Here is a 44,932-nt window from a genome sequence, read left to right on the forward strand (position 1 = left end):
AAATCCCAGGTCGATTAGCTCAGCTGGGAGAGCACCTCCCTTACAAGGAGGGGGTCACTGGTTCGAGCCCAGTATCGACCACCATTCTTTTCATAAAGAATTAAAACATTATGAAATCCCAGGTCGATTAGCTCAGCTGGGAGAGCACCTCCCTTACAAGGAGGGGGTCACTGGTTCGAGCCCAGTATCGACCACCATTCTTTTGTTTCACCCTCCCCTTTTGTACCTATTCAATCCATATAGATATAGCTTCATCACGATTTATCTAGATTTCAAGCACCATTTAATTTTGCGGATCTTTGCCACTCCAGACTGTCTCAACTATTCTTTTAGAATCACTTATAGCTGAGTAAATCTCATGGCAGATGTCAGTCAATCAGCTTCATTAGCAAGCATTACAGCCTACTTAAAGCTTACCTACCAGTATGATCAAGAGACTGCACTTGTCGAAGCAAAATCCGTAATGCAAAACTTGGTAAAAATGCGTCAAAAAGGTTTTATCACAGGTTGGTACTTTGATGAGCACGGCCAGCTTGAGTTACTTCCTAGTGATCACGTTATGCAGGTGATCAATCCTAATAAATAGAGTGAGTTAATAACTCAGGGATTATACCAATTAGTATAAAGGTTTGGTCGCTCAGCGAGAAATTAGCGGCACTGAGACAAGGCAACGAGTGAAGAACATAATTAAACTAAGTTCAAGCTCACTCTTGTTTATTAGGAGTCCAGCATCAAAGGCGTGGCGTTGCCAATCTAGTGCCCTTAAGCAATAATCAGTTCTCCGTACGCTTTTACCATTTAAGACTCTAGCGCTAATTGCCCTGATTGAGATTTAGAGTTCACCAGTTTCAACACCACTAATGCAAGGATCGTTAAGGCAATGACAGAGCCCAACACTACGCCTTGCCATCCCCATAAATTCCAGAATGGCAATAAGTAAGGCCCCCCCATTGCCGCCCCTAAGTAATAGCTACATAAATACAAAGCTGTCGCTTTTGCTCTATGTTCTTTTGCGCGGTAAGCAACCCAAGCATTGCAGCTACTATGGATAAGAAAAAAGCCAAATGCTGAAATTAAAAACCCCATAAAGATAGCGGTCAAATGATCGGCTAGCGTGAGTAACGTACCTGCAAGCAAAGCTAATACCGAATATATAAACACTCGCTTTACCCCCTGTTTTGCCACCCATTTAGCCGAACGATACGATGCGTAAGTACCACTTAGGTAACAAAGGAAAATCAGTGTCACTTCAAACCGCCCCAAATTAAACGGGCTGTCCATCAGATGTAGCTGAATATAACTAAACTGATTAACCATCACCATAAATGCAAGGCCGCCAACCAAGTACATAAGTCGTAATTTAGGGTCTGCGAGATGGTAACAAAAACCCTTAAAGTCTGATTTTTTAAGCGGCCACTTGCCAAGCTCTAATTCCGGCTTGAGAAAGTGACTCTTTGGCAACAAGTAACTCACGATCAACGTGCCAATCAATGAGACCCCAGTAAGCAATGCCATCGCTTGCTGCCAATCTAAATACTGCGCCATAGCACCACCAAGCAACCGCCCAGCAATCCCACCTACACTGTTGGCAGCAATATAAATCGCACCGGCCTTTAACAAGGCATTATTACCCAGTTCATCTTTAAAGTAAGCCATCGCCATAGCTGGTACAGAAGCAAGTAAAGCGCCCTGTAACATTCTCAACATAACAAGCTGGCTGAATTCCGTAATGAATAATGCGCAAAAATCCAAAATAACTAACAGGTATAAACTGACTAGGATAGGTTTTTTACGCCCGACACGATCAGAAAGCACTGCAAACAACAATAGTGAAAAGGCCATGGTAAAACTAGTCACTGATAACAGTAGCGTTGCATGACTTTTGGTAACCGAAAAAGCATCTGCGATCAGCGGCAACATACCTTGAACTAAATACAGATTGATAAAGATAACCATAGACGCAAAAGACAAACTCAATATCAAGCGGAGCTCATTGGTATCTTGCCCACAGACATTGCTAGTACTCATTGCACATAACTCAAAGTGTTTTAATACAGATAGCATATCAATCACCTAAACATAAGAATAACAACTAAAAAATGAAAAAGTTATTGTTTTTTGTTATGGCCAATTTACTGTAAGCTTTCAAAATAGATAAAACGATACGACAGGCTGTGGATTAAGACAAAATCTATGATGTGCCTTGCTAACCCTCCCCTGCGATACATTAAATTAAGAAGCAATCGACATGGATATACGACAATTAAAATATTTAGATGCTCTGATAACAGCAGGGAGTTTCACCAAAGCTGCCGGGCAGCTCAATATGGCACAACCAGCATTAAGTCAAAGCATAAAACGACTTGAGCAAGAGCTTGGTGTCATATTGGTGGATAGAGGTGCCAACAAAAGCAGTAAATCGCTTTCATTGACAGCAGAAGGCGAAGCACTGCACCAACACGCCAAACTCATTATAAAAAAAATGACCCAAGCAGAAGCGCACATTAAGTCGATGGCAAATTTGACCAAAGGAGAAGTCAGGGTCGCTGTGCCAGGAATGCTGGGTTCTTATTATTTGCCAAGACGATTAATGGCCTTTAGACATCAGCACCCACAGCTTAAATTATCTCTATTTGAAGGTGGTACCCGCGATACCCTCAGAATGCTCCACAATGAAGATGTCGATATTGCCATTATTACAGCCAATGATCTTACCGACGAATTTGATAGCCACCTTTTATTACAAGAGCAAATGGTGGTGGCAGTTGGCAAGGAGCATCCATTATCCCAAGTTGACGCCGTTTCATTAGAGGCATTCTTCCAGCATGAACTGGTATTTTTTAAACCTGGATATTTTCATCGAGATTGGATGCTTGAACAAGCAGAGAAGCTTGGACTAACGGCTAACATTGCATTTGAAACGAACCTAATCAATTTAATTAAACAGGTCGTAGCCCAAGAATACGGCATCACAAGTGTGTTAGAAATGGTGATAGAAAAACACGATAATATTTGTGCAAAACCTTTCGAACCACCCATTTTTTTAGATTTACACATCGCTTGGAAAAAGCAACGCCCCATCAGTCAAGCAGACAAAGCGTTTGTTGAATTTCTTATGCATAACCGCTAGCTAGAAAGCAAACATACAGCTTGAATGCTCTATATGTTAACTAAGCCTATGCTGTTTATTGCCTCTTTGATAAAAGGGAAAATAAACAGCTCAGCCTAAATCAAATCACCTTGCTGAGCGATTAAACTGCATCAGCTTGATTCTCAGGAACCGCATTGATAAATGCCGGTAAAGTTAAGCAATGAGCATTAACACGCTCTATATTCGGATATGGACTCATATCTAACTCAAATCGCTTAGCATTGTACACCTGGGGCACTAAACAGATATCAGCAAGGGTTGGGCTATCACCGAAGCAAAAAGTGCCACTATGTTGCTCTAGCTGCTTTTCTAGCGCACTAAACCCTTCATTTAACCAATGATGATACCAAGCTTGCTTATTATCATTATCTACGTTTAGTTCGCCAGTTAAATACTGCAGCACTTTTAAGTTATTTAGAGGGTGAACTTCACACGCTATCAGCATAGCCATCGCTCGAACAATTGATTTATCGAATAAGTCTGCTGGTAATAGCGCAACATCAGGGTATGCCTCATCAAGATATTCAATAATTGCGAGTGACTGCGTTAGTACTCTTTGTTTTCCAGCCTGGTTTATCACTAAGCTCGGCACTAACTCTTGTGCATTAAGGCTTACGTATGCATCGCTATGCTGCTCGCCACCGTCTTTAACTAAGTGCACTGAAACCTGCTCCGCGACTAGCGATTTTAAGTTCATTGCAATGCGTACCCGATAAGCAGCACTTGAACGCCAATAGCCAAAAAGCTGAGTGTTAGTCGTTGCCATTAAATATCTCCTTGTGCCCTTTCGTCATTCAGCCCTTTGCCATTGTCTAGCAAAGCAAAATGCTAACAAAAAAGCCGATCCCTTAAGATCGGCCTTATCACTAAACAATCATTAATTAGCCTTTATATTCGACAACTTGCTGATCGATTGAACCAAAAATACTGTTATTGTCATCATCAAGCATTTCAATACGCACACGGTCGCCAAAACGCATAAAGGATGTAGATGGCTTACCATCCGCAATTGTCTCAAGCATACGTGTTTCTGCAAGGCAACTTGAACCAGCGCTGCGATCATAGTTAGAAATTGTGCCTGAACCTATAATTGCGCCAGCACCCAATGGACGTGTTTTAGCCACATGAGATACCAACTGACTAAAATTGAATGTCATATCAACCCCAGCATTTGGACGGCCAAATAACTCACTATTAAGGTGAGTAATTAAAGGCAGGTGTACTTTGCTATCTTGCCACTTATCGTTTAACTCATCCGGTGTTACAGCCACAGGAGAAAAACTGCTTGATGGTTTGGCTTGGAAAAAACCAAAGCCTTTTGCCAACTCACCAGGAATAAGGTTACGTAACGATACATCGTTAACTAGCATCAATAACTTAATATGCTTTTCGGCATTATCAGCACTAACGCCCATTGGCACATCATCAGTAATCACCGCTATTTCAGATTCGAAATCAATGCCCCACTCTTCGCTTGCTAACGGAATATCGGCTTTAGGCGCTATAAAGCAATCTGAACCGCCTTGATATACCAGCGGGTCTGTCCAAAATGTTTCAGGCATCTCTGCGCCACGAGCCTTACGCACAAGCTCCACATGGTTAACATAGGCACTGCCATCAGCCCATTGATAAGCTCTAGGTAATGGCGATAGACATTTCGCTTCCTCAAAATCGACAGCGTTATCCATTAAGCCTTTATTTAGCGCATCATAAAGCTCTACTAATTGTGGATTAAGTAGATCCCATGCATCAATAAGTTGCTGCATAGTATGAGCAATCGCAGGAACAGCAACTGCTTTCGTTAAGTCTTTGCTTACCAACATTAATTGGCCGTCACGACGACCATTATCATAACTTGCTAACTTCATACTGACTCCTAAATCGATTATAACCTAGCTATCACTTTAATATTCATGTTGTTTTACTCTGACAGCACAGATATCTCACCCTAAATTTTCCATAGAATGACATCACTAGGTCAGATGTGAAATAGCGTGAGATAAATCACACTTACCCATAGCAACACGTAAACTGTAAAGATAAAATTACAGTCTGCTACTGCAGACTATTTAGTGCCGTTTAGCGTTTAAACTTGCCGAACTAAGCGGCAACTAACGGCAAGCTAGTTTTACACCTCTTTTTGTTTACTTATCTTGTATTCACGCAGTTTGTTGGCAATAGCGGTATGAGACACACCTAGCTTTTTAGCTAACTGTCTAGTACTCGGATAAGCTGGATAAAGACGACGTAGCAAACTCGACTCAAACTGTTTCATAGCTTGCTCAAGGCTGCCTTCAAACTGATGATCAAAATAACCAAAACCTTCGGCATATGAAGGCAGCTTTAATTGTTCAACCGTAAGTTCTGCACTGCCATCCCACATAGAAACAGCCCTAAAAATGGCATTCTTCAATTGACGAACGTTGCCCGGCCACGCGTAACCTAATAGATGTTCACGGCACTCACCTGAAATACGGCGAATAGGAATAGATAATTGCTGGCTATAATGCTCTAAAAACATTTCAGTTAGCGGGATAATGTCAACTTTGCGTTCACGTAAAGAAGGCACATGGAAGCTCAATACATGGATGCGGTAATAGAGATCTTCTCTAAACTCACCACTTTGACATAGTTCTGCGAGATTCTTTTGGGTTGAACAGATAATACGCACATCACTGCGGATCTCTTCATCACCGCCAACTCGCCTGAATGTTCCATCTTGCAAGAAACGTAATAACTTAACTTGGGCTGACTTTGACATTTCTGCAACTTCATCAAGAAAGATCGTGCCACCTTTAGCTTCTTCAATGAAACCGCGTTTGACTACATCGCCATTGTTCACATAGCCAAAAAGCTCTTCTTCTGCAGCACTATCAGGCATGGCTGCACAGTTAATGGCAATAAAGGGTTGCTCACGTCGCATACTTGCGTCATGGCATGCGCGAGACATCAATTCTTTTCCGGTTCCGGTTTCACCGGTGATTAACAATGGCGCATCGAGTTGCGCCATTCTGCGCGCTTGTGCCAAAACCTCTTTCATCTTGTCACTAGTTGCCAGTACATTTTCAAAACCGCTTGATTGGCTTTGCAATGCATTAAACTGTTTTCCTAAGCGTGCCGGTGACTTAAGTGACACAACTGCCCCAGTTAAGATAGGCGTGTCACTGCCACTATCTGGCAAGTATATAGGTAGCATTTCGGCCAAGTATTCGTTTTCGCCAATATTAACTCGTGTGGCTTGCGCCAACACTGTCGATTCACTTAGCCAGCGACTAAAGTTAAATCCTTGCACCCAATGATTTATGGATTCATCAATGATCTCATGCTCACTCATACCCACAGTATGCAATGCTGACTCATTGACGATCCGCACACGTCCTTTTACATCAATCGAAAATACTGAATCCGGCAACGTCTTTAACAGTGTCTTTAGAGCATAATGCTCTTGCTCTGAAGGCATAAATGACACAGTCCGTACATCATGTACACCTTCAACTTTACGAATAAGTGGTAGCAACTCACTCAAGGTGTCAAAGCTTACCTCGGCAAATTGTAAGTAGAGAAAGCCTTGATTACTGGCATCAATCGCAAACAAATTAATACCGTAGTCTTCCATAATCAATAAGATATCTTTAGCCAGACCTACACGGTCCAAACAGCTGACTTCCAAGCGCATACTATTGCAGTTCCCTTTTTTAGATACTCGTTATTGGGATAAAACAATCAACAGAAACGAGCTAGCTCATCAAATAATAAGTGAGCGTAAACCCAGGTTCTGTAATTTGCCTATACGTTAGAAGTTTATCTTGGTTGTGGCAAGGGTTGTTTACAGGGGATTTGTAACATAAAGAAAATAAAAGCGTGTTAGTCGCGCCAACACGCTTAAGCAAAGCAGTTTAATCCACTATTAACTCATAGAGAAAATCAGCAGCAATGCTGTTATTGATATCAGAAAAAGCATAAAACTAGTGACTAGTTGTAAAGCGTGTCAGTCTTAGCTGCCATAATAAAATCGTTTTTATGTAACCCTTTGATAGAATGAGACCACCAAGTTACCGTGACCTTTCCCCATTCCGTTAATATTCCTGGGTGGTGAAAGTCCGCTTCAGCAAGTTCAGCCAATTTATTGGTGAACTCCATCGCTAACTTAAAGTTCTTAAACTTGTAAACCCGCTCTAATTGCATAATGCCATCACGCACTTCAACGCCCCAATCAGGGAGCATCTTAATCAGCTGTGCTAGCTCTGCATCACTGACTTTTGGTGCATCGGCTTGGCAAGCTTCGCAGGTCATTTGCGCTAACTCTGTCATGTCTAATTCCTTAACTTAACGTTTCTACTCATTATTAAGTCGGTAAGCGTTAAATTGCTACCGACCTTTATCATTACTCATTAACCCGCTTTTGCGGGAAATGCAGCTTCAAATAAACCTAGTTGCTGTGCTTTGTGCACAGATCCCATAATGTCCATTTCAGCAATCTCATCCAATTGACCAATATTTTCAATGGCATAATAGATAGGTTGCATAATATCAATACGGTATGGCGTTCTCAGTACATCAACCAAATCAAATGGTCTAATTTCTGGTTCATCGCCCATTACATATAAAGTTTCACCAGGAGAACTTAAAATACCGCCGCCATAAATGCTGAGTTCATTCTGCTTAGTTCGCAATACACCAAACTCCACCGTAAACCAATAAAGCCTTGCCAAAAACACCCGTTGTTCTTTGGTCGCTGCTAAGCCTAATTGCCCATACAAGTGGGAGAAATGTGCAAAAGAAGGATTGGTCAACAAAGGGCAATGACCAAATACTTCATGAAATATATCTGGCTCTTGTAAATAGTCGAACTCTTCACGACTGCGAATAAAAGTCGCCACCGGGAATGACTTGTTTGCTAATAACTCAAAGAATTTACCAAAAGATATCAATGCTGGAACAGCAGCGGTTTTCCAACCCGTTGCTTGCAATAATACATTATCGATTTCAGGTAATTGTGGAATTCTATCTGTAGGCAAAGCCAGTTTATCTAGACCTTGTAAGTATTCAGGGCAAGCACGCCCCGGCAAGTTAACTAGCTGTCTAGCATATAATTCAGACCAAACATCATTTTCAGTCTTAGGGTAATTAATAGCCCCATTAGCATCAGGTATGTGAGCTACGTAATTTTGTGGTGTATTCATAATTGCTAACTATCATCCTAAATATGGGAATTAACTTCTGTTTCCATAGTTAACCACGACATAAAAAATGTTAAGTAGATCACGTTTTATTATTCATCAGCTAGACCAGTAAAATCGTAACGTATTGCTTACACAAGATAACCCAAATAAACCTAAAGGCATAAAAAAATTAATAAAAATATGTATCACCACATTTACATCAAACTGATGTTATAAATTCACTCCAATTGAACAAGTTAAGTATTTTTAGCAGAAATTAGTTCCAAGTTTTCTTAACCAACATCGAGTCAAACAAGCTTCTTTCAAGGTCAGCACAATTCAACCTAAGCCTTTAAACGCACGAATTATCATCAAAGTGGATTAAAAAAGACGATTAACACCGCCTATGATAGAAATCTTCACCAACCTAGCCTTATTTCGGTATAGAATATAACTATAAGCGTCAACCTCTCGATTAGAACCAATAGGACCAGAATGAAACAACATAAAATTCGCAAAGCTGTCATCCCAGTGGCCGGCCTAGGAACGCGTATGCTTCCTGCTACAAAAGCGATTCCTAAAGAAATGTTGCCAGTGATGGACAAACCGCTTATTCAATATGTTGTGAAAGAAGCGATTGCAGCTGGGATAAAAGAGATTGTATTAGTTACTCACGCGAGTAAAAACTCAGTAGAAAACCATTTCGATACCAGCTTTGAATTAGAGACTCAACTTGAACGTCGAGTAAAACGTCAATTGCTCGCTGAAGTTCAAGCTATCTGCCCAGAGGATGTCACCATTATCAGTGTGCGCCAATCACAAGCAAAAGGTTTAGGCCACGCAATTTTATGTGCAAAAAGCATTATTGGTGATGCGCCATTTGCCGTTTTGCTTCCAGATGTACTTATTGATGATGCGAGCAGCGATCTAACCAAAGAAAACCTTGCCGAAATGGTCAAACTGTATGATGAAACTGAAGTAGGTCAGATTATGGTTGAAGGTGTACCACATGAAATGGTTAACCAATACGGTATAGCTGATATCAATGGTGAAGCATTGCAACCAGGCGGCTCTCTTCCTTTAACTCAGCTCGTAGAAAAACCAAAAATTGAAGATGCACCGTCTAATTTAGCCGTTGTTGGTCGCTATGTGCTGCCTGCGGATATTTGGGGCTACTTAGCAAAAACTCCTGCTGGTGCCGGTGATGAAATACAACTGACAGATGCAATTGCCATGCTAATGGAAAACCAAACGGTTAATGCCTATTACATGCAAGGTAAAAGCCATGATTGCGGTAATAAATTAGGCTATATGCAAGCTAACGTAGAGCATGCACTTCGCCATAAGGAAATTGGCGATGAGTTCGCAGAATATTTAAAAGCGATTGTTAAAACACTTAACTAGCCCTTTTAAATTCGAGCAAATTATAGGACATAGACATGACTATCTTAGTGACCGGCGGTGCAGGCTATATTGGCACCCATACAGTGGTAGAGCTACTAAACAACGGCAACGAGGTTATTATTTTAGATAACCTCAGTAACTCTTGCGTTGCAGCCCTTGAGCGAGTAGAGAAGATTACAGGCAAAAGCGTTACCTTTTATCAAGGGGATATTCTTAATCGCGCATTCTTGCAAAAGTTATTTAGTGATCACGATATTCAATCCGTGATTCACTTTGCAGGTTTAAAAGCTGTTGGTGAATCTGTTGAGCAACCACTGCGTTACTATGAGAACAATGTCACAGGTACGATTGTGCTATGTGAAGTCATGGCAGAATTTAATGTTAAAAACCTAGTATTTAGCTCATCAGCAACAGTATATGGCGATCCAGCTAGTCTGCCTATTACAGAAGACTTCCCAACAGGTGCCACGAATCCTTACGGCCAATCTAAATTAATGGTTGAGCATATTCTTAGCGATCTTTATCACTCGGATAACAGCTGGAATATTGCTCGGCTACGCTATTTTAATCCTGTTGGAGCCCACCAAAGTGGTTTAATCGGTGAAGATCCCAATGATATCCCAAATAATCTAATGCCCTTTATTACTCAAGTGGCCGTAGGTAAGCGCGAGCAATTAAGCGTATTTGGTGGTGATTACAATACGATTGATGGTACAGGGGTTAGAGACTATATTCATGTGGTTGATCTTGCTATTGGCCATTTAAGAGCACTAGATAAGCTTCAAACTCAATGTGGCTTAGTCACGTATAATTTGGGAACAGGCCAAGGTTATAGTGTGTTAGAAATGGTTGCTGCATTTGAAAAAGCCAGTGGTACGCAAATAAAATACCAGTTAGTGGATAGAAGACCTGGAGATATTGCCGCTTGTTATGCAAACCCAAATAAAGCGCAACAGGAATTAGGCTGGCAAGCGAACCATACTATCGATGATATGGCTCAAAGTAGCTGGCAGTGGCAGTCTAAAAACCCTAACGGTTATAAAGCATAGAGCCTATTCCAGCTAGCTATTAGACTCTAAGGCGCTAATATCTGTTAATTAGCCCTTAGAGTACTAATTTAAAAGGATCCATTAGATGAGTAGTATCAATCAGAGTAGAAGACGTCTTTTTAGGCGTAATAAACGCCAAGCCGTGCGCCTTCCATGGGCTGACCCTGATATTGAATTTACTGACCTTTGTACTCGCTGTGACAAATGTATACAGGCATGCGAAACACAAATTCTAATTAAAGGCGACGGCGGGTTTCCAGAAGTCGACTTTTCCATTGATGAATGTACCTTCTGTCATCGATGCGTTGATGCCTGTGAAGAACCTCTTTTTACTCCACTCAGCAGCCAAGCTTGGCAAATAAAAGCTCATATCCTAGAAAGCTGCATGGCATACCAAGGTATTTGGTGCCAAAGCTGTAAAGACGCTTGTGATAGCCGAGCAATTAACTTTACCTTAGCGATAGGTAAGGCTCCTCTTCCCGACATTAATATAGATGCTTGTACAGGATGTGGCGCCTGTGTTGCCCCTTGCCCAAGTAATGCAATTGTGATTAAAGAAACCAACTAACCACTTTAATTGTCATCAAACCATATCAAAATTCATCTAGCATACATCTAACCTTTAATAAGCTTATCTAAATTATTCTGAATAACGATAATAGCGAAAAATATATAATTTATTAATTGTTTAGCAAATCACAAGTTACCACTAAATACTGAAAATGTACTAGCTTCCCCCACCTTTAACAGTGCCAAAATTATGGCATATACCCGCCAATTTAAAGTGGTTTTGTTCTTTAAAAAATCAAGGTAACATCAACGCAACTTGATCCAATGAGAATAACAGCATAATGTTTGGAAATAAAAGAAATGGCGGGCTTACCTTTATTGCACAAAGCTCGAAATTTACCGGCGATACCGAGTTTACCGCTGAAGCGCTTATTGCAGGTAAACTAATTGGAAACGTCCATTCAAGCCATAATATTTCGATTGAACAAGATGGATTAATTGATGGCAAACTCCATTGCAGTGAATTACGAGTTTCAGGCACATTTAAAGGTAAGCTCACTTGCGAAAAACTCAATATTACCAGTACAGGTTTAGTTGATGGCGAGGTTAACTGTCAATCAATGGAGATCTTTGAAGGCGGCCAATTCATAGGCATGCGAGTAAGAGATGATATTGCTTTTTTACCTTCCCAAAATGATAACAAAAAGCCAATTCATAAACCGATTGACGCTAGTGATATTGAAGAAGCAGAGCTAACTGCAAACTAATACCAATCAGTATAAACATTTAGTCACTCAGCGAGAGTTTAGCGGTTTTGAGGCAAGGCAACGAGTAAAGAGCATAGTTGTTCTACGTTCGAGCTCGTTAACACTGCATCAGAATCGCTAAAACTCGCCATTCTGGAGCGTTTTTGGCTGCCTACTTCTGCGTTGATTAGCTTTATAAGGGAACAACCATTCTTGCAGCTATTCGCCTTGAATTAGTTTGCCAAAAATCGCTCTGAGTAGATCAAATTCTTATACTGATTGGTATAACTGCACAAGTCTGTGCTAAAGGCTCAATAAGTTAGTTTTGAGCCTTTCTAAATGCATTTAATAGGCTAATAAACTCATCACCTGAACGATCTAAAGCATCTGTTGAAATGTAAATATGATAGCCTAAATGGCTGCCTAATAATCGAGTGCGGTGACCAAACATAGCTAATACCCCCTTATACCTGTCTCCTTCTTCAATAAAAGGCGTAAACTCTGCACTCATCTGATTTTCTAATGTCGATAAGTCCTCATCTTGGGTTGAAGCCGTCATCAGCAATGGTCGCTGCTCTGTGAGTAAACCTGCTGCTAATCGTAAAGATATTGAGTCTAAAATAGGAGCAATAAGCTTAAGCTTAATACCAATATAAGGTAAAGAAATCATATCCAGACCATTGACAACCCTAGGCTGATCAAAGCGTTGAATATTATTCCATGATACAAAAAGTTGACCTCGTCGATGAAAATATGTAAGCCCTTCAGCGGTTAGCTTAATGGTGACTTCTGGCTCAATTAGTTTTGATATACCTAGCACTGTAGAAATAGCGCCAAGCGCAAAAAAAACAATGCCAACGGCAAACAAGTGGCTACCATTCAAGAAGAAAGCAATCCCAATAATGAGCGCAATAAAGCCTAATAATGTTAATGTGATTCCATTTCGTTTAATAACAGGCTTAACCAATACAGTTTTATCATTCAACGGGATATTCTCTTTATTTAATCACTAAATTTAAACCATTTTTAAAGCAAAAAAATGACATTTTCTGACGAAGCAATCTTATATTTTTTTAATTTTTTTTGCACCAGCGCCCTATACACTCATCAACCTTTGCATTTTAGTATCTCAGTTTAAACCACAACATTCCCAAATACTCATGAATTGCCCGTTGAGAATTAAGTAAATTTTTCGTCTCAATTTGCCACCAATGGCCTTTGCCTTGCGCAAAATCAGTAGGAGCTGCTGACGCATTCAGCCCAGCATGATTAAATATAGTCATTGCTCTTGGCATATGGCTTGCTGAAGTCACAAGCCTAAAGCGGGCACTTTCAACTTCCCAAAACATAAACTGTGCTTCTTCGATAGTATCTTTTGCTAAAGGGAATTTTATAATGTTATTCGAATCGACTCCAAGCTCTACCGCCGCATCAAACATGACATCAGCATGAGAGCGTGTGGATACACCACCAGCCCAGCCACTAACAATCAGCTTACAGTTTTTTCCAAGTGACATCTGCCTAACACCTTCCATTAACCGTGCTAAAGCAGGACTAGATAGCTGCTGAACAGCAGTTAAATTAGGGTTTTCGTCGTGGCTATTTCCAAGCACAAGTACCAAACAGCTCTCAGTAATAGCCATATTATTCACAGGATATTGATTTTCTAAATGCATGATTAATGTATTGCTACCCCAACTGCTTCCTAACACAATTAATAGGGTTACAGCCAAGAAAAGTAACTTTCTTGTACGCTGATAATTTCGGGCAAAAAATATCGCAGCAAATAGAAGAATTAACACGAGTGGAACTGGCATGAAAAACTGAGAAATAACTTTTTTTAACCAAAACATACTGTTTGAACCTAGCAAAGAAAGCGTAAACAGAGTGTAGTATGTCTTATTAAAAATGAACGAGTAAGCAATACTTGTTATTAGTTACTTAGAAGAGTCCAATATACCTAAATTAACTCCACAGCCAAGCAGCCCCGCGCACCCCTGAAGAAGCGCCATACATATTTTGCACCACGGGAGTCCGGCATTCTCCTCCTAACACATACCTAGGTAATACTCGCGGAAGTTGCGTATAAATATCACCTATGCTTGAAATGCCACCGCCAAGCACAATCATATCAGGATCGAGTGTATTGATAACATGCGCAAGAGAACGGGCTAGCCTGTCGATATAGCGATCAAAGGTTTGTCCTGCTAGCACTTCACCTTCAGCCACCTTTATTGCAAACTCTTCACCGGTAGTCGCTTTACCACCAACAAGTTTATAATCTCGGATCAAACCCGTACCTGAAATAAAGGTTTCAATACAATCTTTATTACCACAAAAACACTCAGTCGAATGTGTTTCCTCTTTGCTCATCCATGGAAGAGGGTTATGTCCCCATTCGCCTGCTATCCGATTTTTGCCACTGTGAATTTGGCCATTAATAGCAATACCTGCACCGCAACCAGTTCCAAGGATGATACCAAAAACAATCATTTCACCTGCAGCAGCACCATCAATGGCTTCTGAAATAGCAAAACAATTGGCATCATTGGCAACCCTAACTTCTCGCTTTAAACGTTTGCCGAGGTCAATATCTAAAGGGTAACCGTTAATCCAAGTAGAATTAGCGTTTTTAACCAAACCAGAATAAGGCGAAACAACGCCTGGGATCCCAACGCCTACAGTTGCTTTTTGTGCTAGCTTATCTTCCGCCTCACACACTAATGCTTCAATTGCGTCCAAGGTCTGTTCATATTGCTTTGGAGTCGGGACACGTTTACGAAAAAGCTCATCTCCTTGCTGATTGAGTGCAACAATTTCAATTTTTGTTCCACCAAGATCAATACCAATCCGTAACATGTTCACTCTCCCTATTGAACTATCCCTATTGAACTATCCCAACTTCAAAATATGACTTTAACCAAAACTAGATTTTAAAATGGCATTTATTTAAGCCAGTTTACCTTCTTCCCAGTTAGGCGCATAGGCAATAAAGTACGGATTTAAATAATCTTCTTTCTGATTATAACTAAGAGGGCCACGCGAATCATAATTGAGCACTCGTCCACCAGCACTTTCTAAAACGGCTTGTGCAGCAGCCGTATCCCATTCACATGTTGGGCCTAAACGAGGGTAAATATCAGCTTGTCCTTCGGCCAATAAACAAAACTTAAGTGAGCTACCTACACTCTTCATTTCATGTTCGCCAAATCGCTGTAAATATGCTTCAAGCTCTGGGGTAACATGCGAGCGACTCCCGACAATTCTGGGCACTTCGGTAACGCTATCAACTTGAGGTAAAGCAATCTCAGAATCCGCACACTGAAGCCAAGCCCCTGAATTTAATGACCCGTAAAAACATTTATCAAGTACAGGCGCATAAACAACTCCCGCTACCGCTCTCCCCTCATACACAAAAGCAATATTTACGGTAAATTCACCATTTCGCTTGATAAATTCTTTGGTGCCATCAAGAGGGTCAATTAGCCAGTATGCTTGCCACTCTTGCCTTTCTTGCCAAGAAATATCAGCTGACTCTTCAGAGATAATCGGGACATCGGGTGTTAGCGCCATAAGCTGTTGCACAATGACCTTATGGCTAGCAAGATCCGCGGCAGTGACAGGGCTGTCATCTGATTTAGTCACCACACCAAAATCATCTTTGGCGTAAATAGCCATAATGGCTTCACCCGCTTCTTTTGCTATGCCCACAAGCGGAGCTAGCCAGCCATGCTGAAATAAAGTACTCAAAATTAAAATCTCTATAATTAACTGATCGCTATCTCTTTATTATGCCAGCGTAGCGGCAATTAAATTAATAACCAATTGTTAGCTTTTTGCATAAAACAAACTAAGACTGACTGCTATTTTTATATACTCGCACGTAATCAATCAGAAAAACTTGCGGGAACACAGAGTAATCAATGTCTTGATTATTTGCATTTTCTACCCATGTCCCCCCAACAGCCAAATTTAATAAAAGATGAAACCTTTGATCAAAAGGTGCACTACCTTTAGCTAAACGCAATTCATCATCCGAAGAATACAGGCTGTACCAATTATCAGATGTTTGTGTAGCGTAATGGATGCCATCAACATACCAACGGATCTCGTTTGGTTCCCATTCAATTGCATAACGGTAAAAATCATCGGCAGGACTCAGCTCTGAGGGTAAACGATAAGAACGGCCGCTATAAACATTATCAGGCCAAGATTGACCATAATGTAACGTCCCGTGGATCCGCGTTTCTAATTCCCCCTCCACAGCCCCTTGCCTATCAGATCGCGCGCCTAAGTTTATAGCCTCCACAATATCAATTTCGCCTGAGCTAGACCAATCCCCATAAACCCAGTCCGATGGTAACATCCATACAGCCCCCCACGTACCTTGTCCCTTAGGGAATTTAGCGCGAACCTCAAAACGACCATAAAGCCAGTCACCTTTAAAGACGCTTCTTAATCTAGCGGATGTAAAAGGCTTAACGGTAGAAGTATCTGCACGGCTATAATCTGCATGGTCATCTTTGAGTGCCGGTCCAGCATAGTCCTCCAGCCTCGCAACAATGTGTAATAGTCCCTGTTGAACAAAGGCATTTTCATTCCTGTCGGTATAACATTGCTGCTCACTATTGCCACCACCATAACAATTATATTCGAAGCTCCACTTGCTCTTATCTATTTCAATACCGTTGAATTCATCTTGCCAAACTAACTCCCATGATGTTGCTATGGTCGAAGCTTGATGAGCCTCAGGCGCAATGGGTAATCCATTTTCGCAGGCTGCAGTGAATACAATACACAGCCAATAACAGCCGAGTTTCGCGTATTGCATTAGTGGCACGTTATTGTCGCGGCATCACTTGGAGCAAATGTCATTTCAGCAATGCCCAAGTCCATAGCCCCTTCAGTTAAAATTGAAAAAGGCGAGATAAGCTCTGACAGCTCAATTCCTTGCTTAGTAAAACTAAGATAGCTCTACGTTAAGTATCTGCCATCCCTGCCCATACATTTGTTTAAGTTGCTTGCTTATATCGAGATGCTTCTTCCCCGCTTTATTACTTTTCATAGTCAATTGGACCTGCCGATTAGGTGGCGTAACAATATTGACTAGCATAGACAGCATGGATGCTTGCTCAGCAAAATCGGTTAAATCTCTTGGAAATGCACTGTTTAGACTGACCTCACCTTTGGTTTTATCCTTAAAACTCAATTGAAGTGTTTCGCTACGTACAAGATTTGCTTCAAATCTGTCTAACTGTAAATTGCTAACCAGCGCCGCTTTACCACTGGTGCTTATTTTCCATGTTTTTTGTACACCGGAATCGTAAATAGCTAAAATGTGCGCTTCGCTAGGCATTTTTGCAGCCACTTCACCTAACTGGGGAAGATTCACCATATCGGCGTAGCTAAGCCCGAATCCATACGGAAAAAGTGGTTGATAATTAGCGTCTTGATAATTTAAGTTGACTTGCTCAGGACCGCTTGGCCAAGAAAACGACAGTTTCCCAGAAAAGTCATACTGTAATTGATTGTTGCTATCACGAAATAACACTTCAGCAATACCGGCACCTTCACTACCAGGCAGCCAGCTAGCCACAAACGCATCAGATGCATTCAGCTCAGCATTAACCCATAACGGACGCCCGCTAATAAAAACGGATACAGCCGGGATCCCTGCCGCTTTTAAACGCTTAAGTAAACTAAGATCCCGTTTATTTCCTCTTTGATACTCAAGGTTATCAAGATCGCCATATCCCTCTGCATAAGGCTCTTCACCAAACACAACTACAGCAACATCGGGTTTTATCGCATAACGACCATTTTCGCTGAAAAACGCCTTACCACCAGCTTGATTCACTTGCGTTTTGATACCTGAAAATATCGAGGTCGCACCAGGAAAATCACTATTTTGATTACCAGTCCCCTGCCAACTTAACGTCCAGCCCCCTGTCTGCTTCGAAATATTATTCGCGCCATCTCCAGCCACCATCACAATTTGATTTGCTGATAAAGGCAGTAAGTTATTATTATTTTTAAGCAAGACTAAAGATTCTCTCACTGCCTGCTTAGCCAGTTCTCTATGGCTCGCAGACCCAATAACATCACTTTTTCCTGCATTCGTTCTCATCGCAGGGCTTGGCTTAGTAAATAGTCCGGCACGTAGCTTAACCCTTAAAATTCGGCTTACCGCATCATTGATTCTTGCGATAGGGATATCACCATTTTCAACTTGTTCTATTAAGTTGTTAAAAAGGGGCTTCCACGCCGCTGTCGGCACCATATAAACATCCAACCCCGCATTTACTGCCTCAGGACAACTTTCAATCGAACAACCTGGAATTTGACCGTGACCATTCCAATCGCCAACGACAAAGCCATCAAAGCCAAGACGTTGCTTTAAAACTTGGGTGAGTAAATAGTAGCTGCCATGAACCTTTTTCCCCTGCCAACTATTGAACGACGCCATAACCGTCTGCGCGCCCGCCGATAAGCCAGCAACATAGCCTTGCCCATGAATATCAAATAACAGCTGTTCCGCCACATCGGTATCACCTTGATCGATCCCCATAGTCGTTCCACCATCACCAATAAAATGCTTGGTGGTGGCAATAACATGATCTTCGGTTAGAAAGTGGCTCCCGACCTGACCTTGGAGCCCGCTCACGATTGACGCTGCATACGACTTTACAACGTCAGGGTTTTCAGAGTAACTCTCATAAGTACGCCCCCACCTATCATCCCGAGCAACTGCAACAGTAGGAGCAAACACCCAATCGATACCAGTAGCACTCACCTCCTTTGCGGTTACTTGTGCAATTTGTTCTATCAGAGAAGGGTTATGGGCAGCTCCAAGGCCGATATTATGAGGAAATAGCGTCGCACCTATAACGTTATTATGGCCATGTACGGCATCAGTCCCCCACATGGTCGGGATAATTGCGCCATCTAACGAATCATCTATCGAGGCTTGATACATCGCATCAGCGAAAGAAACCCAATCACTAACGGCCGCGTACTTATCTTTATTAGGAAATGAACCGCCACCATTAAGGTATGAGCCAAAGCCATACTCACGCATATCATCAAGGGTAAAAGAACCAATCTCCGGCTGGATCATCTGCGCAACCTTCTGAGCTAACGTCATCTCAGCAATAAGTTCAGCAACTTGTTGCTCAATATCATCACTAGGCTTCATATCCATAGATAACTGAGGCCAAACGGCATTAATCTCCTCAGAACTATCAGCAGGTTTTGAGGTTGTTGAGCAACCAAAGATAACCATTAAAGAGATGAGCAATAAACGTTTGGCAGTATATGAGCTGATACTTAGCTTAGATAAAAAGGCGGTTAACATACCAACACTCCCTGTAGATAGTTAATAAAACAAATTTAGTATAAATACCCCCAAAATGGCTAACACTTCCTATATAAGCTACGGAAATACTGAGAAATATTTATCAATATTGTGCATTCAAAAAGACACTTAAATAAAAAGTAGAACAAACTAGACTAATTCGCATAAAAATACTGAATTTTCATCCACTTTTTAATTACCTATTGTAGATTTAATTGCTTTAACATCATCACTTAGATATGTCACATTTTGTGCAAAATACCTATATAGCTTGGTTTGATGCTATCCGCCTGCAGTGAAATCCTCTAAAATGCGCGCAACGACAAAAGGGATCATAATGAAACTCAAATTTTTATCTGGTGTACTACTGTTTGTTTGTACACAGACGCAAGCAGCATGGTGGGTTGAGCCTACAGATTTGCCACTGAGAGCTGATATTCAACTTTTATCTGATACAGGTGTCATTGTTCAGCCAATCACTACATACCCTTTAATGTGGGACGGCCTAAAGCAAGATATGGACAAGGCTGATCAAACTCAATTATCAAGCACACAACGCGATGCATTCGATAGAGTTAACCGAGCTTACGAGCAAGATCATCGCGGTATGAGTGCTAAAATAAAACTTGCTGGCGGATCCGATACCACTCGCTTTATTGGCTTTGGTCAAGATTACCGAGATAAAGCCGAAGCAGAAGCCTCAGTTGAAGTCACCAAAGATTGGTTTAGCGGACGTTTATCAACGAGCTATCACTATGATCCAATTGATGGCAATAGTACTCGCTTAGATAATAGCTTTGCCGCAGTCATGCTAGGCAACTGGGTGGTCAGCGCTGGTGCGCAGCAGAAATACTGGGGACCTGGCTGGGATAGTGGCCTCATTCAAACCACGAATGCTAGGCCTATGCCAGGCATTACTTTTTCGCGCAATAATAGCCAAGCATTTGAAAGTAAGTGGCTAAACTGGATTGGCCCATGGACCTTTACTACGGCATTTAGCCAAATGGAAAGCGACCGTTATGTACCAGAAACCAAGCATTGGGGCGCTCGCGGAACGTTAAGGCCTATCTCTAAGCTGGAGGTCGGCTTCTCATGGACCATGCAATGGGGTGGTGAAGGCTATGGCAATAGTTTAGGCGACTGGTGGGATGGCTTGTTTAACGGCGGCATGACCGAAGGAGATATTAAGAATGGCCAAGAAAATATGCTGGCCGGATACGATTTCCGTTGGTCAGATACAGCATTTGGGATCCCTTATGGTATTTACTATGAGCGCATTCATGAAGACTACCATAATGGCAAAAACAAACTGATCAACTCAGCCAATATGGGTGGTATTGATTTTGTTTTAGCAGACATAAATACTCGAGTATTTGTTGAGTACTCAGATACTCAAGTAGCCTGTGGCATAGATTCTAATGCCTATAACTGTCTCTATGAGCATGGCTTCTACCAAAGCGGTTACCGTTATTACGGAAAAAGTTTAGGTAGTACCTATGACAATGACGCAACCACGTTCGTCGTTGGCGGTATAACCCAATTAGGTGGAGGCCAAAATATCACCAACAAGTTCCGTTGGTTAAGGCTCAACACCGATGGTACCGATACAGGACGCCCAGAGGGGGGCAACCCAGTATCACCAGGCGAATATGAACGTGTTTATCAATTTGACACTAGCTATCATAGACCATTCTACCAAGGCACATTAAAGGTAGGCGGCACACTCGGTTACAGTCAATATATGACTTCTGGTGGTAATGACTGGGATAGTACGATTTATGCAGGCTGGGAACGTCGCTTTTAAGCCTGTACCCTTGTAGATAAGCATTAAGTTAGCCAAACTTTATCTCTATGGCTAACTAAGCCCTTAAAGGCAAAAGCACATAATGCTTTTGCCTTTTTTATTTAGCGTCTAATGATTAAAATTGCAGCATTGCCGCGAGTTGCTGTTGCCACGAAGCAACGAGTAAACTCGATTGATTAAGCTTAAGTTCTGCATATATTTTATCGCAGCATAACTCACTTCTTGGCGGTCGCTTCGCCAACTGGTTAACATGCAATGCTTGCCAGTTAGCACTCGAAATAGGCGCTATTGTGCATTGTTCTACTTGGCTGTTACCAATATCGGGTTGCAGTTCAGATTGAATCTCACAGGCAAACTCAAACCAAGAGCAGCAACCTGCCGCAGCATAGTGGTACAGAGATGTCTTAGCACTCGTATCAGGCTTACGACAAAGCAGAAAAAGTACCACCGCCAATGCTTCTCCCCAAGTAGGCGATCCATGTTGATCCGCAACAACCGATAAATTCTGTTTTACGCTAAAGAATCGCTGCATCGTTTTAACAAAATTATTCCCCCAACAGCTATATAGCCAAGCAGTACGCACTATGGTGACATCTTTACCTAAAATATCACTCACCCATTGCTCGCCCGACAATTTACTCAAACCATATTGAGACAACGGCTTAGGCTGACAAGCTTCCTTATAAGCCGTACTCGCCAGACCATCAAATACAAAATCAGTTGAAATGTGGAGCATTTTTATGCCTTGGGTACGGCACGCATTAGCAATTAACTTGGGACCTGTCACATTCAGCTCAAATGCCAACAGCCTATCAACTTCTGCAGCATCAACCGCGGTGAAGGCAGCGCAATTGATGACAATATCAGGTGAAAAAACATTAAAAGCGCGCTCAACTTCGCTGTTATCGCAAATATTAAGCTCTTGCCTAGAAAGCAAAATCACCTCATCATCATGACTTAAACAAACGATGAGTTCCGGTAATAACTCGATTAAAGCATCTTGAGCCATTGGGTTTGCAAACGCTGCGCTAAAATCCTCGCTATATCCACTTGGTTTCGTCCAGTCTTTTGCAAAATCCGTCGATCGAACGTCATTTTTTAGCTTGTCGAGATCCTTTGGAAAATACACGTTCGCATGAGCGCTAACTGCAACCAAAGCCAATGACTGCGCAAGTTGACCTTTAGCGCCAGTTATCAATATGCGCACGATAAGTCACCCTCAATAACCGCCGAATATTCATCCATCGCGCCATGACCTCTAGATGATAAAAAGGCAAGCAAGGCTTCAGGGGAACGATTTAGCAAACGTTCAATTGGAAAGTTAGCTTGTGCAATAATTTTCTCTGCCTCAGTAAAATCACCTAGGCTATATGCGATATGTGAATCAGAGCCCATGACTAATAAGCCACCCGCTTCTTTCACCGCTAGCGCGATAGCCAAGCAATTATGCTCACTGCCTTTTCTAGAAGCTAAGAATGATGAATTATTGATTTCAAGCGCAACATTATGCTCCGCAGCGGCAGCCGCCACCGCCTTGATATCGATAGGGTAAGCTGGATTGCCAGGATGCGTAATAATGTCGACCTTACCACTCTTAATACTGTTCACCATTGCAAGCGTGTGGCTTGCCATATCCGATGGAGCTAAAACAGGTTGATGAAAACCGGCGAGTACGATATCCAACTGAGCAAGATAATCCCCAAAAAAGTCAATTTCTCCGGTCTCATTTTTTATATTAGCTTCAATTCCTCTTAGTATGCCGACTCCATCAACAATCCGAGGGACAACTCTAAGGTTAACGAAATGCCAAAAGTGCGGCGCATCAGCCATATCTGGACCATGATCGGTTGTGGCAAACAGCTTCAACCCTTTTTGTTTTGCCATCACAATATATTCTTGCAGTGTACTGTAAGCGTGAGTTGAAGCTACGGTATGAGTATGGGTATCAACAAGGTATTTCATAGTTATCTCATTGCTCAAAACAAAAAAGAGTAGACAATAAGTCTACTCTTTTCGCTTAGATAGCTCTATCTCTAAAAACAATGCCAATAACTTAGCAGCCTTATCATGAGTGGCTTAAACTGCTCTGCAACTCTTCCCAGGTTTGGCGCTTACGGTAAATGGTGGATGCACTAATATCGAGTAATGCTGCGGCCTTGGGAACGTTGCCATCGCATAATGCTATCGCTTTTTCGATGGTCCGTTTTTCCGAAAGCCATAAAGGTTCAATCGAATCATCGTCCACTTTAACAGCATGCTGAGGAGCTACATCTTCTGTATCTGCTAAGGCAGCGACCTGACCTATTTCTCCTATAAATGCCTTGGTGTCTATAGCTTGTGCACTCACATCTTCAGCTCGTTGATAATGTTTTGGCTTATTGCTGACTGGCGACTGTGAATTCAATTGAATCGGTAGCATATCAAGCTCTACCGTATCACTATCATTAAGAACGACTATTTGACGAACGACATTCTGCAACTGACGTACATTTCCCGGCCATGAGTATGATTTAAGGCATTGCTTTGCCTCCGGGCTAAAGCATTTAAATTTCTTACCTTCTTCCTTGTTATATTCTTTAAGTAAAGTAGAAGCTAACAATAAAATGTCTTTATCCCGAGTCCTCAAAGGAGGCAGCTCAATCGGAATAACATGCAAACGATAAAACAGATCTTCTCTAAAACGCCCGGCTTTAACTTCATCCCAAGGGATCCGGTTAGTCGCACTCACAAAACGTACATCAACCTTTTCCTCTTTGGTCCCGCCAACTCGCTGAAACACACCCGTTTGAATAAAGCGCAATAACTTGCTTTGCAACTCAAGGTCCATTTCACATATTTCATCAAGGAATAAAGTGCCATTGTGGGCACGAGTCGCAGCCCCATCTCTGTTAGCTATCGCGCCAGTAAATGCCCCTTTGGTATGACCGAATATTTCACTTTCAATCAAATCTTTAGGAATAGAAGCACAATTAAGTGCCACAAAAGGTCCATCACAACGGCTCCCCGCATGGTGAATCGCATTGGCGCAAACTTCTTTACCTGTGCCGCTCTCACCAATAATAAACGCTGACGCTTTGCTATTCGCCACACAATCTATCGTTTTATAAACAGTCTGCATGGCTAATGATTCACCAATAAATCCCATAAAATTAGGCTTTGGCAGACTGCTTTCATACTTGGCGACAAGGCTTACTAGCTGACGTTGTTTTAATGCATTGCGAACGGTAATAGAAAGACGTTTAGCGTAAAACGGTTTAACTAAAAAATCAAAAGCGCCAGAGCGCATAGCGTCGACAGCGATATCAATCGTGCCATGAGCAGTGATCATGATGACTGTAATATCGGGGTAGCTTTGTTGTACGGTTTCTAAAATATCCATACCGGACATATCAGGAAGTTGGATATCAAGCACCAGCAAGTCGGGTTGCCACTGCTTAAGTTCATTTAACGCATCCTCGCCGTGGTTAACATGAGTCACTCGAGCACCATCGGCACGTAAATATTCAGTATATAAGGCCCCAAGAGACATACTGTCTTCTACAAGTAATGTAGTAAAGGTGCTTGCTATATCCATATAAACCAGCCTATATATAAAATAAATCGTTAAAATACAACAAACTAAACATTTACTCGCCGTTATATCCTAGTAAGAAATGCTTTGTTAACATCCAAAATATTAAAACACTCGCTCAAAGAGTGAGTTTTAATCGTAGCCTAAACTCAGCCAAGGTTTGCTCACCAATATCTATCATCTCATTCAACTGCTTGGCGACTTGAGGTTCATCTTTTACTTTCGCACTCTGCTCTAGATTTTGTGCAGCAACAGATAGAGCCTCAGCCCCAAAACTACCTGCACTACTCTTTAGTGTATGAGCCTGTATGTCAATTTCAGAAAAATCCAACTCACTTCCATTTTGATATGACGCAGCTATTTGCTTTAATAATTGCAACCGCTCACTCGCCTCAGTTAAAAACACACCGAACATCCTCGCCATAGCATCTTCACCTAGGGTATGGCTTAGCTCATCTAGCGTCGACTCATCAATAATACTCATCATTTCATTATTATCTCCGGTGCCAACTCCTAGGGTTAAACAACTAGGTTCTTTATATTCGACGGGTTGAGTTGTAGCCAATTGACTAACCATTGTATCTTTACTTTCAAGGTCTACTACAAGTATTTCTTCGCTCAACTCTGCACCAACTGCTGACTTTACTATAGCCCCTTGGTCAACAAAAACAATCCACTTATTAACAACATGAGCCAAAACCTCGCGATTAACAGGTTTTGGCACAAAATCTTTCATTCCGGCATTCATGCACAGCTCTACATCTTCTTTTTGCACATTTGCCGTCATCGCGACGATTACTTGATCTGGATTTCGCTGTAATATTTTCTGTGTTGCTTCAATACCATCCATCTCAGGCATTCTCATGTCCATCAAGATGAGCCCGTAATGACATTTACTTGCCATGTCTACAGCTTCAACACCATTATTCGCGATTTCTACCCTAAAGCCTGCTTTGGTTAACAGTGCACTGGCAACAATTTGGTTAGCAGGACTGTCTTCAGCCAATAAAATAGGTAGGTGAACTTGGTTGTTTGCAAGCTCGATGGGCTGGCAGCGGACATCTTCAACTTCAAGCTCCCGATCACCACTCAGCACGCTCAACATCATGTCTCGGCTCAGAGGCTTATTGACAACCTGCTCTATAGCTACCTCACGCAATAATCTTGCCGCCTCAGGCACAACAACCGTCATTAGGGCTGCCATTAACCCTTGTTCACACAAAAAGTCTTGCTTGAGACTCGTTGCCTGCTGCTCGTTCAAATCAAACAAACAATGTTCATCAATCATAATTAGATTAAACTGGTCCTGATTTTTTAGGGTACTAAAAACGCTTTTAATACTATCAACAGCAACAACCGAAACCCCATATTGACGATACTGCTTTTGTGCTAACTGACGATAAATATCATTCGGGTGCACCAGCAAAACCCTAGAATTGGGTGGAACCTTAACATCTCTAGTTTTGGCATTCTTATCTAGCTTAAGAACTACATCAAAACAAAAACAACTGCCGACGCCCTGCTCACTATCAACACTTATTTGTCCTCCCATTTGTTGAATCAGCTCAGAGCAAATCGCTAGGCCAAGACCTGTACCACTGTAATGAGTATTATGCGTATCATGCACTTGGCTAAACTCTTCAAATAATGTTGACTGCGCTTCTTCGGTAATGCCTATCCCTTGATCCGACACTTTACAACATAGCCTAGCTTCAGCCGAAACCGCTGCTGGTAACCACATCTCAATAGCGACACAGCCACCAGAGGAGAACTTAATCGCATTATCGATTAGGTTGTGCAGAACCTGCCTTACCCTTTGCCCATCGCCAATCAAACTTTCTGGCACATTTGGGTTAATACAAATAGCTAATACAACCCCTTTGTCTTGTGCTTTTGCAGAAAGAACCTGTAAAACTTGGGCAGCGAGTTTGGCCGGAGAAAATGCGCTTTCTTCCAGCACCATTTGTCCCGCTTCAATTTTAGAGAAATCTAAAATATCATTAATAGTACTTAATAGTGCTGTCCCAGCTTCCTTAGCTGTGTTGGCGTAAATCCTCTGCTCTTTATTCAAACTCGAGTCCAATATTAAATCGACACTGCCTAAAACAGCATTCAACGGACTGCGGATCTCATGACTCATAGTCGCTAAAAATCGAGATTTCGCTTCACTTCCTTGCTCTGCCTGCTCTTTGGCAAGTTTCAGCTGTGATTCGTATTCTATTCGACGTGAAATATCTCGAATAAAAGCCGTTAATAGCATCTCCTGCCCGAGTTGCACTGGAATAAGGGTCAGCTCAATAGAGACGAGTTCGCCGTCTGAACGTACCGCATTCATCTGGGTTGAATGCTTAATAGCAGAACCTTGGCCTGTTGCAATATACTCTTTCAGGATATTCAAAAAAAGCTGTCGGTCCTTGCCTTGAAAAAGGGTACTCGCTATTGAATAACCTACCATCTGACGAATACCTAGCTTAAATAGCAAGCATGCAGAATCGTTTGCTTCTTGAATGTTTCCATTAGTATCAATTGTAATAAGCGCATCTTTGCTGCCTTCCAAAGTTGCCAATAAAATAGACTCGGTTCTCTGGGCGGCAACTTGAGCACGCTTCAAATCACTGACATCTTTCACTAATCCTAAAAATAGCACCTCGTCATCGATACGCATTTTTGAAATAGATAATTCAATAGAGAAAAGGCTACCGTCTTTTTTCTTCGCAACTAACTCCCGGCCTTTACCTATAATCTTAGCTTCACCTCCTTGTAGATAATGTCGAATATACTCATCATGCATGTACTGATCGTGCGGCGGCATTAACATTGATACATTATAGCCAATGAGCTCTGATGAGCGATAACCGAACAAACAACTCACAGCAGGATTGACTTGCTCTATTACTCCCTGAGTATTAACAATAAAAAAGCCATCTACAGCCGTTTGTAAAATCGCATTTAAGCGAATATTGGCACTTTCTAGCGCTTGGTTTTTATCGGCGACCTTTTTTACCATTTGGTTAAAAGCCTCCATTGTTTCACCTATTTCATCATCGCTACTCACTGGGATCTGGACCAATGATTCTCCCTTTAATATACGTTGCGATGCGGTTTTTAACAGTGCCAAATTACGTGTCAAATAATTCCCTAACAGCCACGAAAATAGAGCGACTAAAAACATTTCTATTGCTGCTATCGTCAAAAATCGAGTTCTGGCATCAACAATAAAACTGTCGAGCTTAGCTGTGTCAAAACCAAGCTCAACCCTCCCATAGTTAAAACCTGATTCTTTTACATCTCTTTCAATATCTAAAATACCATCAACTACATCAGCCGGCTCTTGAGATAGCGTCGAGCCACCACTCATACTGCCAGCACTCACCAATAAATGACTTTGATTATAAATATTGACATAAAGCACTTGAGAGGTGGTGAGTAGCTCTGCGGCGAGAACATTGAGGGTTGATAGATCACTGCTTATCACCGCATCCTTTGCTGCTGCAGCAAAAAGTGATGCTGTAGAAGTTGCACGTTTTTGGATCTCGGCTTGGTTAGACGTTTTTAGATAATCCACACTGGTATAGACCAGCAACATTAATAGCAAGCCTTCAATAACAGCAATCCCAAAAATCGTTTTAATACGAAAAGACATTGTTATTTCTCCTTTAATGGCTTTTCTAGTTCACTTAGTTTCAGCGCTCTCACATCATCCCAGTCACTACTGCTCGCCGCTTCCATGGCCTTAAAACCTAAACCACTTAGTAACATCTGCCCCTCATGTGTATTAGAAAGTGCCATTAACTGTTCAAGCAAAATATCACGCTGCAGTTCCGACACTCTTGGGTGGGTCGCAATTGCATGAGGGGTGTAACCAGGAGTACGCCAAAGTACCTTTAGCTGCTTGGTAACATTTGCATCCATATTATTAAATGTACGTCCGACTCCCCCCCCCGCATCGACAAGCCCCTGAGCCACTGCGAGGTATACCGAATCATGAGAACCTACATATTGAGTGCGATGAGTAATATTATTTTGCTTTAAAATAGCCCTGGGGATAACACTTGCAGCAAATGCTGCTGGAGCGGGAAAGGCGAGTAACTTGTCATCAAGTTCTGTCAACTTAGAGATGGGGGAATCTTTACGTACAACAACCAACCCAGTTAAATATTTATCTTGCTCTTTTGCCAATGCAACATAACCGGGCGAAACATTAAATACAGTAAAGTGATAAGGGTTCATATAGGCAATATCATAGTCCCCTCTAGCCAAACGCCTTTCAAAGGTAGGGATGTCCGGCGCAGTTGCAAATTGCAAATCAAGCTTCGCATTTTGCGACAAGACTGCAAGTACTGGAGCCCAGCTTCTGGCGAGGGTGCTAGCGGCTTGTTGGGGGACCACACCAAAGACCAATCTTGTTGGCGTTATTTCTTGTGCCGTTTCAACAGCTGCTGCCCGCAGGCTGCAACAAGAAATAGCGATAAACCCAAATAAAACCACAAGCTTTTTTAGGATCATATTCATAGGCATCTTGCTGCTTCCTTATGATTTAACATATATACAAAGTACTAATTTTAAAATACCTAGCAATGTATATGCCATATCGCTATCGTATGCTCAGTAATTCAAATAAATAAGTAATCACATCAAGTATAAACCCCAAAAAAATCAACCATTCATTTTTCATTTTTCATTTTTCATTTTTCATTTTTCATTTTTCCAGCAACGCTGATACTCCAATCAAGAGCAAGTAATAAGCTGATATAAGCCACTTAAAAAGTAACCCTTAATCATAAGTTTCTTAGCTGGTCCAAAGCTTGCTTAACAATATTTAACCTCTATTTTCTATTGGAGTGAGTCGATGGCTTTGCCCTTATCTTCAACAACACAGCAAAAAGTACGGCCTAAGATCATGGTTGTAGAAGACTGTGACACTGAAAGATGCCTATTAACCAGCCTCCTAGACAGCATGGGCTATCAAACACTGGCATTTTCTGATGCTAAAGATGCACTCTGTACGCTAAAACAATCACATATCGATATGGTCATCACTGACTGGATGATGCCAGAGATAAGCGGCATAGACTTATGTAAGACAATTAAATCTATGACGCACCCGCCTTATACCATCCTGCTAACAGGTAATAATCAAAACAGTCATTTAATCGAAGGGATTGAAGCTGGAGCAGATGACTTTGTCACTAAGCCGTTTAATGTAGGTGTGCTCAAAGTTAGGGTTTTGGCAGGTTTGCGCATCGTTGAAATGCAACAAGCTCTCGCCCAGCAAAACAGCCAATTAAACGCCTTACTGAGTAAAGAGCAGCAATACCTTAAAGACTTGCAACAAGATCTTGCTAGTGCTGCACAGCTTCAGCGGGCTTTATTGCCAAAAAACGCTGACCTAACTAATGGCTGGCAAGTGACCACACGCTTTAAGCCAGCCCAAGAGTTGGCCGGCGATATTTTCCAATGCTTCAACATCGACTCACAACATATTGGGTTCTATTTATTGGATGTCAGTGGCCATGGCACGGCAGCATCGATGCTGAGCTTTACCTTAGCTCAACAGCTATCTTCAAGCCAAAAAGCTTGGCAACAACATGACCTTAGCGGTCTCGTTAACAAGGTTAACCGTAAATTTGAAGATCCTGAGCAATGTGGACGCTTTGCAACGCTACTGATAGGTATTGCCAATACGCACACCGCTGAAATAGAGCTTATTAGCGCTGGCCACCCCGCCCCCATTGTTGTTGGGCCGCTAGGGACCTATTTTATTGATAATAATCAATTAAAATCCCAGCTGCCTATCGGGATCAGTAAGGTGCATCAATATCAGAGTCAAATTTACCAGCTTGAAGATAACTGCGAGTTATTACTTTATTCTGATGGTCTGTATGAATGTCGCCATAGTAAATACGGCTTTTATGGCCAAGATAAACTGTTAAAGAATATCCATAATGCTAAGAGTTTACCTGCCAACAGACTTTTGCATTATTTAAGCTACAGCGCTGAATTGTGGCAAGAAAAACAAGCACAAGATGATATCTCTCTGATGCTGATCTCAAGTACTAAGGTTGATAATAGACACAAGGAGTTACAATGAATAGTTTACAATTCACTCTCAATCGACATGTTTTTCAGCAGCACTCAATTAGCAAAGAAATTGACCAGTTCATGCTGCAAAACCACGTGCCTGATAGCAATCGTTTCAAAATTATCACCTGCACACTGGAAGCCATTGCTAACGTGTTTACCCATGCAAATCCCCCCTTAAATCACATGATTGTGATCTTGCATTGTGACAAAGATAAAGTGACCGTTGACCTACTGGATAATTCTAAAGCAAGTGACTTTGAGACAGAGGTTCAATGTCCACCAGCCCACTCGTTATCAGGGCGAGGCTTGTGGATCCTCAATAATTGGATGGATACGGTAAGAACCCAAAAAACAGTTGCTGGCACACACTTACAATTAACGTTAGCTGTTTAGCCAATAGCAACTCTATCATTCAAAGCCAACTGATTTTGATACGGCAGTTTATGTTCCAGCTCCGTGTCCAGCTGCTCGTACGCTATCTGGGTGAAAGTTATCAAAACTTCAATGAATAGATATCGTATCAAGGAAGCCATTACAGGCGCTTATTTTTGCTTGCATCTCTCCATAACCAAACTGCTTCATTTTGCTTTGCATATTAAGAACTCTCGAGCCACCGTTACCAGAAAACAAAATAAAACCTATAGAATCAGACACATAAACAATGGCACCTTAATTGCTAGTTATTAACTAACGCTCCATGACGGGGCAGCCTCAATTAGCCAAATAACACAGAATGCAAAATAGCATTTTAAGGATGACAATATGACTTTCTCACAATTACCCCAAAGCAATGCATGTAAAGTGGTTCTTCCTGCAGAAGTCGTTATGGCGCATACCCCAACTCTTCGAGCAGCCATATTACAGCAGATAAACTCCGGCATGACCCAGCTTATTATCGATCTACATAAAGTCGATTACATCGACTCAAGCGGCCTTTCAGTGTTGATTTCCGCATTAAAGAAATTAGAACAAGTCAATGGCGATATCGTGCTGCTCTCCCCTACAGCTGGTGTACGTTCGTTAATTGAGTTAACCCGTTTACACCAAGTATTCGCAATCTATGAAGATGAACAAGCAGCCATCGAATATATCTGCAATGAATCATTTGAAGAGTCGCTTTCAATTTAGCGAAGAGTTTATCGCTAAAAAAGCCAATCAGAGGATAACGCTATGAACCCCAATCAAAGCATCCTAAATGTAGTCACAGTGCTGATATTATTATGCCTACTTTCAGCGTGTGTGACGCCAAATGCACCAGAGCAAAAAGCCATTTGCTCTGGTGAGAATGATGACATGACACAATGTCACTTTTACGATCGTCATACGCCTTATATGCGCAGTAAAATCGGCGCTCAGAGAAACAAAGCGCTACCACAAACAAGTAGCATGGGACACACCTACCTAATGTACGCAGGTCAAGCTCAGCAAGCACTGCACTTACCACAAAATATTCGCTTATCTGTTGGTGACAGACTCAATATACAAATTTTAAACGGCCAAGAGTTTAGTGGTAACGTTGAAGTGAATAATGACGGCTATATTTACTTACCCTATCTAGCGCCAATCCATGCTAAAGGCCTCGATGTGCAAGAGCTATCAGGAAAAATCAAGCAACACCTTGTGCAAGAGCAATTTATGCTTAAAAACACGGTTAGGCTAACCATCACACCTCTAAAATGGGCGCCAGTAGATATCACAGTTTCTGGCGGCGTGTTTGAGCCCGGACAACACCAAATCAATAAAAAATCAGATCTCGAAATTATCGATGATGACGGCGACCACAGCGGTGACCAAGCATCTCAACGAAATATTGCTGCAGCGCTGCGCTCTTCAGGAGGCGTGCGCCCCGATGCCAACATTGCTGAAGTAATGGTCATACGTGGACAACACAGCTTTACCTTAGATCTATCAGGCGTGATTCATGGCTACCCTGTCCCCTCTATGACGCTTATGTCTGGCGATCATATTCACGTTCCCCAACATGACTATTTTGATGATGCTCTAGCTCGTCCATCACAAATAACCGCGCCAGGTATTAGAGTGTTTTTGTCTAATCTAACCCAACCGGCTAGCAGCAACTCTCAGTCAGCAGTCGATACTGACGCGACTCGATTTCCTTACGGTACCCGCCTTTTAAATGGTGCAATTGCAGCTAACTGTGTTGGTGGCGCTCAATCAACCAATGCCAGCAGACATTTATTGCTGATCACAAAAAATCCCTTAACTGCGCAGGTTGATGTAGTAGAGCGCTCAATGGATGAACTTATCAGGCACTCATGGGAGACGGGAATGAACCCGATTTTAATGCCTGGAGATGGCATAGCTTGCTACGACTCCCGTGTCACTAATATCCGTGAGATCGCACGCGCAATTACTGAAGTATTAGTTCCTGCCACATTACTAGAGTTGCTTTAGCAACCGCAGGAGATATGATGACCTCAAAAAAAAGCCAATGGCCATTATTATGGATACAGCGCTACTTTGTTAATGGTAGTCAGCTATCAACAAAGCAAAGAAAACAAGCTTACATCAAGCTAACGTTTGCTTTGATAGCGCTGATCTGGCTAATGGTCATCCTAATGATTTTAATCAGCCCTAATCGCTACGTAAGCCAGTGGACCGTTATCCTTCCAGGTTCCGGAGTGGGAGCAAATGTCACTCTAGACAGTGTCGGGCAAGCCAATAGCTCTACCATCTCGCCCTACGCCAGCAGTGCTATTGATCCAAGAATTAACTACAAAGCAATTGCAACCAGCAAATCACTTATCAATAAAGCGGCAGAATCACTACAATTAAAAGCTGGCGAGTATGGTACACCAAAGCTCAAACTCCCCAACCAAACAGGTATTATCCAATTAAGCATAAAAGGCAGCTCGGCAAAACTTGCTCAAGAAAAGGCTTGGGCCCACTACCACAGCCTGCAAGGGATTTTGGCCCAGCTTAGAACCGATGAGATAGAACAAAGAGAAGATGCGATCAGAGTCGGTATGGCAAGCTTTGCCAACAAGGTTAACCATACACAGGAAAAATTACTTAAATTCCAATCAGAGCACGGATTAGTTTCTTTAGATCAATTTAAAGAAGTTGCGTTGACCATGGAAAGGCTAAGACACAGTAAGGTCAATTTGGTCTCTGAGTTACAAGGTGTTCGTGCTAGCCAAAAAACCTTAGAGTTACACTTATCACTAACACCTAAACAAGCTGCAGGACTGTTAACCCTAAAAAATGATCAATTATTCCAGCAATTATTGATGAGCTATACCCAAGTAACGGCATCACTTGTGGAATACCGCAGTCGCTTCGGTAAGCGTCACCCAAGAGTGGTCACTTATCGGGATGAACAAGCATCAATACTGCGAGCCCTTAGTCAGCGTTGTAAAACCTTGCTGGGATATACAGACAAGCGCTTAATGCTAATGCTATCGGCCGATGATTTGGATGGCCGAGCTCAACTTATGCAGCAGTTATTAACCCTAAATACGGAAGCGGAAGGGCTAAGGCACCAAATCGATACCCTTACCATGCAAATTCACGATTGGGACCATAGATTTACTGACAGTAATGATGATGCTGCTAAGCTAGAAGATCTGCAGCGTGAACATCAGGTCGCGACAGCAGTATATACTTCTGCGCTAGCTAAAATGGATATAGGTAAAGCAGATATCTACGCGGCGTATCCAATGCTGCAGCTAATGGCGTCACCGAGTTTAGCGTCAGAGCCTGATAATTTATTAATACTGCTAACCATTGTCGGCGGATTAGCAGCGTCAATTTCATTAATTGCAGGGATGGGAATGCTATGGATCCGCAAACCTATACTCCAGAAAATTCTGACGAAGTAATCATTTGGCGTGCCATCACCGGCACCTACCTATTTTGGTTATTAGGTGCCATGTATGTGGTAGCGCCAGTGATCGCATGGGTTTTATTGCTAAGAATGTTTAAGCGTAATCTTGTCGACAAGGTGGCTTACTCGATTAGCAAGGCACAAGTCTTCTGGCTTGTTGCCATGGCTGTCATGCTATTAGCACTCATTATTGGCCACCTCACCAATGAGCTAGGTTTAGCAAAACTGATTAAATCCAGTATCGGCTGGGCAAAAGGCTGGGCGCTACTGGCAATCTTTCCGTTAATCGGCTCACTCAACATTCGTCCTGAGCTCATATATCGCGCTTGCTGTATCGTCTGTAAACATACCTTATTGCTGTTGCCCATATTCATTGGCGCATGGGCCGTTGGACTACCAAGCACGTTATATACTTCACCTTTAAGTATCATTGGCGGTCCAGGGCCTGAGTTTTTCAACGTCAGTTTATATGAAATCGATCCAGCAAGTGGCTTACCAAGATGGCGCCTATTTACGCCATGGGCACCAGCAATCGGCATGGTTGGTAACCTGTTCTATATTTTTGCAATGCAAGAAAAATCAAAATATTATCAGCTTTATGGTATTTTCGGTAGCTTGTCTATGGTGCTGCTATCTCAATCTCGCTTAGCGTTGGTCTGTTATATTTTGCTGGTTGGCTATTTCATATTCCTTCGTTTTTGTCGTTCGCCTTATATCTATTTCTTTGCCACTCCAAGCTTATTGCTAAGCGGTTTTTTCGGAATCGAATTATTAGAAAAAATTCAACAAAGTATCGCCACCTTTAAGAGCGCAAGAGCTGGCTCAACAAGAGTAAGACAAGAACTCGCTAACATCGCCATTGAACGCTGGTTAAATGAGGCTGTGGTCTGGGGACATGGCATAGTGGAGTGCGGTCCACATCTTGTTGAATATATGCCTATTGGATCGCATCATACTTGGTACGGATTATTATTTGTTAAGGGCATAGTTGGCGCCATTGCTTTAGCGTTACCAATGCTAGTCAGCCTGCTTTGCTTAATTGCTCATATATTCAGCTCTAAGCTGGCTGCAGCTGCAGTGGCGGTTTTATTGCAATTATTTCTTTATACCTTTGGCGAAAATTTAGAAATTTTAGCCTATTTGTTTTGGCCGGGTCTGATAATAATAGGTATTGCCCATAAACGCTCAAATACCGCAACGACAGAAAGCAATACAGCGGTGCAACAGCCTGCAAAAATTATATTACCTGAGCATATAAACTAAAGTACGATCCACGCAGACTTCTATAATCCAGTGAAGTATTAGTTAGCACTCATTCCACCAGCTTGTGTCCTTATCTATTATCCATTTCAATCCCGTGGCGTGAATTCGCTAGCAATCGCTTAGCCAATCATCATTTAAGCCTGTATACCGCATAAGCTCTTCAAAGTGATTCGCAATTTGCAAAAAGAGACATAAACCTAAATTCCTCTCGTTCCCGAACACAATAAAATACATATTTAACAATGCTTTGAAAAATATTTAGATCAGACATAAAACTTGGCATAAACCCTGTATTCACTATGGTTAGAGATAACAATACAACCGAATTTAAAACAACCAATTATTTAATATCGTCAGTGACAACACACAGTAGGTGGTGACATGCAAAGCATCGCACTCATTAATAACAAGCTAGTAATGGCATGCAATAGTGCTTTAGGTAAAAGCCTATTTTGGCTGGGTTCCGCTCAAGTACTGGGACGTGTTGTCCGCCTAGCCTCAAGTATCATCATTGCCCGCCTATTGACTCCTGAAATATTCGGTCAAGTTGCGATTATTCTCACTCTATTTGAATTGATCTGCACACCCACTCGCAGAATTTCGTCTGCCGCCCTGATCAACATGACGGAAAACCAACTAAACCAAGCTTTACCTGCCGCGAATCAAGTTAACTGGTTCGCGGCAATTATCGCCTTCGTTGCCATGAGCTTACTCAGCTGGCCGCTTGCAATCTACTATGATGACTTGCAGCTAATTCTACCCATGATACTTATGGCAACAAGCTATTTATTATTACCCTTAGGCATGCTACATGCAGCGATTAATCTTAGAGCAAACAAGATGAGGGTAGTAGGTCGAGCTGTGCTTTGGCAAACCATTGCCGATGCAACGATCACCGCAGTATTCGCTTTTCTCGGGCTAGGCATTTGGGCAATTATTTTGCCTAAAGTCATTGTGGTATTTATTTGGATTGGGGTTCATAGATACCATAATCCCTTGCCCGAGGCTTTTTTCAATCCAAACCACCCTAGCGACTCCCCCCGCCCCATAGCAGCGCAGATAATGCTTACAACAAAAGCTAAGCAATTACTCAGGTTTGGTATTCAAGTCGGATTAAGTGATCTGGCTATCGCACTAAGACAAAACATTGATTACTTACTGGTAGGTTACTTCTTAGGGATCGAAGCTCTCGGGGTATACTTTTTTGCCTTTAACGCTAGCCTTGGCATTAGCTTAGGTTTAGTACAAAGCTATGGAACCGCACTCTATTCCCATTTATGCCAAAAGCAATCTGATCATACTTGCCAAGCCATTTCACGAGAGCAAAAGTACAGCCAATCCTTAAAGTTCATCATGCTATTAACTGTGCCTATCATAGGGCTGCAAACTGTGCTGGCCCCCTTCTATGTGCCATGGGTTTACGGTCAAAAATGGATGGAAGCTGGCGCATTGCCCGTATTTATACTGCTTTGCTTAAGCGGGCTTGTAAGGCCTTTGGGCGAGGCTGCCAGCCAATATCTCATTAGCGTCAATAGAAGCCGTGCAAACCTAATTTGTAATAGCGTATTCACCTTAATGCTTACAGCTTGTATTGCATTCTCAAGTGCATGGGGCTTACAAGCTGTTGCCCTAGCGATTCTGCTACTCCACCTGCTGGTTATGCCGAGCTTTACTCTTTACCTAAAACTGACTCAACCCAGCACTCATTCAACAATTAACGCCTCAGAGGTGCAACTATGAATCCTATTTCAAGTAATAATCAAATTCGCCCTCCTAAGGTGTCTGTCGTCATGCCTGTATACAATGTTGCACTATTTGTTGAAGATGCCATTCAATCGGTATTGGACCAAAGCTTTGAAAATTTTGAGCTTATTATTATCAATGACTACTCAAAAGATAATAGCCTTGCGTTATGTCAGCGCTACAATGACGCTAGAATAAAAATCATCAGCCACCAGCATAATCAGGGCTTATCTTCTGCGCGTAATACCGGAATTAGGCATGCGCTTGGCCAATATGTCGCGTTTATTGATTCTGATGATATGTGGCACAAAGAAAAGCTGGAGCGACATGTACAACATTTAGATGGCGCGCCGGAAGTCGGCATTAGCTTTTCTAGATCTGTGTTTATGTCCTATGCAGGTAAAGTGCTCAATATATACCAAATGCCACAACTTAACGGGATCACGGCTGTAGACTTGCTATGTCGAAATCCGGTGGGTAATGGCTCAGCCCCTGTCATACGCAGTGAAACACTCGCCGATATCAGCTACCAAGCCAGTAATAAACGGCAAAAACATACATGCTATTTCGATGAGAACTTTCGCCAATCAGAAGATATTGAGTGCTGGTTAAGAATAGTCACCACCACACATTGGCAGATAGAAGGGCTCCCTGCTCCCCTGACTTTTTATCGCTTAAACAACCAAGGGCTGTCTTCAGATTTAAGCAAACAATATGGCTCTTGGAACAAGATGATCGAGAAAGCAAAAAGCTTTGCTCCAGAACTATTGGCCCAACATGAAAATAGAGCTAGAGCCTATCAACTCAGATATATAGCAAGGCAAGCTATTCGTAATAAAGAGGGTAAGCAAGCAATCAAACACTTACATCAAGCATTGGCAACCTCGCCGAGTATTATCTACTTTGAGACTGCCCGTACTGTATCAACCGCTGCCGCAGCATACCTATTAGCTCTGCTGCCCAAAAGGCTATATTGTTGCTGTGAAAACCTAGCTCAAAATGTACTAGGTCGACTGCAAAGTCTAAAAATTAGTCGTGATGGTGTTAGCGCTGTATGGTTAAATGAAGCGAAGTAACAACTGAGTATTCGCCGCACTGCAAATAATATCTTTAGCGGGTATCATTTGCAGTGCGGCTGGTGGGCAAATGTCCCCCTTAAAACTCATACTCCTACCTAACCCCAGCCCTCTTAGCCCGCCCCAGATCAAGCTACCCCATTAAGATTCAAGCCATTGCAGCATGCATTGCATGTTGCAAATAACCGTAAAAGACTCAACTAACCTAGCCCCCCCCTTTGCAACCAAAACTGCCTAAGTGACTAAAATAAAACAACTAAAAATATTGGCATTGATTATGCTTTTGAAAGGTTAACTAGCGAATTTAAATAACAATAAACGGGAGTTGATTATGAACAAAGCAAACAGCCATTACGCTATCCGCTCCTGTTTAAGCATTCGTTGCTTCGATTTTTGTGTGGCGGTTACTCTGCTGATCTTAACGAGTCCATTTATGCTTTACGGATTTATCCGCAGTTGGATGGCAAAAGAGCAAATCATTGAACTTGTTTACACCGCAAGCAGCGATGGTGAACAAGTGGCGTTAAAACAGTTTAGCTACTCTGGTCGATTTCAAAAATTACCCATGTTATTTAACCTATTACATGGGCAAGTGTCGCTATTGGGTAGTGCCATTGTTTATGTAGTCCCGGCGACGAGCCATAGTAAAGACCGTAGTAAAGAGATAGTGAGCCAAGCACATTACATTGCCAATCCTGGCTTAATATCTATTGAGCAACTTAACTCGGCAACGGGACTTAACTTCGAGCAAAGCACAATCTCTCTTACCCGAGCCCATTCAAGCTTAATTCGTTATCTCTTCGCCTTATTGAGAAACCTAATGGTTAGCATGACCACAGGTATTTTCTGCAAAAAAAGCCAAGTACGTCATTCACAGACCTCGGTATTTGGCATCAACCTTACTAACTGGAGCATGGAGCAACTGCTTGCAGAGATCCACAGTCAAGCAAGTACACCTCAAGCTCCTATGCGGCAATATAGTTTTGTTAATGCAGATTGCCTCAATATCAGCACTCGCAATGCTCAATATCGTCAATGCTTACTTAAAAATCAGCAGGTGTTTGCCGACGGAATTGGCGTACGTTTAGCCTGCTCAAGTAAAGGTGCGGTGCTTAAAGATAACCTTAATGGTACCGATATGTTTCCTCGTTTATGTCAACTCGCGGCAGCCAACAACTTGTCAATTTATTTATTGGGTGCCAGTGACGGCGTAGCACAACAAGCCGCTGAAAATATGCAATCTAAATACCCACAACTTAGCATTGCAGGCTGTCATTCAGGCTTTTTTGACAGCCAAACTCACACTCAGGCAAATCAAGATGTGATTGAAAAAATCAATCAATCTGGTGCCGATATCCTATTAGTTGCCATGGGTGCACCCAAGCAGGAGTTGTGGCTCGAAGCCAATAAAGCAGCGCTAACATGCAAAGTCGGTATTGGCGTTGGTGGCTTATTTGATTTTTATGCCCAGCGGATCAAACGCGCACCATTATGGCTTAGACAAATGGGGCTTGAGTGGACTTACCGGTTACTGCAAGAACCTAAAAGAATGTGGAAACGCTATATTATTGGCAACCCTAGTTTCTTACTTAAGGTCTATTTAGAAAACCGCCAATTAGCCAAACGAGAACGCCGTTTGTTTGCAAGAGCCACCCCAACATTGTCAAAGCAACAGTTACTGTTAGCACTGAATAAAAGCCAAACACTTAAGCAGTCACTGCCAATGTTTAACAGCAAACAGGCTAATGTGCGCCGGGCAAAATTCAACTTAGCCTTAAAGCTCCAGTACGCATGTAAGCGCATGCTCGATATATTGGTATCGTCAGTATTATTGGTACTGCTTTCACCACTCTTACTGCTAACAAGCTTATTGATCCGGATTGAATCCCCTGGTGCAGCTTTATTCTCACAAGTTCGCGCCGGTCTAAATAATCGTTCATTCACCATGTGGAAGTTTCGCTCCATGTACCAAGATGCCGAACAAAGGTTGGCCGAACTTAACCTCAATAACGAAATGGCAGGCGGCATGATCTTTAAAATACAGCAAGATCCTAGGATCACTTGTATTGGTCGCTTTATTCGCAAAACGTCAATTGATGAGCTTCCACAATTATGGAACGTGTTACGTGGTGATATGTCCTTAGTCGGACCAAGACCTGCGTTATCGAGTGAAGTTAAGCAATACAGCCAGTACCACAGAGGACGCCTAGCGGTAAAACCCGGCATTACCTGTATTTGGCAGGTCTCAGGTCGGTCAACAATCCCATTTGAACGTCAAGTTGAGCTCGATATTGATTATATCTATCAGCAATCATTTACCGCCGATCTTTGGTTACTGATAAAAACCATCCCAGCGGTTATTTTTGCCCGCGGCGCTTACTAAGGAGCTCTATATGCAAGCAATTGTCTTTGTAAATCGCCATGGTAATGAACTCTCTCCGCTAAATAGAGAGTATTGCCCTGCATTATTGCCCGTTAGCAATAAGAGCGTTATTGAGTACACCTTAGAAGACTTATCAGCCGCAGGAGTCACGCAAGTTAAATTAGTCGTATCAAGCCATATTTGCGAACTCAAAGCGCTTATAAAGCAAGGTGAAGCCTGGGGCTTGCAAGTGGATTATTTCCTTAGCCGTGAACAAGAAGATGCTTCAAAAGTACTGCCGAGATTGGCACTTAATAAGGATGAATCTATCTTACTTGCTAGAGGAGATATATTAAGAAGTCCTTGTATTCAATCTTTTGTAGAATTCAGTCAACAGATGAAACACAGCCTGGTTATTGCAAAAATCAACAACCTAAATGCAGGGTTAATGATGCTACCTGCTGCAGCGCCATATACAGAAGCCCTAAACTGGCCATTACAAAGTAACAGTACTCAAAACCAAATAAACAATGACACAACACAAAATCAATCGGTAACCCAAATTCTCCACGGTGAGTGCTTTATGCTATCAAGTCTTGCCGACTACATGACAGCGAATCAAGCTGTAGCAAGTGCAAAGGTCACCGGACTGACTCCACCTGGTCGATTTTATGGCAGCGCCGATAAAAATAACGGCTTTTTTCTGGGAGCGGGTGCGCAAACAGGCCAGCTACAATTACAACCTGCTTGGGGAGCAATTGGCGATAACTCATGGGTAGATGACAGCGTAGAAATGCAGCAAAGCGTTATTCTGGGTAAAAACTGTATCATCGACGCCCAATGCCGGTTAACAAACTGCCTTATCCTCGACAACTCTTATGTTGGTCAAGCATTAGACGTCAACGCTGCAATCATCTGTAAAAACCAACTATTAACACCCGCTACGGGAGCGAGTATTACCTTAGACGATAACAGCATCATCGCCTTAAATGCGCCTGTTGCGAATGATAACAAGGTGGCATTTAGCGACAGACTATCCGCTTTATTGCTGTTTGCTCTCGGTATCATCCTTGCGCCAATCCTATTGCTAATGTCTCTAAACATTAAACAAAAAAGATGTGTAATCAAAGACAAAGTGACGGTTAACAATCAAAGCTACAGCAGCTGGCGTTGGAACCTTAACTCACTGTTTTTTAGCCGACTACCACAACTTTTCCTCGTCATCACGGGCAAGCTAAATCTATTTGGCTGCAACCCTTTTATCTGCGCTGACACCTCACCGCAGCAGCGCTCCGGCAGCACAGCTACCGCAAAAAGTGATAAACCAAACAAAGACAGCATGCCTGAACTGCTAACACTATTAACTCCAACCTCTAAGTCTGCATATGGTGTTTATGGTCCAGTCCAATTACTCGGCAACACCATGCCCAATGAAGAGATGCAGTTAATAGAGGCTGAATTCATCAACAATCAGCAGCATAGAAAGTATTGGCGACTTATTTGGCAAGCAATGAATCACCACGGTCAACATTTGGATAAACAATTCAACAAAGAGCAAATCTAGTTCGATTTAACACTCTATGGATCTAATTTGGTGGGAGAAGCACTATGAAGACTATCATTACTTATGGAACATTCGATCTATTTCATTATGGTCATGTACGCTTATTCAAACGCTTAAGAGCATTAGGAGATAAGTTAATTGTGGCGGTATCTACCGATGAGTTTAATGCCAAAAAAGGTAAAGCCGCCTTTTTCAGTTATTTACAACGCGCTGAAATCGTCGAGGCTTGCCAATATGTCGATATGGTCATCCCAGAGTCTCGCTGGGATCAAAAAGCTCAAGACATCTGTAAATATGATATCTCAACCTTCGGTATGGGTGATGACTGGCAAGGTGAATTTGACGAATTGTCGCTGCTATGTGAAGTTGTTTATTTAACACGCACCGGTGAGATCTCAACAACTGAGATTAAAAATAACCTCGCTGTGCCGAGCTCTGTAGCAGACGAAAAAGATCCAACCAAGGTACGAACTGGTCGCCGGACTGACTCCCCAATAAAAAGAACGGGAAAGAAATGACATACTCAGGGTTTACTTGGATAAAAGCCAGTGTAAGAAAGTTAGTTTACCTGCTGTCAGCTATTGCCCCACGTAGCAATAAAAAAGCGGTTTTTGGTAGCTATAAAGATCAATTTTGCGATAACAGCAAATACCTATACCTGCACTGGCTACAAACCGAGTTTATTCGCTGTATCTGGATTAGTGGCAATAAAGAGCTAGTTAAACAATTACAAACGCAAAACAGAGAAGCCTATTACCGTTGGTCTGTAAAAGGCATGTTTCACAGTTTGACCTCGCAATACTTCTTCTACAACAGCTATATAGGCGACATCAACCAATGGTTTGCTAACGGAGCATTAAAGGTAAACCTATGGCATGGTTTACCGATGAAGAAAATTGAGTTTGATATTGAACATGGGCCTATGGCGGAAGTCTTTAACCCACAGGGCAGCTTTGCACATTTTAAGCAAAAACTATTTGCCCACCAGCAATACATCAAACCCGATCTTATGCTCAGCCCAAGCCCGCTTATCGATAAGCTCTTTAGTAGTGCTTTTAAGCTGCAATCTAAGCAAATTTTACGTGCAGGTTTCCCACGTACCGACTTTTATTGCCATCAAGACCGTACTCAATCACAGCAGCACAAGCCAATCATTGAGCAACTAGCATTTAAGCCCACCAAAAATCAAACTAACCCGAGCGTCATCCTTTATGTGCCCTCTTGGCGAGACAGCCATCAAACGGCTAACCCTTACACGCAAGCTTTTGACTGGCAGCAGTTATCAAGCCATTTAGTAAAACATAATCAACTGTTCTTAGTCCGATTACACCCAAATGAAGCGCAGTTAGCCAAGGACTTCACCGCCCTGCCAAACATCATTAATATCTCTGATTTTGAAGATGTGTATGAACTGCTCGGTCAAGTCGATCTGCTCATCACCGATTATTCATCGTTATTTATCGACGCCATGCCATTAGGCATTCCAGTGTGTTTTTACCGATTTGATGAAGCGCATTATATGCAGCAATGCCGTGATCTATATCCATATACCCAAACACTGCCAACAATTGCACCACAGTGCATCCATTTTGCAGAGCTACTCGCACAACTGCAGCCACAAGCCATAGTGCAACAAAAGCAGCAATATCAAACTCACTACCAACAGGTCGAACAGCTTTTTTGGAGCAATGAGGCAGAAGATGCATTTTGTGCATTAGAAAGACATTTAACAAAAGAAGGGATAAAGGAGCAAGCTGTCGGCGTACAATCATAGTCGTCATGAATACCTTTCTACGATATAAACAACGCTAAACAACACAGATATTCTATGGCGACAAGCTCCTGTAGGTTGGGCTTTAGCCCATCAAACCATAAAGGTACTCGATAACTGTCGGCATGAATATTCAATAATTGTCGGCATGAATATCCAGTAATTGTCGGCATAAATGCCGACCTACATATGAACAATGCCGAACACTGCTATCACTCTTGCCCAAGTACGCGCTACGTCCGATGTAGGTTGGGCTTTAGCCCATCAAACCATAAAGGTATTCGATAACTGTCGGCATAAATATTCAATAATTGTCGGGATAAATATTTAGTAATTTTCGGCATAAATGCCGACCTACATATGAACAATGCCGAACACTGCTATCACTCTTGCCCAAGTACGCGCTACGTCCGATGTAGGTTGGGCTTTAGCCCATCAAACCATAAAGGTATTCGATAACTGTCGGCATAA

General features: G+C 42.1%; 35 protein-coding genes, 2 tRNA genes and 2 pseudogenes. 22 read left to right on the forward strand and 17 right to left on the reverse strand.

Annotated features, from left to right (window positions below; translation table 11 throughout):
* The first annotated feature begins 8 nt into the window (after window positions 1-8).
* From L2748_RS16865 to L2748_RS16875, 3 genes are all read left to right on the forward strand, one after another.
* Window positions 9-84, forward strand: a tRNA-Val gene (locus L2748_RS16865).
* Between the two features lie 37 nt (window positions 85-121).
* A tRNA-Val gene (locus L2748_RS16870) sits at window positions 122-197 on the forward strand.
* 161 nt (window positions 198-358) lie between these two features.
* Window positions 359-586 carry a hypothetical protein gene (locus L2748_RS16875; RefSeq protein ID WP_220782890.1) on the forward strand — a complete coding sequence of 76 codons (228 nt, stop codon included), beginning with the start codon at window positions 359-361 and terminating at the stop codon, window positions 584-586.
* Between the two features lie 212 nt (window positions 587-798).
* Here L2748_RS16875 and L2748_RS16880 read toward each other — a convergent pair whose 3' ends face one another.
* Complete coding sequence (locus L2748_RS16880) at window positions 799-2,028, reverse strand: MFS transporter (RefSeq protein WP_220782893.1); 1,230 nt, start codon at window positions 2,026-2,028, stop codon at window positions 799-801.
* Between the two features lie 220 nt (window positions 2,029-2,248).
* On the opposite strand from L2748_RS16880, the gene L2748_RS16885 reads away from it, so the two are divergent.
* Window positions 2,249-3,130 carry a LysR family transcriptional regulator gene (locus tag L2748_RS16885; RefSeq protein ID WP_220782889.1) on the forward strand — a complete coding sequence of 294 codons (882 nt, stop codon included), beginning with the start codon at window positions 2,249-2,251 and terminating at the stop codon, window positions 3,128-3,130.
* A gap of 121 nt (window positions 3,131-3,251) precedes the next feature.
* Here the strand turns inward: L2748_RS16885 and maiA are convergent, their stop codons facing one another.
* The 5 genes from maiA to phhA form a co-directional block, all read right to left on the reverse strand.
* Complete coding sequence (maiA, locus tag L2748_RS16890; RefSeq protein WP_220782888.1) at window positions 3,252-3,917, reverse strand: maleylacetoacetate isomerase; 666 nt, start codon at window positions 3,915-3,917, stop codon at window positions 3,252-3,254.
* Window positions 3,918-4,032: 115 nt separating this feature from the next.
* The gene (locus L2748_RS16895; protein WP_220782887.1) at window positions 4,033-5,019 is read right to left on the reverse strand and encodes a fumarylacetoacetate hydrolase family protein; all 987 of its coding nucleotides are present in this window, start codon (window positions 5,017-5,019) and stop codon (window positions 4,033-4,035) included.
* Between the two features lie 260 nt (window positions 5,020-5,279).
* A complete protein-coding gene (gene tyrR, locus L2748_RS16900) occupies window positions 5,280-6,827 on the reverse strand; it encodes a transcriptional regulator TyrR (RefSeq protein WP_220782886.1) in 1,548 nt (515 codons plus the stop codon).
* A gap of 296 nt (window positions 6,828-7,123) precedes the next feature.
* Window positions 7,124-7,462, reverse strand: a complete 339-nt coding sequence (locus L2748_RS16905; RefSeq protein WP_220782885.1) for a 4a-hydroxytetrahydrobiopterin dehydratase — start codon at window positions 7,460-7,462, stop codon at window positions 7,124-7,126.
* An 80-nt stretch (window positions 7,463-7,542) separates the two neighbouring features.
* Complete coding sequence (gene phhA / locus L2748_RS16910) at window positions 7,543-8,334, reverse strand: phenylalanine 4-monooxygenase (RefSeq protein ID WP_220782884.1); 792 nt, start codon at window positions 8,332-8,334, stop codon at window positions 7,543-7,545.
* A 474-nt stretch (window positions 8,335-8,808) separates the two neighbouring features.
* Between phhA and galU the strand changes: the two genes are divergently transcribed.
* From galU to L2748_RS16930, 4 genes are all read left to right on the forward strand, one after another.
* The gene (gene galU, locus L2748_RS16915; protein WP_220782883.1) at window positions 8,809-9,717 is read left to right on the forward strand and encodes a UTP--glucose-1-phosphate uridylyltransferase GalU; all 909 of its coding nucleotides are present in this window, start codon (window positions 8,809-8,811) and stop codon (window positions 9,715-9,717) included.
* Window positions 9,718-9,752: 35 nt separating this feature from the next.
* Entirely contained in the window at window positions 9,753-10,766 is a 1,014-nt protein-coding gene (galE, locus tag L2748_RS16920) for a UDP-glucose 4-epimerase GalE (RefSeq protein WP_220782882.1), read from the forward strand.
* An 85-nt stretch (window positions 10,767-10,851) separates the two neighbouring features.
* Window positions 10,852-11,334, forward strand: coding sequence for a ferredoxin-type protein NapF (gene napF, locus L2748_RS16925; RefSeq protein WP_220782881.1), 483 nt, complete (start codon window positions 10,852-10,854; stop codon window positions 11,332-11,334).
* Window positions 11,335-11,617: 283 nt separating this feature from the next.
* Window positions 11,618-12,043: a bactofilin family protein gene (locus L2748_RS16930; protein WP_220782880.1), complete on the forward strand. Its 426-nt coding sequence runs from the start codon at window positions 11,618-11,620 to the stop codon at window positions 12,041-12,043.
* Between the two features lie 298 nt (window positions 12,044-12,341).
* On the opposite strand, the gene L2748_RS16935 is transcribed toward L2748_RS16930, so the two are convergent.
* From L2748_RS16935 to L2748_RS16960, 6 genes and pseudogenes are all read right to left on the reverse strand, one after another.
* Window positions 12,342-13,013 (reverse strand): DUF2982 domain-containing protein, encoded by a 672-nt coding sequence (locus L2748_RS16935; RefSeq protein WP_220782892.1) that lies wholly within the window; start codon window positions 13,011-13,013, stop codon window positions 12,342-12,344.
* Between the two features lie 130 nt (window positions 13,014-13,143).
* Window positions 13,144-13,875, reverse strand: coding sequence for a YdcF family protein (locus L2748_RS16940; RefSeq protein ID WP_220782879.1), 732 nt, complete (start codon window positions 13,873-13,875; stop codon window positions 13,144-13,146).
* Window positions 13,876-13,987: 112 nt separating this feature from the next.
* Window positions 13,988-14,881 carry a fructokinase gene (gene mak / locus L2748_RS16945; RefSeq protein ID WP_220782878.1) on the reverse strand — a complete coding sequence of 298 codons (894 nt, stop codon included), beginning with the start codon at window positions 14,879-14,881 and terminating at the stop codon, window positions 13,988-13,990.
* Window positions 14,882-14,971: 90 nt separating this feature from the next.
* The gene (gene cysQ / locus L2748_RS16950) at window positions 14,972-15,772 is read right to left on the reverse strand and encodes a 3'(2'),5'-bisphosphate nucleotidase CysQ (RefSeq protein ID WP_220782891.1); all 801 of its coding nucleotides are present in this window, start codon (window positions 15,770-15,772) and stop codon (window positions 14,972-14,974) included.
* 100 nt (window positions 15,773-15,872) lie between these two features.
* Window positions 15,873-16,853 carry a glycoside hydrolase family 16 protein gene (locus tag L2748_RS16955; RefSeq protein ID WP_220783085.1) on the reverse strand — a complete coding sequence of 327 codons (981 nt, stop codon included), beginning with the start codon at window positions 16,851-16,853 and terminating at the stop codon, window positions 15,873-15,875.
* Window positions 16,853-19,304, reverse strand: a pseudogene (locus L2748_RS16960) (glycoside hydrolase family 3 protein). The gene L2748_RS16955 and the pseudogene L2748_RS16960 overlap by 1 nt, the downstream one beginning before the upstream one ends.
* Before the next feature lie 409 nt (window positions 19,305-19,713).
* On the opposite strand from L2748_RS16960, the gene L2748_RS16965 reads away from it, so the two are divergent.
* Window positions 19,714-21,180, forward strand: a complete 1,467-nt coding sequence (locus L2748_RS16965) for a capsule assembly Wzi family protein (protein ID WP_220783084.1) — start codon at window positions 19,714-19,716, stop codon at window positions 21,178-21,180.
* A gap of 115 nt (window positions 21,181-21,295) precedes the next feature.
* Here L2748_RS16965 and rfbD read toward each other — a convergent pair whose 3' ends face one another.
* The 5 genes from rfbD to L2748_RS16990 form a co-directional block, all read right to left on the reverse strand.
* Complete coding sequence (rfbD, locus tag L2748_RS16970) at window positions 21,296-22,387, reverse strand: dTDP-4-dehydrorhamnose reductase (RefSeq protein WP_220783083.1); 1,092 nt, start codon at window positions 22,385-22,387, stop codon at window positions 21,296-21,298.
* Window positions 22,375-23,142: a phosphatase gene (locus L2748_RS16975; RefSeq protein ID WP_220783082.1), complete on the reverse strand. Its 768-nt coding sequence runs from the start codon at window positions 23,140-23,142 to the stop codon at window positions 22,375-22,377. Before L2748_RS16975 ends, rfbD begins: the two co-directional genes overlap by 13 nt.
* A gap of 103 nt (window positions 23,143-23,245) precedes the next feature.
* Window positions 23,246-24,754, reverse strand: a complete 1,509-nt coding sequence (locus L2748_RS16980) for a sigma-54-dependent transcriptional regulator (RefSeq protein WP_220783081.1) — start codon at window positions 24,752-24,754, stop codon at window positions 23,246-23,248.
* Window positions 24,755-24,869: 115 nt separating this feature from the next.
* On the reverse strand, window positions 24,870-28,394 hold the full coding sequence (locus L2748_RS16985) for a PAS domain S-box protein (RefSeq protein ID WP_220783080.1): 3,525 nt from the start codon (window positions 28,392-28,394) through the stop codon (window positions 24,870-24,872).
* A gap of 2 nt (window positions 28,395-28,396) precedes the next feature.
* Window positions 28,397-29,269 (reverse strand): PhnD/SsuA/transferrin family substrate-binding protein, encoded by an 873-nt coding sequence (locus tag L2748_RS16990; RefSeq protein ID WP_246616266.1) that lies wholly within the window; start codon window positions 29,267-29,269, stop codon window positions 28,397-28,399.
* Between the two features lie 331 nt (window positions 29,270-29,600).
* Between L2748_RS16990 and L2748_RS16995 the strand changes: the two genes are divergently transcribed.
* The 13 genes and pseudogenes from L2748_RS16995 (at window position 29,601) to L2748_RS17055 (ending at window position 44,464) form a co-directional block, all read left to right on the forward strand.
* Window positions 29,601-30,842, forward strand: coding sequence for a SpoIIE family protein phosphatase (locus L2748_RS16995; protein ID WP_220783203.1), 1,242 nt, complete (start codon window positions 29,601-29,603; stop codon window positions 30,840-30,842).
* Window positions 30,839-31,228, forward strand: a complete 390-nt coding sequence (locus tag L2748_RS17000) for an ATP-binding protein (RefSeq protein WP_220783202.1) — start codon at window positions 30,839-30,841, stop codon at window positions 31,226-31,228. The genes L2748_RS16995 and L2748_RS17000 overlap by 4 nt, the downstream gene beginning before the upstream one ends.
* A 369-nt stretch (window positions 31,229-31,597) precedes the next feature.
* The gene (locus L2748_RS17005; RefSeq protein ID WP_220783201.1) at window positions 31,598-31,963 is read left to right on the forward strand and encodes an STAS domain-containing protein; all 366 of its coding nucleotides are present in this window, start codon (window positions 31,598-31,600) and stop codon (window positions 31,961-31,963) included.
* Between the two features lie 42 nt (window positions 31,964-32,005).
* Entirely contained in the window at window positions 32,006-33,250 is a 1,245-nt protein-coding gene (locus tag L2748_RS17010) for a polysaccharide biosynthesis/export family protein (RefSeq protein WP_220783200.1), read from the forward strand.
* A gap of 17 nt (window positions 33,251-33,267) precedes the next feature.
* On the forward strand, window positions 33,268-34,677 hold the full coding sequence (locus L2748_RS17015; RefSeq protein WP_220783199.1) for a GumC family protein: 1,410 nt from the start codon (window positions 33,268-33,270) through the stop codon (window positions 34,675-34,677).
* On the forward strand, window positions 34,635-35,945 hold the full coding sequence (locus tag L2748_RS17020; protein ID WP_246616277.1) for an O-antigen ligase domain-containing protein: 1,311 nt from the start codon (window positions 34,635-34,637) through the stop codon (window positions 35,943-35,945). The genes L2748_RS17015 and L2748_RS17020 overlap by 43 nt, the downstream gene beginning before the upstream one ends.
* Before the next feature lie 381 nt (window positions 35,946-36,326).
* Complete coding sequence (locus L2748_RS17025; protein ID WP_220783198.1) at window positions 36,327-37,685, forward strand: oligosaccharide flippase family protein; 1,359 nt, start codon at window positions 36,327-36,329, stop codon at window positions 37,683-37,685.
* Entirely contained in the window at window positions 37,682-38,764 is a 1,083-nt protein-coding gene (locus tag L2748_RS17030; protein ID WP_220783197.1) for a glycosyltransferase family 2 protein, read from the forward strand. Before L2748_RS17025 ends, L2748_RS17030 begins: the two co-directional genes overlap by 4 nt.
* Window positions 38,765-39,731: 967 nt before the next feature.
* Window positions 39,732-40,280 (forward strand): annotated as a pseudogene (locus L2748_RS24635) (WecB/TagA/CpsF family glycosyltransferase); the annotation flags it as partial.
* Window positions 40,269-41,147 carry a sugar transferase gene (locus L2748_RS24640; RefSeq protein WP_420833306.1) on the forward strand — a complete coding sequence of 293 codons (879 nt, stop codon included), beginning with the start codon at window positions 40,269-40,271 and terminating at the stop codon, window positions 41,145-41,147. The pseudogene L2748_RS24635 and the gene L2748_RS24640, both read left to right, overlap by 12 nt.
* 10 nt (window positions 41,148-41,157) lie before the next feature.
* Window positions 41,158-42,690, forward strand: a complete 1,533-nt coding sequence (locus L2748_RS17045; RefSeq protein WP_220783373.1) for a sugar phosphate nucleotidyltransferase — start codon at window positions 41,158-41,160, stop codon at window positions 42,688-42,690.
* A gap of 44 nt (window positions 42,691-42,734) precedes the next feature.
* Entirely contained in the window at window positions 42,735-43,208 is a 474-nt protein-coding gene (locus L2748_RS17050; protein ID WP_220783372.1) for an adenylyltransferase/cytidyltransferase family protein, read from the forward strand.
* A complete protein-coding gene (locus tag L2748_RS17055) occupies window positions 43,205-44,464 on the forward strand; it encodes a CDP-glycerol glycerophosphotransferase family protein (protein WP_220783371.1) in 1,260 nt (419 codons plus the stop codon). Before L2748_RS17050 ends, L2748_RS17055 begins: the two co-directional genes overlap by 4 nt.
* Window positions 44,465-44,932: the final 468 nt, after the last annotated feature.

This window comes from Shewanella sairae, assembly GCF_023283535.1.
GTDB classification, from domain to species: domain Bacteria; phylum Pseudomonadota; class Gammaproteobacteria; order Enterobacterales; family Shewanellaceae; genus Shewanella; species Shewanella sairae.

What these genes read in the sequence shown, in the direction of transcription:
- L2748_RS16875 (WP_220782890.1), top strand. Translation starts at nt 359, where the DNA reads ATGGCAGATGTCAGTCAATCAGCTTCATTAGCAAGCATTACAGCCTAC.
- L2748_RS16880 (WP_220782893.1), bottom strand. Translation starts at nt 2,028, where the DNA reads ATGAGTACTAGCAATGTCTGTGGGCAAGATACCAATGAGCTCCGCTTG.
- L2748_RS16885 (WP_220782889.1), top strand. Translation starts at nt 2,249, where the DNA reads ATGGATATACGACAATTAAAATATTTAGATGCTCTGATAACAGCAGGG.
- maiA (WP_220782888.1), bottom strand. Translation starts at nt 3,917, where the DNA reads ATGGCAACGACTAACACTCAGCTTTTTGGCTATTGGCGTTCAAGTGCT.
- L2748_RS16895 (WP_220782887.1), bottom strand. Translation starts at nt 5,019, where the DNA reads ATGAAGTTAGCAAGTTATGATAATGGTCGTCGTGACGGCCAATTAATG.
- tyrR (WP_220782886.1), bottom strand. Translation starts at nt 6,827, where the DNA reads ATGCGCTTGGAAGTCAGCTGTTTGGACCGTGTAGGTCTGGCTAAAGAT.
- L2748_RS16905 (WP_220782885.1), bottom strand. Translation starts at nt 7,462, where the DNA reads ATGACAGAGTTAGCGCAAATGACCTGCGAAGCTTGCCAAGCCGATGCA.
- phhA (WP_220782884.1), bottom strand. Translation starts at nt 8,334, where the DNA reads ATGAATACACCACAAAATTACGTAGCTCACATACCTGATGCTAATGGG.
- galU (WP_220782883.1), top strand. Translation starts at nt 8,809, where the DNA reads ATGAAACAACATAAAATTCGCAAAGCTGTCATCCCAGTGGCCGGCCTA.
- galE (WP_220782882.1), top strand. Translation starts at nt 9,753, where the DNA reads ATGACTATCTTAGTGACCGGCGGTGCAGGCTATATTGGCACCCATACA.
- napF (WP_220782881.1), top strand. Translation starts at nt 10,852, where the DNA reads ATGAGTAGTATCAATCAGAGTAGAAGACGTCTTTTTAGGCGTAATAAA.
- L2748_RS16930 (WP_220782880.1), top strand. Translation starts at nt 11,618, where the DNA reads ATGTTTGGAAATAAAAGAAATGGCGGGCTTACCTTTATTGCACAAAGC.
- L2748_RS16940 (WP_220782879.1), bottom strand. Translation starts at nt 13,875, where the DNA reads ATGTTTTGGTTAAAAAAAGTTATTTCTCAGTTTTTCATGCCAGTTCCA.
- mak (WP_220782878.1), bottom strand. Translation starts at nt 14,881, where the DNA reads ATGTTACGGATTGGTATTGATCTTGGTGGAACAAAAATTGAAATTGTT.
- L2748_RS16955 (WP_220783085.1), bottom strand. Translation starts at nt 16,853, where the DNA reads ATGCAATACGCGAAACTCGGCTGTTATTGGCTGTGTATTGTATTCACT.
- L2748_RS16965 (WP_220783084.1), top strand. Translation starts at nt 19,714, where the DNA reads ATGAAACTCAAATTTTTATCTGGTGTACTACTGTTTGTTTGTACACAG.
- L2748_RS16975 (WP_220783082.1), bottom strand. Translation starts at nt 23,142, where the DNA reads ATGAAATACCTTGTTGATACCCATACTCATACCGTAGCTTCAACTCAC.
- L2748_RS16980 (WP_220783081.1), bottom strand. Translation starts at nt 24,754, where the DNA reads ATGGATATAGCAAGCACCTTTACTACATTACTTGTAGAAGACAGTATG.
- L2748_RS16985 (WP_220783080.1), bottom strand. Translation starts at nt 28,394, where the DNA reads ATGTCTTTTCGTATTAAAACGATTTTTGGGATTGCTGTTATTGAAGGC.
- L2748_RS16990 (WP_246616266.1), bottom strand. Translation starts at nt 29,269, where the DNA reads ATGCCTATGAATATGATCCTAAAAAAGCTTGTGGTTTTATTTGGGTTT.
- L2748_RS16995 (WP_220783203.1), top strand. Translation starts at nt 29,601, where the DNA reads ATGGCTTTGCCCTTATCTTCAACAACACAGCAAAAAGTACGGCCTAAG.
- L2748_RS17000 (WP_220783202.1), top strand. Translation starts at nt 30,839, where the DNA reads ATGAATAGTTTACAATTCACTCTCAATCGACATGTTTTTCAGCAGCAC.
- L2748_RS17005 (WP_220783201.1), top strand. Translation starts at nt 31,598, where the DNA reads ATGACTTTCTCACAATTACCCCAAAGCAATGCATGTAAAGTGGTTCTT.
- L2748_RS17010 (WP_220783200.1), top strand. Translation starts at nt 32,006, where the DNA reads ATGAACCCCAATCAAAGCATCCTAAATGTAGTCACAGTGCTGATATTA.
- L2748_RS17015 (WP_220783199.1), top strand. Translation starts at nt 33,268, where the DNA reads ATGACCTCAAAAAAAAGCCAATGGCCATTATTATGGATACAGCGCTAC.
- L2748_RS17020 (WP_246616277.1), top strand. Translation starts at nt 34,635, where the DNA reads ATGGATCCGCAAACCTATACTCCAGAAAATTCTGACGAAGTAATCATT.
- L2748_RS17025 (WP_220783198.1), top strand. Translation starts at nt 36,327, where the DNA reads ATGCAAAGCATCGCACTCATTAATAACAAGCTAGTAATGGCATGCAAT.
- L2748_RS17030 (WP_220783197.1), top strand. Translation starts at nt 37,682, where the DNA reads ATGAATCCTATTTCAAGTAATAATCAAATTCGCCCTCCTAAGGTGTCT.
- L2748_RS24640 (WP_420833306.1), top strand. Translation starts at nt 40,269, where the DNA reads ATGGGGCTTGAGTGGACTTACCGGTTACTGCAAGAACCTAAAAGAATG.
- L2748_RS17045 (WP_220783373.1), top strand. Translation starts at nt 41,158, where the DNA reads ATGCAAGCAATTGTCTTTGTAAATCGCCATGGTAATGAACTCTCTCCG.
- L2748_RS17050 (WP_220783372.1), top strand. Translation starts at nt 42,735, where the DNA reads ATGAAGACTATCATTACTTATGGAACATTCGATCTATTTCATTATGGT.
- L2748_RS17055 (WP_220783371.1), top strand. Translation starts at nt 43,205, where the DNA reads ATGACATACTCAGGGTTTACTTGGATAAAAGCCAGTGTAAGAAAGTTA.